This is a genomic window from Mesorhizobium sp. LjNodule214, from assembly GCF_964252735.1.
Classification (GTDB): Bacteria; Pseudomonadota; Alphaproteobacteria; order Rhizobiales; family Rhizobiaceae; genus Mesorhizobium.
In genome coordinates this window covers 55,201-98,542 of the sequence record NZ_CAXUPE020000008.1, presented here as the reverse complement: position 1 = coordinate 98,542, position 43,342 = coordinate 55,201, and the positions used below count along the sequence as shown (strand labels likewise).

Annotated in this window: 56 protein-coding genes and 1 pseudogene (1 of these 57 cut by a window edge); 20 read left to right on the top strand and 37 right to left on the bottom strand. The window is 61.9% G+C overall.

Going from position 1 to position 43,342, the window contains the following annotated elements:
• Positions 1–133: 133 nt before the first annotated feature.
• From ACSQ3Z_RS37025 to ACSQ3Z_RS36970, 12 genes are all read right to left on the bottom strand, one after another.
• Positions 134–424, bottom strand: coding sequence for a hypothetical protein (locus tag ACSQ3Z_RS37025; protein ID WP_436175998.1), 291 nt, complete (start codon positions 422–424; stop codon positions 134–136).
• 816 nt (positions 425–1,240) lie between these two features.
• The gene (locus tag ACSQ3Z_RS37020) at positions 1,241–1,396 is read right to left on the bottom strand and encodes a hypothetical protein (RefSeq protein WP_436175997.1); all 156 of its coding nucleotides are present in this window, start codon (positions 1,394–1,396) and stop codon (positions 1,241–1,243) included.
• Positions 1,397–1,536: 140 nt separating this feature from the next.
• The gene (locus tag ACSQ3Z_RS37015) at positions 1,537–2,820 is read right to left on the bottom strand and encodes a DUF2460 domain-containing protein (protein ID WP_436175996.1); all 1,284 of its coding nucleotides are present in this window, start codon (positions 2,818–2,820) and stop codon (positions 1,537–1,539) included.
• Positions 2,820–3,164, bottom strand: a complete 345-nt coding sequence (locus ACSQ3Z_RS37010) for an HNH endonuclease (protein ID WP_436175995.1) — start codon at positions 3,162–3,164, stop codon at positions 2,820–2,822. The genes ACSQ3Z_RS37015 and ACSQ3Z_RS37010 overlap by 1 nt, the downstream gene beginning before the upstream one ends.
• 5 nt (positions 3,165–3,169) lie before the next feature.
• On the bottom strand, positions 3,170–4,702 hold the full coding sequence (locus ACSQ3Z_RS37005) for a terminase large subunit (RefSeq protein ID WP_436175994.1): 1,533 nt from the start codon (positions 4,700–4,702) through the stop codon (positions 3,170–3,172).
• Positions 4,699–4,935 (bottom strand): hypothetical protein, encoded by a 237-nt coding sequence (locus tag ACSQ3Z_RS37000; protein ID WP_436175993.1) that lies wholly within the window; start codon positions 4,933–4,935, stop codon positions 4,699–4,701. The genes ACSQ3Z_RS37005 and ACSQ3Z_RS37000 overlap by 4 nt, the downstream gene beginning before the upstream one ends.
• A complete protein-coding gene (locus tag ACSQ3Z_RS36995) occupies positions 4,932–5,342 on the bottom strand; it encodes a P27 family phage terminase small subunit (protein WP_436175992.1) in 411 nt (136 codons plus the stop codon). The genes ACSQ3Z_RS37000 and ACSQ3Z_RS36995 overlap by 4 nt, the downstream gene beginning before the upstream one ends.
• Before the next feature lie 128 nt (positions 5,343–5,470).
• Entirely contained in the window at positions 5,471–5,731 is a 261-nt protein-coding gene (locus ACSQ3Z_RS36990) for a hypothetical protein (RefSeq protein ID WP_436175991.1), read from the bottom strand.
• Entirely contained in the window at positions 5,728–6,486 is a 759-nt protein-coding gene (locus ACSQ3Z_RS36985) for a hypothetical protein (protein ID WP_436175990.1), read from the bottom strand. The genes ACSQ3Z_RS36990 and ACSQ3Z_RS36985 overlap by 4 nt, the downstream gene beginning before the upstream one ends.
• A complete protein-coding gene (locus tag ACSQ3Z_RS36980; protein WP_436175989.1) occupies positions 6,483–7,157 on the bottom strand; it encodes an ATP-dependent Clp protease proteolytic subunit in 675 nt (224 codons plus the stop codon). Before ACSQ3Z_RS36980 ends, ACSQ3Z_RS36985 begins: the two co-directional genes overlap by 4 nt.
• Before the next feature lie 7 nt (positions 7,158–7,164).
• Positions 7,165–7,692 carry a hypothetical protein gene (locus ACSQ3Z_RS36975; protein WP_436175988.1) on the bottom strand — a complete coding sequence of 176 codons (528 nt, stop codon included), beginning with the start codon at positions 7,690–7,692 and terminating at the stop codon, positions 7,165–7,167.
• An 85-nt stretch (positions 7,693–7,777) separates the two neighbouring features.
• Positions 7,778–8,083 (bottom strand): hypothetical protein, encoded by a 306-nt coding sequence (locus ACSQ3Z_RS36970; RefSeq protein ID WP_436175987.1) that lies wholly within the window; start codon positions 8,081–8,083, stop codon positions 7,778–7,780.
• A gap of 97 nt (positions 8,084–8,180) precedes the next feature.
• Here ACSQ3Z_RS36970 and ACSQ3Z_RS36965 point away from each other — a divergent pair, with 97 nt between their 5' ends.
• On the top strand, positions 8,181–8,387 hold the full coding sequence (locus tag ACSQ3Z_RS36965; RefSeq protein ID WP_436175986.1) for a hypothetical protein: 207 nt from the start codon (positions 8,181–8,183) through the stop codon (positions 8,385–8,387).
• A 1,000-nt stretch (positions 8,388–9,387) separates the two neighbouring features.
• Here the strand turns inward: ACSQ3Z_RS36965 and ACSQ3Z_RS36960 are convergent.
• From ACSQ3Z_RS36960 to ACSQ3Z_RS36915, 10 genes are all read right to left on the bottom strand, one after another.
• Positions 9,388–9,846, bottom strand: a complete 459-nt coding sequence (locus ACSQ3Z_RS36960) for a hypothetical protein (RefSeq protein WP_436175985.1) — start codon at positions 9,844–9,846, stop codon at positions 9,388–9,390.
• Positions 9,843–10,718 (bottom strand): hypothetical protein, encoded by an 876-nt coding sequence (locus tag ACSQ3Z_RS36955; RefSeq protein WP_436175984.1) that lies wholly within the window; start codon positions 10,716–10,718, stop codon positions 9,843–9,845. The genes ACSQ3Z_RS36960 and ACSQ3Z_RS36955 overlap by 4 nt, the downstream gene beginning before the upstream one ends.
• A complete protein-coding gene (locus ACSQ3Z_RS36950) occupies positions 10,715–11,071 on the bottom strand; it encodes a hypothetical protein (RefSeq protein ID WP_436175983.1) in 357 nt (118 codons plus the stop codon). The genes ACSQ3Z_RS36955 and ACSQ3Z_RS36950 overlap by 4 nt, the downstream gene beginning before the upstream one ends.
• Positions 11,058–11,198, bottom strand: a complete 141-nt coding sequence (locus ACSQ3Z_RS36945) for a hypothetical protein (protein WP_436175982.1) — start codon at positions 11,196–11,198, stop codon at positions 11,058–11,060. The genes ACSQ3Z_RS36950 and ACSQ3Z_RS36945 overlap by 14 nt, the downstream gene beginning before the upstream one ends.
• Before the next feature lie 76 nt (positions 11,199–11,274).
• Positions 11,275–11,568 (bottom strand): helix-turn-helix transcriptional regulator, encoded by a 294-nt coding sequence (locus ACSQ3Z_RS36940; RefSeq protein ID WP_436175981.1) that lies wholly within the window; start codon positions 11,566–11,568, stop codon positions 11,275–11,277.
• A 116-nt stretch (positions 11,569–11,684) separates the two neighbouring features.
• Positions 11,685–12,161, bottom strand: a complete 477-nt coding sequence (locus tag ACSQ3Z_RS36935) for a hypothetical protein (protein WP_436175980.1) — start codon at positions 12,159–12,161, stop codon at positions 11,685–11,687.
• Positions 12,158–13,399 (bottom strand): tyrosine-type recombinase/integrase, encoded by a 1,242-nt coding sequence (locus ACSQ3Z_RS36930; protein WP_436175979.1) that lies wholly within the window; start codon positions 13,397–13,399, stop codon positions 12,158–12,160. The genes ACSQ3Z_RS36935 and ACSQ3Z_RS36930 overlap by 4 nt, the downstream gene beginning before the upstream one ends.
• A 430-nt stretch (positions 13,400–13,829) precedes the next feature.
• Positions 13,830–14,495, bottom strand: a complete 666-nt coding sequence (locus tag ACSQ3Z_RS36925) for an outer membrane protein (RefSeq protein ID WP_436175978.1) — start codon at positions 14,493–14,495, stop codon at positions 13,830–13,832.
• Positions 14,496–14,601: 106 nt separating this feature from the next.
• The gene (locus ACSQ3Z_RS36920) at positions 14,602–15,453 is read right to left on the bottom strand and encodes an alpha/beta fold hydrolase (RefSeq protein ID WP_436175977.1); all 852 of its coding nucleotides are present in this window, start codon (positions 15,451–15,453) and stop codon (positions 14,602–14,604) included.
• 108 nt (positions 15,454–15,561) lie between these two features.
• Entirely contained in the window at positions 15,562–15,762 is a 201-nt protein-coding gene (locus ACSQ3Z_RS36915; RefSeq protein ID WP_436175976.1) for a hypothetical protein, read from the bottom strand.
• A 170-nt stretch (positions 15,763–15,932) separates the two neighbouring features.
• Between ACSQ3Z_RS36915 and ade the strand changes: the two genes are divergently transcribed.
• Entirely contained in the window at positions 15,933–17,744 is a 1,812-nt protein-coding gene (gene ade / locus ACSQ3Z_RS36910) for an adenine deaminase (protein ID WP_436175975.1), read from the top strand.
• 21 nt (positions 17,745–17,765) lie between these two features.
• Here ade and ACSQ3Z_RS36905 read toward each other — a convergent pair whose 3' ends face one another.
• The 3 genes from ACSQ3Z_RS36905 to ACSQ3Z_RS36895 form a co-directional block, all read right to left on the bottom strand.
• Complete coding sequence (locus ACSQ3Z_RS36905; protein WP_436175974.1) at positions 17,766–18,929, bottom strand: alpha/beta hydrolase; 1,164 nt, start codon at positions 18,927–18,929, stop codon at positions 17,766–17,768.
• 119 nt (positions 18,930–19,048) lie between these two features.
• Complete coding sequence (locus ACSQ3Z_RS36900) at positions 19,049–20,122, bottom strand: alpha/beta hydrolase (protein WP_436175973.1); 1,074 nt, start codon at positions 20,120–20,122, stop codon at positions 19,049–19,051.
• A 90-nt stretch (positions 20,123–20,212) separates the two neighbouring features.
• Positions 20,213–21,616, bottom strand: coding sequence for an aminopeptidase P family N-terminal domain-containing protein (locus ACSQ3Z_RS36895; protein WP_436175972.1), 1,404 nt, complete (start codon positions 21,614–21,616; stop codon positions 20,213–20,215).
• An 80-nt stretch (positions 21,617–21,696) separates the two neighbouring features.
• Here ACSQ3Z_RS36895 and ACSQ3Z_RS36890 point away from each other — a divergent pair, with 80 nt between their 5' ends.
• The 3 genes from ACSQ3Z_RS36890 (at position 21,697) to ACSQ3Z_RS36880 (ending at position 24,485) form a co-directional block, all read left to right on the top strand.
• On the top strand, positions 21,697–22,518 hold the full coding sequence (locus ACSQ3Z_RS36890; RefSeq protein WP_436175971.1) for a hypothetical protein: 822 nt from the start codon (positions 21,697–21,699) through the stop codon (positions 22,516–22,518).
• A gap of 67 nt (positions 22,519–22,585) precedes the next feature.
• Positions 22,586–23,842 (top strand): threonine ammonia-lyase IlvA, encoded by a 1,257-nt coding sequence (gene ilvA / locus ACSQ3Z_RS36885; protein WP_436175970.1) that lies wholly within the window; start codon positions 22,586–22,588, stop codon positions 23,840–23,842.
• 10 nt (positions 23,843–23,852) lie between these two features.
• On the top strand, positions 23,853–24,485 hold the full coding sequence (locus ACSQ3Z_RS36880) for a DUF1697 domain-containing protein (RefSeq protein ID WP_436175969.1): 633 nt from the start codon (positions 23,853–23,855) through the stop codon (positions 24,483–24,485).
• On the opposite strand, the gene ACSQ3Z_RS36875 is transcribed toward ACSQ3Z_RS36880, so the two are convergent.
• Positions 24,424–24,717: a DUF2218 domain-containing protein gene (locus ACSQ3Z_RS36875; protein WP_436175968.1), complete on the bottom strand. Its 294-nt coding sequence runs from the start codon at positions 24,715–24,717 to the stop codon at positions 24,424–24,426. The two genes, ACSQ3Z_RS36880 and ACSQ3Z_RS36875, sit on opposite strands and share 62 nt — an antisense overlap.
• Positions 24,718–24,874: 157 nt before the next feature.
• Positions 24,875–25,315, bottom strand: coding sequence for a lactoylglutathione lyase (gene gloA / locus ACSQ3Z_RS36870; protein WP_436175967.1), 441 nt, complete (start codon positions 25,313–25,315; stop codon positions 24,875–24,877).
• A gap of 215 nt (positions 25,316–25,530) precedes the next feature.
• On the opposite strand from gloA, the gene ACSQ3Z_RS36865 reads away from it, so the two are divergent.
• From ACSQ3Z_RS36865 to ACSQ3Z_RS36850, 4 genes are all read left to right on the top strand, one after another.
• Positions 25,531–26,127 carry a cold-shock protein gene (locus ACSQ3Z_RS36865; protein WP_120017375.1) on the top strand — a complete coding sequence of 199 codons (597 nt, stop codon included), beginning with the start codon at positions 25,531–25,533 and terminating at the stop codon, positions 26,125–26,127.
• Between the two features lie 116 nt (positions 26,128–26,243).
• Positions 26,244–26,807 (top strand): DUF192 domain-containing protein, encoded by a 564-nt coding sequence (locus ACSQ3Z_RS36860; RefSeq protein ID WP_436175966.1) that lies wholly within the window; start codon positions 26,244–26,246, stop codon positions 26,805–26,807.
• A gap of 17 nt (positions 26,808–26,824) precedes the next feature.
• A complete protein-coding gene (locus ACSQ3Z_RS36855; RefSeq protein WP_436175965.1) occupies positions 26,825–27,592 on the top strand; it encodes an alpha/beta fold hydrolase in 768 nt (255 codons plus the stop codon).
• A gap of 75 nt (positions 27,593–27,667) precedes the next feature.
• Positions 27,668–28,168 carry a GNAT family N-acetyltransferase gene (locus ACSQ3Z_RS36850; protein WP_436175964.1) on the top strand — a complete coding sequence of 167 codons (501 nt, stop codon included), beginning with the start codon at positions 27,668–27,670 and terminating at the stop codon, positions 28,166–28,168.
• Here the strand turns inward: ACSQ3Z_RS36850 and ACSQ3Z_RS36845 are convergent.
• Positions 28,165–28,773 carry an HD domain-containing protein gene (locus ACSQ3Z_RS36845; protein ID WP_436176000.1) on the bottom strand — a complete coding sequence of 203 codons (609 nt, stop codon included), beginning with the start codon at positions 28,771–28,773 and terminating at the stop codon, positions 28,165–28,167. The genes ACSQ3Z_RS36850 and ACSQ3Z_RS36845 overlap by 4 nt on opposite strands.
• Positions 28,774–28,896: 123 nt before the next feature.
• Between ACSQ3Z_RS36845 and cysE the strand changes: the two genes are divergently transcribed.
• Positions 28,897–29,745 carry a serine O-acetyltransferase gene (cysE, locus tag ACSQ3Z_RS36840; RefSeq protein WP_006200853.1) on the top strand — a complete coding sequence of 283 codons (849 nt, stop codon included), beginning with the start codon at positions 28,897–28,899 and terminating at the stop codon, positions 29,743–29,745.
• 137 nt (positions 29,746–29,882) lie between these two features.
• Positions 29,883–30,086, top strand: a complete 204-nt coding sequence (locus ACSQ3Z_RS36835; protein ID WP_027166457.1) for a DUF3126 family protein — start codon at positions 29,883–29,885, stop codon at positions 30,084–30,086.
• A gap of 80 nt (positions 30,087–30,166) precedes the next feature.
• Here the strand turns inward: ACSQ3Z_RS36835 and ACSQ3Z_RS36830 are convergent, their stop codons facing one another.
• Positions 30,167–30,898 carry a hypothetical protein gene (locus ACSQ3Z_RS36830; protein ID WP_436175963.1) on the bottom strand — a complete coding sequence of 244 codons (732 nt, stop codon included), beginning with the start codon at positions 30,896–30,898 and terminating at the stop codon, positions 30,167–30,169.
• Positions 30,899–30,964: 66 nt separating this feature from the next.
• Between ACSQ3Z_RS36830 and ACSQ3Z_RS36825 the strand changes: the two genes are divergently transcribed.
• The gene (locus tag ACSQ3Z_RS36825; protein WP_436175962.1) at positions 30,965–31,366 is read left to right on the top strand and encodes a DUF6949 family protein; all 402 of its coding nucleotides are present in this window, start codon (positions 30,965–30,967) and stop codon (positions 31,364–31,366) included.
• 67 nt (positions 31,367–31,433) lie between these two features.
• Positions 31,434–31,961, top strand: coding sequence for a gamma carbonic anhydrase family protein (locus tag ACSQ3Z_RS36820; protein WP_436175961.1), 528 nt, complete (start codon positions 31,434–31,436; stop codon positions 31,959–31,961).
• 57 nt (positions 31,962–32,018) lie between these two features.
• Here ACSQ3Z_RS36820 and ACSQ3Z_RS36815 read toward each other — a convergent pair whose 3' ends face one another.
• From ACSQ3Z_RS36815 to ACSQ3Z_RS36795, 5 genes are all read right to left on the bottom strand, one after another.
• Positions 32,019–32,573: an ankyrin repeat domain-containing protein gene (locus ACSQ3Z_RS36815; protein WP_436175960.1), complete on the bottom strand. Its 555-nt coding sequence runs from the start codon at positions 32,571–32,573 to the stop codon at positions 32,019–32,021.
• Between the two features lie 295 nt (positions 32,574–32,868).
• Entirely contained in the window at positions 32,869–33,474 is a 606-nt protein-coding gene (locus ACSQ3Z_RS36810; protein ID WP_436175959.1) for a transglutaminase-like cysteine peptidase, read from the bottom strand.
• A 282-nt stretch (positions 33,475–33,756) separates the two neighbouring features.
• On the bottom strand, positions 33,757–34,374 hold the full coding sequence (locus ACSQ3Z_RS36805) for a PilZ domain-containing protein (protein ID WP_192177547.1): 618 nt from the start codon (positions 34,372–34,374) through the stop codon (positions 33,757–33,759).
• Positions 34,375–34,502: 128 nt separating this feature from the next.
• Positions 34,503–35,141: a PAS domain-containing protein gene (locus ACSQ3Z_RS36800; RefSeq protein ID WP_436175958.1), complete on the bottom strand. Its 639-nt coding sequence runs from the start codon at positions 35,139–35,141 to the stop codon at positions 34,503–34,505.
• 466 nt (positions 35,142–35,607) lie between these two features.
• On the bottom strand, positions 35,608–36,018 hold the full coding sequence (locus ACSQ3Z_RS36795; RefSeq protein ID WP_436175957.1) for a RidA family protein: 411 nt from the start codon (positions 36,016–36,018) through the stop codon (positions 35,608–35,610).
• A 97-nt stretch (positions 36,019–36,115) separates the two neighbouring features.
• Here ACSQ3Z_RS36795 and ACSQ3Z_RS36790 point away from each other — a divergent pair.
• Positions 36,116–36,277 (top strand): annotated as a pseudogene (locus ACSQ3Z_RS36790) (ATP-binding protein); the annotation flags it as partial.
• A 51-nt stretch (positions 36,278–36,328) separates the two neighbouring features.
• Here ACSQ3Z_RS36790 and ACSQ3Z_RS36785 read toward each other — a convergent pair.
• Both ACSQ3Z_RS36785 and ACSQ3Z_RS36780 read right to left on the bottom strand, forming a co-directional pair.
• Positions 36,329–36,499 carry a hypothetical protein gene (locus tag ACSQ3Z_RS36785; protein ID WP_436175956.1) on the bottom strand — a complete coding sequence of 57 codons (171 nt, stop codon included), beginning with the start codon at positions 36,497–36,499 and terminating at the stop codon, positions 36,329–36,331.
• Positions 36,500–36,640: 141 nt separating this feature from the next.
• Positions 36,641–36,814: a hypothetical protein gene (locus tag ACSQ3Z_RS36780; protein WP_436175955.1), complete on the bottom strand. Its 174-nt coding sequence runs from the start codon at positions 36,812–36,814 to the stop codon at positions 36,641–36,643.
• Positions 36,815–36,874: 60 nt separating this feature from the next.
• Here ACSQ3Z_RS36780 and ACSQ3Z_RS36775 point away from each other — a divergent pair, with 60 nt between their 5' ends.
• The 6 genes from ACSQ3Z_RS36775 to ACSQ3Z_RS36750 all read left to right on the top strand — a co-directional run bounded on the left by ACSQ3Z_RS36775 (position 36,875) and on the right by ACSQ3Z_RS36750 (position 42,513).
• Positions 36,875–38,278 (top strand): S8 family peptidase, encoded by a 1,404-nt coding sequence (locus ACSQ3Z_RS36775; RefSeq protein WP_436175954.1) that lies wholly within the window; start codon positions 36,875–36,877, stop codon positions 38,276–38,278.
• Between the two features lie 172 nt (positions 38,279–38,450).
• Positions 38,451–38,801 carry a hypothetical protein gene (locus ACSQ3Z_RS36770; RefSeq protein WP_436175953.1) on the top strand — a complete coding sequence of 117 codons (351 nt, stop codon included), beginning with the start codon at positions 38,451–38,453 and terminating at the stop codon, positions 38,799–38,801.
• Between the two features lie 256 nt (positions 38,802–39,057).
• The gene (locus ACSQ3Z_RS36765; RefSeq protein ID WP_436175952.1) at positions 39,058–39,804 is read left to right on the top strand and encodes a rhomboid family intramembrane serine protease; all 747 of its coding nucleotides are present in this window, start codon (positions 39,058–39,060) and stop codon (positions 39,802–39,804) included.
• A gap of 101 nt (positions 39,805–39,905) precedes the next feature.
• The gene (locus tag ACSQ3Z_RS36760) at positions 39,906–40,337 is read left to right on the top strand and encodes a CBS domain-containing protein (protein ID WP_436175951.1); all 432 of its coding nucleotides are present in this window, start codon (positions 39,906–39,908) and stop codon (positions 40,335–40,337) included.
• 184 nt (positions 40,338–40,521) lie between these two features.
• Positions 40,522–42,021 carry an Asp-tRNA(Asn)/Glu-tRNA(Gln) amidotransferase subunit GatB gene (gene gatB, locus ACSQ3Z_RS36755; RefSeq protein ID WP_436175950.1) on the top strand — a complete coding sequence of 500 codons (1,500 nt, stop codon included), beginning with the start codon at positions 40,522–40,524 and terminating at the stop codon, positions 42,019–42,021.
• Positions 42,022–42,024: 3 nt separating this feature from the next.
• Positions 42,025–42,513 (top strand): N-acetyltransferase family protein, encoded by a 489-nt coding sequence (locus ACSQ3Z_RS36750; RefSeq protein WP_436175949.1) that lies wholly within the window; start codon positions 42,025–42,027, stop codon positions 42,511–42,513.
• A 91-nt stretch (positions 42,514–42,604) separates the two neighbouring features.
• Here the strand turns inward: ACSQ3Z_RS36750 and panC are convergent, their stop codons facing one another.
• Positions 42,605–43,342 carry the 3' portion of a pantoate--beta-alanine ligase gene (panC, locus tag ACSQ3Z_RS36745; protein WP_436175948.1) on the bottom strand. Its footprint extends 114 nt past the window's final position, so only the last 738 of its 852 coding nucleotides appear in the window; the start codon falls outside the window, past its right edge — the gene reads right to left on this strand; the stop codon is at positions 42,605–42,607.

Genomic DNA, 43,342 nt, shown 5'->3' with positions numbered 1-43,342 from the left:
CTTTGTCGACGAGGAGACCGGCCGGGTCACTGTCCAGGTGCTGGGGGCGCGTCACGGTCGATCCCAGCGCGATCGAACTGGTGGCGAAGTACCGCCGGCCACGAGGAACCGAACCTTTGCGCCAGAAGCCAGCCTAGGCCTTATCGAAAGTCGGTTTCCAGTTGAGGTTCCGCTCCCGCTGTTGGCCCTCATAATCGGGAATGCAGGTGAAGAACACCGGCCGGCGCTCGCGGCCCTCGGCCTTGCATTTTGAGCAGCCAAAGAGCCCGACAAGATCCTGATGCATCGAACCGTGATCGGGACCAAGTCTGTCGATCAGCGCCTGAATATCGAGCTTCGTCGATTTGCAGCACATCGGATGCCCGCAATTGACATACATGGTTTCGCGGGCGGCCAGTGTATCGGCGAGGGTCTTTTGGGGCATTGCGATCTCCGTTGAAGGGGTTCGCCGCAACGGGAGAGGATTATATTCCTGAAAGGGCTGAGCCTTGCAAGCAGGAAACAGCGCTTGGGTGCAGTGGTGCTCTACAGGCCGCGGTGAACTCGGCGCTCCAAGCGCTATGCCCGGATCGACTCTAGCTCATCCGATTTGAGGGGAGCCGAACACCGTTCTGCCAAGTAGCAGCAATGATTGACGGGCCTATAACCTCGCCAGCCGGCTAGCCTTGCCGGCTAGGCCCGGCGGTCAAGCCAAAGCGCCCCAGCCCCCAGCCCGCCGGGCCGCTGTACGTGGCGCAATCCTTACGGGGTAGCGCTGGCTCGCCTTACGTCTTTGTGCCTAGCGACCTTAAGCCTTCGGCCTCATTTTAGAGATTGCTAATCTGCTATAAAATGCGTCCAGAGCGAGGTTGCTAGTCTCGCAGGGCCGGTGCAGTTGGGGCTTGGCTAGGGCGCTGCACCGGCCTTTTCATACGATGTCATTGACGTGTACGCAGGCCGCCGTTTTGCCAAGGTTGCATTGACGCATGACCGGCCTATAATTCGCCAGCCGGCGAACCTAGTCCGTTTGCCGGTTATAGGCCCGGTGGCCGACCCCCACACCCAGCCAGGCCGCTGGGCCGCTAGTACCCGCCAGCGCGCGTTCTCGCTGGCCGCTGTCCTACAAACACGGCTCATGGATACGGTGTTTGACGACCTCTCCAGAGTTCTCTCACAGCCCCGTAGGAACAGGCGCCCCGCCGTCCGCGTGATGGCTGTACTGTATGATTGAGGTTGAATTATTCAAGGGCCGCAACCTACTTCATTGCATCCCCCCGTCGTCGGCCGTCGACTGATTCTCCGAGGCGATCTTTGCTGCCTCAGCCGACTGCTCGGGCGTCGGGTTCGTGTAGGACGTACAGGCTGCGAGCGTCGTGATGATGGCGCACAGAATGAGAGTGCGAAGCTTTGTGTCCATGCTGATTCCCCTCGTTGCGTTCTGCCGAGGACATTTTGACATATTTGGGCGTCAAGACTCAAGGCCAACGACAGGAGCAGTGTACAGGCGGCCTTGCCATCGGGCTGGGAATTGCCATTGGGCTGGCATTGGCCGGTTAGCTACTGGAATGCCATACCGGCTATCATCACCACGTCGCCGGAATCCGTGACCGAAAAATCTCGCGTGGTGTCGTTCTCGGTCGTCGGTATGGAAAAAAGGCTCAAACCGCCGTTTTGATCATTTATCTGATCAGCCAGATCGCGAACCGGGGTGTCTACACCCCCCCACGAGTAGGAGCCGATTGTTGGGTTGGCGCGGCCCGTGTCGGCTAGGATAAGCGCCAATCCTGTAGTTTTCACTTCAAGATCGGTCAACGTGGCGGTGCTACTGGCCTTTGCCGTTGTGGTGTCCACGGGGCTGCCACTTACGGGAAATAGCCGATAGGTTGCAATCGCGCAGTTTTGCGTACCGTTATTGAAAGTGACAACAAACGTCACAGTAGTCCCCGTCGGTATCACGCGGTAGAACCAGCCAATTGTGCCTTCGCCGGCATTCGACCCGGTAATAAATGACCCAGCCGTCATGGCATTACCGTCAGCGGTGACACCTGATATGCTTCTTGGAGTGCCAATGTTGCTGGTACGGGTTTGAACCGCCAAGGCAATAACACGACCAGCTCCTGCCGCGCCCACATTTTTGCCAGTGAAGGTGTAGGTTGTCAGATTTGAGTTGTTGAGCGTCGAGCCCTCGTAGCTGTAGACCATCGGCGTGGGCGGTGATGGCGTACCAAGATCCGGCTTGGGGACGTGTCGTTCCACTAAAACAAATGGTCCAGCCGACGCGAAGGCGTTCGATGTGCCTGGACCGATCGGCAGCGTGAGGAAATTCTGGTCGGCCTCGTATTTGACCGGAATCAGAAAATCGCAACTGACTGTGATCGCTTGTCCGGCTGTCGGCGCGCTCGCGAAACCGATCCAACCATCTTCGGTGTTGAAATCGACGGCTTCGACTTGCGTGACGCCATCAACTTTCACGACGAGGTTGGAAACTATGGCAATCGGCCGCCGATATGGGCGATCGTCGTCAGCATAGGTTTTCTTGATTTGAAATTCGAGCGTGACGCCGTTGCCGGTCCCGATGTTTTCATCGGTGAGCGTGTTGTCGATTGGATCGCGCAACGGGAAGACATGCATTGAACCGCGCCGGCCGAGCACGTGCCTCTGGAATGCTCGTATCTCCGCAATCGGTCGGTTTCGAAGCTCGACCTCGTACTTCCACAGCGCGATAGGCCAATCCTGGTTGCGATCCTCATAGCCGCCCATGAGCTGGATGACGGTCGTTTGAAAGACCGGCCCGAACTTCATGTCGAGGGCGAATTTGTTGTTGATCGCTACAGTGTCCATTACGTCCTCGTTCCGGGCTGGCGGTTCGCCGGGTGGGAAGGATCGACCGGCCAGCCGTCGATGCCGATCTCGTTGCTGAAACCCTTTTTCTCGTCCGACTGGATCGGACCGTCATGGCAAGGCTGGCAGACCGACTGGAACGGGCCGCCATAGAAGTTCGTCTTCTTGGACTCCGGGTCGACGTGGTGACACACAGTGGCGCGCGCGATGTGACCCCTTTGCAGGCATTTCTGGCACAGCGGGTGCTTCGCCAGTTGCGCCGCCCTGATGGCCTGCCAGCGCGCGGTGCGGTACAGCTTGCGATACGCTTCGGCCTCGGGGCTGCGGCGGTCTTTCCTGGCCATCTCCGTTACCCCACAAACATGATTTGATAGGTCGGTTTCGGCGCTTCTTTGTGGGTGCCGGCAACGCTCATTGCCATGGCGAGCGCGACCATGCCGTCGATCCTGCCGTGAGACTTCATCTTCGAAAGCTTCCGGTTCCCCGCCGGGTCGATGTGCACCGTCGCGTTTGCCGCGCACATGCCGAGCACCGGATGATTGCCGTGCGCGATCTTCTTGTTGAGGATGGCGCTTTCGAGTTCCCGCAAGGCCGGCGACATCGACTGAAAACCCTGGCCCATCGGCTCGAAAACGGCCTTGTCGCCTTCCAATTGAGCCTCGGTGAAACCGACCTTGGAAAGCCAGGGTTTCAGGTGCCGCCAATTCCAACGGTCGAAGGCTATCTTTCGAATGTCGAGACGGTCGAACAGCACCTCCAGAGCCTTCGCGACGTATTCGTAATCGACAGTCGGTCCCGGCGTCGGCGTGAGGTGGCCTTCCTTGGCCCAGAGATCGTAGGGAACGCGGTCTGATCGAGCTTTCTCCCGAAGGCTCGTGCCAGGCAGCCAGAATGTTGGCTTGACGTTCCAGACGCCATCGAAAGGCGCGACCAGCACCAGCGCTGTCAGGTCGTTCACGTCCGACAGATCGAGCCCGCCATAGACCGGCCGGTCTTTGAAGTCCTGCTCAACCGGGGCGCCACATTCCTGCCAGGCGCCCCTCGAAATGAATGGGCTGCTGGCCTCGACGCGCTGGTTCAGCGTGTAATTTCGGAACAGCGGTTCCTGAGAGGGAAGACGCTTGGCGTTCTCGGCCTGCTTGCGCACCTCGCTGGCGTTGAGGAAGTCGTCAAAGGCCGGGTTTGCCTGCAGCAGCGCCTCGTCCGAAAACGGGTCGACCGCCATATCGGCCGAGTAGAGGCTGATGACGGTATGGGGATCGTGCCCTGCCAGCGCGTCGTCTATCAGTATCGAGAGCAGGTCCGCGTCGTTCGGCGCCTGCGTCGAGATGATCACCGACATCGGCGCTTCATGCGCGCCCATCGCGTTCTCAATGGCGTTGTACAGTTCCGAGACCGGGCCGCGCACCTGGCCCAGCTCGTCGTGCACCGCGAAGATAGGCGACTGGCCATGCGCCGTAGAAGCATCGGCGGAAAGCGCCTTGTAGAGCGTGCCGAGCCCTGGCGAATAGAGTTGCTTGATCGTGTCGCGGATGACGATGGATGCGTCCATTTCCGGATTGAGGCGCACCATTTTGGCGGCAAGGTTGAACAGCACCGCAGCCTGTTCTTTCGATTGCGCCGTGCTGGGAAGCTGGGTGTTGGGGATGGCTTCGGGTCCGCACAGTTGCAGCAACAAAAGGCAGCCGGCCAGCGAGGTTTTGCCGTTCTTCTTGCCAAAGGAAATGATCGCCAGGCGGGTGCCGTGCGGGTTGTCGTAGATCTTGCGAAGGTCCTCCTTCTGCCAAGGCCGAAGCCGGATCGCCTTGCCGATGTCCTTGCCTTCAGGAACCCGACAGAAGTCCTCGATCCATTGGATATTGCGCGCGGCCCTGGTGATCATGCCGCCGCCTCGAGTTGCTGGCGCAATTCCCAGGATGCCGGCCAGGCCTGGCTCCATGCGGTGCCACCGTGCCTTGCCCATTCCGGCGCCAGCGACCCATCTACATCGAGAGGGTTCGGCTCCCACGGACGAACGCCTAGCGCTGTTCCAAGCGCCTGCCGGTTGCCAGCCTTGAAGGCCTCCACGGCCGCAGCCGAGATGGTGACGCGCTTTTTGCGGGGGCGCCGTTTCATCGGTTGCTCCGAATGGCCGGCGATCTTGGGCTCTCGGCCGGCGCCTCAAAATCAAGGTCGAGTTCCCGGATCAGCCGGGCAAAGCCGACTTTTGCATCTCGTTCCATCGCCACTTCCGGCCGAGCCTTCGGACAGCCCTGCGCATCGACGAACGTAAGGCCGTGCTTCGCGATTGCGGACCTCGCTTGCTGCATTCTCTCCCAGGATTCGCAGGCTGCCTGCAGAAGCCGGAGATGATGGCTCTCAAGCTGGTATTCCCGGACGATCTCGTCCCACCACTTGCGAGACGCTGCCGACAAATGGCTGGGAGCGGCCGGTGCCTTCACCGATGCCGCGTAGTCAGTGCCGGGTAGCGCCGGGCTCACGATGGCAAGCTGTGCCGATGACTTCGGACCACGAGCGCCCATCAGCGCCACCCATATGCGCGCGGGTTGAACGGGAGGTCCGGAACGCAATGCTCAGGTATCGCAGGCGGTCTAGGAAGTTGCCGGCCCGTGTCGACATCTCCCCCCCCGGAGGGTGCTCTCGCTGATCATCATTGCACCCTGTGCGACGGCGCCGAGGGTTCATTGTCGAAGCGTATGACCTCGGCCAAGCACTCGGCCTTCCACTCTGCCAAGACGCTGCGGCGGTATGCGAGGAAGTCAGCGACCTCTTGTTCAGAGGGGTCGCCATGGTCAAACAGGAACAATCCATCCCGCTCAAGTTGATGTTCGATGGCGAAGTCGAGCGCAGCGGCGTGCTTTTCAGCAATCTGCTCTGGCGTCAGTCCGTCTATGTTGATGTTGATGATCATGTTCTCGCGTCCTTTCCGTCGCGGCCACGCTTCGTCATCAGGGTCCAGCTCGCGGGGTTGCCCTCGCCAGGCTGGAGGCCGGTAGACTTGATGTTGGCGTGCCAGGATGATCCGCCATGACTGACGATCTCGCCGGGAATGTACGTGGTGGATGCACTCCAGACGCCGGCGTACTTGAGCGTCGGGCGGCTCTCCAACTCGGCCAACCGATCCTCGACGGCCGCCAATCGAAGCGCGTTCCAGACTTCGCCGGCCTCAGCTTGGGCCGCGATCATCGCGAGCAGGTCCAGGTGAACGATGCTGTCGGGGTGGCAGTCAGCTTCCTTCAGGCCCAACTGCTTCAGATAGATCATGTAGTTCGTAAAGCGCTCGAAGGTCTCGGCAAACGTCTTCTGATTTTCCTCGGTCCTGGGTAGGTCAGGATACCCAACTGCCTGTACGGGCTTGAGGTCCCATTGCTTACGTACCTTGGCCGCTGGCGCTGCTGCTGCCGGCTGACGCTTGGGCTCGGCGAGGTCGCCTAGCTCTACGTCGAACCGTTTCTTGTGCATTTCGTCGACGTGACCGCGAAGCGCACGGATCTGGGTTTCGAGCCGCCGCTGCATCTCCTCGTTTTGGTCGAGCGCGTGCTTCGCCTGGTCGGCATCGACGGCGGCGCGCTTGTCCGCGATCTGCTTCTCAAGACGCTCGATCTCGCCGTCGATCTTTCTAAGATCGGCTTGGCGCTGGTCGACGATGACGGGTCGCTTCGTCATTTCGCTGCCTCAATCTCGTGGATGAGACCGTGAGCCAGGCACCACTCAAGCGACTGCTGCTCGTCCTTTGCGGCCTCGATCGCCAATGCAGCGAGATCGGCGCCCGACCTATCGGCGATGACGTTGAGGTACAGGTTGTCAGTCATCCGCAACCGGCGGGCTGCTTCGATGTGCCTGAACATCGTCCAGCGATCGCGCGGATCGGGAAGGTCGGCGGTCAGGTGAAGCATGTACGCGGTGTCCGATGATGCGACGCGCTGGTCGCAGGCCAGACTGACGAGTACGCCGGCCGACTGGCAGCGCTTGCCGAGCTTTGCCAGCTTGGTGCCGGGATGCCATCGGATGCTGCGATGGACGCGGACGGCGGCATCGAAATCACCGCCTGGGCTGTCGATAAAAACGCTAATGCCGGGTGAGAGCCGAGCCGCTTCCAACTGGTCGTGCACGTTCAGCGCCAGGGCGTCGTCGATGTCGCCGACCACATAAATTTCGGCCATCTCGACAACGGACATACGGGCTTGGTCTCGGTCAATTGCAGCCTTGGCCCGAATGTCGCCCATCAGCCAGTTGCAGGGTTCCAACGCGCCACGCTTGCGCTCCAGTGCCGCCGGCAAAAACTCGCCGACCTGTTGTTCAAGAGCTGCGAGCCTGTCGAGAATTTCGGGGTTCATCGCGGCATCAAGTCCGGTTGGCGTGGTTGAAGACTTTGCGGACCATTTCCAGATGCTGGACCAGGGGAGGAACGCACCCTGGCAAATGGCCGAACCGCTTCAGGTCGACGCCGGCATACTTGGCCCTTGCATTGAACCGCAGCCCTTCGGCGAACAGCGCGTCGAGATGGTCGAGCGCTCCGGCGATGGCGTCGCGATACTGGCGAAGCGGTTCGACCAATGCTGGCGCCAGGCCTGCCTCGTATTCTTGAACGACCTGGTCGCGGTGAGCCCTGGCTTCGGCCTCGGCAGCAAACAGCGGCTGCAGTTCGGCGCCGATGTCGTCGACTTCGCGCTGGCTGATCACAGGCGGCTCGCCAAGACGCTGAGCGGCAAGACGCTGGCCTGCCTCGATGTGGCGGCGCTGCGCTGCCTGGCGGGCTGCTGCAGCGCCCTGCAAGGTTGCTTCGGCTTCGCCGATCGCGGCCGGGCGATCCGGTATCACCAACACCTTTTCGAAGTCTGTGGTGGCGGGCTTAGATAGGCGGGCAAGCATCGGGCCGGGCTCCTGATTTGGTCTGGTCTGATTCTCCCACTGGAGACGCTGGCGGGCTAGTTCGCTAAGGTTCGACGCGGTACGCTCAAACGCACTTTTCTCGGGCTAGCAGAGCCGCAGCGATGCCGGCGATGGCGTACTCGACGATTCGCCCGTTCGAACGGGAAGCGATGGCCGCGCCGCCGTTGAGGCGCCGATTGCGCAAGGTCGTTGGCGCGATGCCGAGCAGAGATGCAGCGGCGGGCTGGCGGACATAGCCATCTGCCGTCACCAAGATCCCGCGCTTGAGGCATGCCGTCTCGACGACGTCGATCTTGGCATCGAGCGGTGTCCGCTCCAGGCTGGTGGACATTGCCCGCATGGCGCTGGCGAGGTTGTTTCGCTCACCCATGTCGGCCGAGCCTCGCAGTGATCGGCCAATACGTCACAGGAACAAAAGCGATCTGCAGGGGTTGGTCCATTGAAGGGACTGCAAACGAAGCGGCAGGATGATGCTTGATTTTTATAACCTGGAACGGGCTAAGGCTCGGCTGCGCGTCAAACGAGCTGAGACCTCTCTCAAACGTACGAACAAGTTGCTGGATCAGGACTGCGGCGCCGTCGTCGGTGTCGCATTGTGCGACAGCGTACGGTCTGCGCAACGGCGTCTGATCGAGGCCAAGGAGCGATTGACGAAGATCGATCCCCGGCACTGACGGCGTTCCTGAATTAGCAAATCTAAATGCTAGCGCGGCGCCACCTGTGGTAGAAACGAACTGCTGGAGTAGGTCTCTCGGGAGGAGTCCTTGGGTATAAAATCGAAGCTCGCCAAAATGTCGGCGGCGCTGCTCGCCATGCGTGCGGCCGCCGCTCAATCCACTGCTGCTGTCAAGCCGATCCGAACGTCGCTCGCCGACGTTCCTCTTAGGCGCCAGCCACTTCCGTTCAAACCGAAACCGCCGATCCGTCCGTGTAGCAATATGTAGGACAATCATTCGCGGCCCTACAGCGTATGGTCGGACAACGGAACGAAAGGCGGATTCGCGAATTCTACTGCTAGCTAATTGGAATCGTCGCCCATGCGGCTTGCGACCCTCCACCTTGAAACTGCGAGATACGGGGACGTATATCGCGCCGAAATGCTCGCGATGCTGAGGCGGCAAGTTGTCCGGCACATCAAGCGCACGGACGCGTCGGCTCAAAAAGTCGAAGAAGCGCTGGCCAGGTTGGCTGAAGCAAACGAGCCCATACTGAGCCAGCCGGTCCATGGCCGGCGGCCCCGGGTTGCGTCTTTCTATAGAAATTTCTGGAGATGAAACTTTCCGGGCGGAGCGCTCCACGCGTTTTTTTCCGGTTTGGCTCATGTGCGGCCACCCGATGACCAGCCGCGCCGCTTCAGAGAGCGAGCAAGGGCTGTGCTGATCTCTCCGATGGGTTCGGGTTCGGCGCCCTGCTGTAACGTTACGGGTGACGCGGCGCGGCCAGCAAAGCTCTAGCAATGCTACAGCAAAGCCAATGTGTCTCGCGCGCGCGGAGGAAGCGCAAAGAACGCCCGGAAGAAGAGGTTTTTTATCTGGGTCTACCGTCTGCGCTCTTCCGTCTGACGTCTTCTTCTTTTTTTTCTTTCTGCCTCTTCCGTCTATGTCTGCGTCTGTGTCTTCTTCTTTATGTATCCATAGGGTATCGATACCGTATGCAGACACTATCGAAAGGGTTTCAGAACGGGCTGCGATTGTCGTCATCTTCAGCCACCATCTTCTTCGCCTTCGCGGCCCATCGACCCTTGTTGGCCTCGGTAAATTCGACCTCCAGGATCTCTCGAATTGCGTCGCTTTCGATCTCGGCAATCCGCGAGATGATGCCGGCGGCGTGCTTCTCGTTCTGCGGCGGGCAGACCAGATACCAGCGCCGAATGAACACCTCCTCGGTGTCGTCGTCGTAGGCGATCAGCTCGGCCGCCTGCAGCACATTTCGTTCGGCTCGATATTCCTCCAATGACCACCCCAGATCGGCCACCGCATAGCCTTCCGGGAGGTGATAGCAGCCGGCCGAGTTCTGGTGCTGGCAGGTCATGAAATACAGGTGGAGCAGCCTGGCGCGATCGGTGCCCAGTGCGTTGAAGCGCTTCGATCGCCATAAGGTCGGCGCGACCTTGGAGAACACGTGCTTGCTCATGACGCCCTCCAGCCTGAAAGGATTGACTGAAGAGATTCCAACTCGGCCGCGTTTACCGTCTCACAGCGCGCCCACGCTTCCGGCTCGATTAGCCCTTGGATTTCCTGCTCGACGCATTCGCGCAGATCGCGCGGGTCCATGGCGTCAAGTTCCCAGCAATGATGCGAGTGATTGCGGATGAACCAGCGGTACCGTTTATCGCTGCTCTTGTCCGAAGCCGGGAAATACGGCAGTCCGTCTACCTGCTGAACCGTCAGAGCGATGCGCCGGAACCTGACGTGGGAACCACCGTACTCGGCGAGGCGCCGCGGCAGATCTTCCTCTGACATGTACATGCCGCTCGGGTCGAAGTCGCCGGCATAGAGGACTATAAGAGGCCGCCCATCATCATCCGTGGCGATGTCGTTGACCGTGGTCGCACTGGCGAAACCGTGCATGACACGGAAGCCGACTGCGTAGTGATCGAGCACCGGCTTCAGGACACCGCGAACAGTACCCTTCTCAGACCAGACTTCGACGCGATACGGCTGCTGATTCCAGAAGTCGCGACGGTAAGACCGCGCTACGGCGCGAGCGTACTGAGCAGGATCGTCCCAGGTCGAAACCCGCTCCAGTTCTCTCGTCTCATCAACGATCCAGTCCCAAGGGATGTCGCCCTGTTCTCTCGCGATCCGCAGGAGCCGATAGACTTTCTGCATGTCGTTGGTCGACATCGACGAGATCAGCCCGGCCGTGAACAGTTTGTAGCCAACGCCTCGGCCGGTTATCGGCTGCATCTCCTCGGCAATCTTGTGCATCGCCCCGATCAGGTCGAGCGAGGCTTGCGCCATGCCACGGACCTTTTTCAATCCCGGTTGAATTTGCTCGGTCATGCGTCACCGCCTTGCCGAAGCCGACGATGCTCAGCCTTATGATGCAGCCGACAAAGCCACCGCACGCACATGGGCTTGTCATAGTCATCGTGGTGAGCTTCGGCGTTGGCGTCGCCGCATTCTTCACACGGCTGTTGGATGATCAGCCCGCGATTGAGCGCAGAGCGAAGCGCTGCCTGCGCCCACACCTGTTTCGGGTGGTTCTGGCGCCATTTTGCCTGGTTGCGGAACTTGACGCCTTTTGCTTGAAAATCGACGGGATTACCGCTATTTTCCTGAGCACTGCTTGCTTCGAAATCTGCCCGGTGGCCGCTGGCAGGCGGCGCCGGGTTTCGATTGTTAAGCGCTCGCATCGGCGCCTCCCGCCCTGATTTTGCGGATTTCAACGACCGCCGGCCGTGGACGTTCAGCCTTGGGCGTTTCGATCAGCCATCTTGCGATTGCCTGGATCTGAAAGTCGGGTTCGAGATCGAAGCTCATGGTTGCACCCATCCGGCGAGGATGGCGGCCAAGAACAACAACGCAGCTGCGGATGCGGCGTAGGAGAGGGCGCTCATCATGCGGCCCTCTTGACGAAACGCGACGCGAGATGACGGCAAAAGTCTCCGCGCGGGTACTTCACGATCTTCGAGGAGAGCTTCAGGAAAGCCGGGCCGGTGCCGCGATGTCGATGTTTCTTCACCGCCGAAGGCTTGACGCCTTGGATCGATGCGAGGTCTTCGGGATCAAAGAAAGCAGGCAGCGTGTCGTCTGTGGCGAGGGCTTCGTAGAGTGCGGCGCCTGAAAATCCGGCCGCAGTCCAAAAGCTAAGCCGGGCATTGAATACATTAGCAGTGTCGGTTCGTTCCATAGGGTCACCCTTGGGTTGTTTCGGGTGACGCCCAATTTACTCATGGATCGCCGCAGCGCCACAAGTTCTTGTTTCAGTATTTCTAGGAAAAAGTGACTGTCAGGAAGTCGGTGACTTTATGAAATTATGGCCTTCAAAGCCGTGAGGTCACCATTCGGGTAAGCCTTCTTGTAGGTGTTCCAGGCGCGTCGTACCGTCGACGTGCTGACGTTTGCTTCGCTTGCTACCTCGACAATGGCAAAATCGGGCTTGGTGTTGGCTCTGACTTTGATGTGGACGCTCATTCCATATTCCAGCCATTTCGCCCCGAAGTATTTGCTTGCCGCCGTCCCGGCTCCCTTGCTGTTCAGCATGAATGCGCTGGCAACCGTTTTCGCGAACTCGTGATCCTCGGCGTCGTTGGCGTCCTGTGCAGAAGTGAAGGCAAAGAGCCGGCGCGCGCATAGGTCTAGGTAGGTCAACACCCAATCAGGAACGGGCGCCTTGACGACGCGCGCCAAGCTGTAGGCGGCCCAAACATGCATGGCGTTGCTGGTGGTCATGAAGGCGCGACGTTCCAACTCGATCAGGTCTGAATTGTCTGCGGTGTTCATTTGGTGATCTCCCTGATTTCGGCGGTAACTGGCTTCTGCAGCACGTTCATTGCATCGGCGGCACGTTGCGCACCGCGTCGGCCAAGGCTCTCGGCCTTCGCCACATAGCGCCCGGTCATGGCCAACGTTTTCCAGCCGAATGCCTCCCGTAGCTCGTGCGCCTCGGCGCCGGACACAGCGGCCCATGTAGCGGCTGTGTGCCGCAATGCGTGAGGCGTGATGACCTTGATCTCTGCCGTCTCGCAAACCCCGGTCAGGATCTCGCGCAGGCGCTTGTAGGAAACGGGCTGCCTTCCGCTTCTTCCCGAAAATACAAAGCCGACGCGGTGCGTCTGCTGATCAATGATGGTCGCGCCATCGGTCGAGAGCGCGCGGTTAGACGCGCCGGTCTTGGTATAGGGAAGGCGTACGACGAGACGCGGCAGGTCGACCATATCCCATGTCATCAAGCGGCCTTCTGAGACACGCCAGCCTGAGACGGCAAGGAACCGGATTAGATCGGCATGGGGACCGGCGACGCTGGCGAGTGCTTTGACGAACTTGGGGAGATCCATTTCGTCGAGCCATTCCTCGCGCGGCGTCTCCTTGTTTTTCCGAATGCCGATGCAAGGGTTATCTTCGCGCCATCCTAGCTCCATGGCGCGACTCATCATGACAGACAGCACCGCCAGTGATCGGTTTGCGTCAGTCGGGTTGCCGTGTTTCTTGGCATGGAATGACCGCACCATTTCGGCCGTAATGTCGACAACGCGCCGGCCTTTGAACGCCGGTAAGATGTTGCGCCGGATGCGTCCGCGATAATCCTTGCGCGTCTCGGGCTTTTTCTTCTCGATGTGCGTCGTCTCAAAATCCTTGATGAGATCTTCGAATATCGGTTGCGCCTTTTTCGCTGCGCGAGCCGCTGCTGGATCGTCGCCCCGATCGATCGCCTGGAGCATGCTCTGAGCCTCGGCGCGCGCCTTCTCGGCCGGATAGGTCGCATGATCGCCGATGATGATCTTGCGACGCTTGCGGGCGCCGTCTCGGCCGGGCAGTTCCCGAAACACGAGAAATGTTTTGGACGCCTTGCCATCGGCCTTGCGGCGGAGCCTGAGAGCGAAGCCGGCGAGCTTGCTGTCGCGTATCACCAGCTCGTCGCGGTCGCGGGGCAGAACAGCCGAATTGACGAAATTGTCGGAAAGCACTGGCATTGCCTGTCTCCCTTTGGGTAGCCGTGCGGGTAGCCGCGACGTGTCCACTCAAAGGAACGTATCGGAACAAACAGGGACTGTAAACCCTCGGTCTTTCCTTTATTCACAAGGCCTTCAGTGCCTTTGGATACCCAAGGGTAGACGCCTAGAAAGAGACTTAAAATCCCTCGATCTCTGATCGTACGGGTTCGATTCCCGTCGTCCGCACCAATTCCTGGCGGTTAGCCCCAATGGTCGGACTCTGGAAGCGAGTTGATGCGCGCTGCACTTGGATGCGCATAACAAGGGGAAAACGCCAAGTCGGGGTTTTGTTGCGCGGTTGCTAATATTACGCTTGGCCTAGCCGGCTTGCCCCCCAAGCCGGCTAGGCCCGGCAGTCGGTCAATCTCACCCCAACGGACTGTCGGGCCGCTGCCGTCGTACGTCGCGGCTCAGGCTGCTTTGAATTCTGTGTCTGGTATTGCGGCTGCGGCCGCGCTCAGAACTTGTAGCTCAAGTTGATGCCGACGGTGTTCAGCTTCACATTCTGATTGCGGTCGACAAAGGCGTCCGGCGCGTCAAAGTGCTCGGAGCGGAAATCATAGTAGCGATACTGGGCGCCGACGACGAATTGGTCGGTCAGCGCGTAGTCGACGCCGGCACCAACGGTCCAGCCGACACTCGTGCGCGTCGTGGCGAATGACGTGGCTGCGTTCTGCGACGTTTCGATGCCGGCAAAGGCGATGCCGCCAACACCGTATAGCAGGAAGCGGTCAATGGCGTAGCCGGCCTTGGCGTTTACCGATCCGAGCCACTTGATGTCGGTGCCGAATGTGTTTCCAGGGCCGAGTTCAGTCGAGCCGTCAATGGAAGAGTAGTTGAGTTCGGCCATGGCGCCGACCACCGCCTGGTCGAACTGCCAGAGGCCGGCGACATGACCGCCAATGAAGCCTCCGTCGAGGTCGGGCGAGGCCGTAAATGGCTCGACTTCCGTTCCGGATATGTCGGAGCTGCCCCAGCCATAGCCGGCCTGCAGACCGGCATAGTAACCCGTCCAGTCGAAGCCTGGCGCCGTCATCGGCAGTTCGGCGCCCATGTCCGCGGCGAAAGCCGACCCGCACATGAGGGCAAGAAAGCCGGCACTGGCAAGCGTCAGACGACGCATCGAGTTCTCCGAAATGGCGGTTCAGAAGATCCCTAGGTTGCAGGGTAACCTTATTCGCCGCAAAACGGAATCCCTTTGCAAATCCGCCCGTCGCGCACAAGAGTGCCTATTTGGCGTCGATGAAATCCTGCGCCGCCTGGCTATATTCATCCGGCGCTTGCAGCATGGCGAAATGACTGGCGTTGGGCAGGATGATGAGCTTGGCGCCCGGAATGGCGGAGGCCATGTATTCGGTATGCTCGCGCTGTATCGCCTCGTCGTGATCGCCGGCGACGATCGCCGTGGGCGTGGTTATCTTGCCGAGCTGTTCCTTGGTCCACGCCGGCTCCGTCTCCCACATGTGGCTGAGCTGCGCCACGAAGGCATCATACTGGTCCGGGGTCTTGGACATCTTCTTGTAGTCGCGGCCGGAGCGGTCGATGTAGGCGGCAAAGGTCTTGTTGGTCATCACGCCCGGATCGAGGCCATCGGTGGTAACGTTGGCGGCTTGTGCAAAGAGCCTCGTCAGCCGTTCCGGATGATGCAGCGCGATGTCGATACCGATAATGCCGCCATCGCTCCAGCCGACAAGCGCGGTCTTGTCGATCTTCAGGTAGTCGAGCAGCGCCAGATAGTCCGACGCCATCAAATCGTAGCCATAAGGCTGTTCGGTACGGGTCGAGCGGCCGTGGCCACGGCTGTCGGCGACGATCACCTTGTGGGTTTTGGAAAGTGTCGCCACCTGGCTGGCCCAGATGTCGGCGTGGCCGAGGCCGCCATGGATCAGCAGCACCGGGTCGCCCGCGCCGAAAACGGCGTAGTACATGTGGATGCCATTGACCGGCGCATATCCGCTTTGATCAGGCTTGGGCATGGCCGCCGGCTCCGGCAAGGTCTGCCAACGTTCCTCGGCGACGGCAAAAGCGGTTGAGGCTGTGAACAAGATGACGATGGCGAACGCTTTCCAGAAACGGATCATGGTTCCCTCTTACGGTTCGGTTCGCAGTCAGCATTGCGTTCTAACCACATTAGTCAACAAGCTCGGGTCTGCCCGGCGGGTGCCGCCGACGGCCGAGCCGGCGACGGCTCATGCCGGCGGGTTGCGCGTCCGATCCTCCAGGTCGCGCTGTTTCTCCAGAGGCGATGCGAGCCGGTTGAAAGCATATTCGGCCAGCATGGAGCCGGCGACGAAGATCAGGATCGGCGTCAGCCACATCCAGAACGAATGCAGGGTGAAAAAGGCCAGGCCGGCCAGGCATGCCGACAGCGCGAAAACTGCAAATCGCATCGTCTGTGCCATCGTCCTCACCAATCCAGACAGTCGCCAGATGTGAGCCTAGAGCATTTCGCCTTGCCGGAGGAGCCGCTCATGAGACGGTTCTGCATCAAGCACAATCCGGCTTTGCCAACTGGTCAAAACCGCGCCGGATTGGCACAGTGGGCAAACAGGAGTCCCCAATGGCAAGCAGCGCGAATACCACGAGACCAAAGCCCTGGACCGAGATGGCGACGCATCTCGTCGATGTCGCCATGGGGCGCAAGCCGGCCGACCTCGTCATCCGCAATGGGCGCTGGGTGAACGTCCATTCCGGCGAGATCATCGCCGGCACCGATATCGCCATTGCCGGCGGCCGCTTCGCCTATTGCGGGCCGAATGCCGGTCACGCCATCGGCCAGGGCACCAAGGTGGTCGACGCCGGCGGGCGCTATCTGGTGCCAGGCCTTTGCGACGCGCATATGCATGTCGAGAGCGGAATGGTGACGGTGACGGAGTTCTGCCGCGCCGTCATCCCGCACGGCACCACCTCGATGTTCATCGATCCGCATGAGATCGCCAATGTGCTCGGGCTTCCAGGCGTGAGGCTGATGCATGACGAGGCCGTCGCCATGCCGATCAATGTGCATGTGCAGATGCCGTCCTGCGTGCCCTCGGCGCCGGGGCTGGAGCATGCCGGCGCCGAACTGACGGTCGCCGATGTCGCCGAAGCCATGACATGGGAAAACATCATTGGGCTCGGCGAGGTGATGAATTTTCCCGGCGTCGCCGCCAACGATCCAGTCATGTCGGGCGAGATCGCGGCGACGGTAAAGGCGGGCAAGACGGTCGGCGGCCACTATGCCTCGCTCGACCTCGGCCTGCCGTTCCATGGCTATGTCGCCGGCGGACCGGAGGACGACCACGAGGGCACGCGCGCCGAGGACGCCATTGCTCGGGTGCGCCAGGGCATGAAGGCGATGCTGCGGCTGGGCTCAGCCTGGTATGACGTCGCCTCGCAGATCAAGGCCGTGACCGAGAGCGGGGTCGATCCGCGCAATTTCATCCTGTGCACCGACGACAGCCATTCCGGCACGCTGGTCCAGGAAGGCCATATGGATCGGGTGGTGCGGCATGCCATCCAGCAGGGATTGAAGCCGGTGACGGCGATCCAGATGGCGACGCTCAACACCGCCCAGCATTTCAAATTGGAGCGCGAGATCGGCTCGATCGCGCCGGGGCGGCTCGCCGATTTGCTGATCGTCTCGGATCTGGCCGCGATGACCATCGACGAGGTCTATGCTCGCGGCGTCAGGCTGGCCAAAGGCGGCAAGCTCGACATCGACATTCCCGCCTACAACTATCCGAAGACGGCGAAGAACACCGTCAAGCTCGGCAAGAAGCTGAAGGCGAGGGATTTCGACGTGGTGGCGCCGAAGGGCGCCAACGAGGTGCGGGTGCGGGTCATCGGTGTCATCGAGAACCAGGCGCCGACGCGGGCGCTGGAAGCCGATCTTCCGGTCGAGGACGGGCTGGTCGCCATGGACCGCCGCAACGATGTCTGCCAGATCGCGCTGGTCGAGCGCCACCGGGGTACGGGCGGCGTCACCAACGCCTTCGTCTCCGGTTTCGGCTATATGGCCGACTGCGCCATGGCCTCCAGTGTCGCGCATGACAGTCATCACATCATCGTCGTTGGCACCAACAAGCAAGACATGGCGCTGGCCGTCAACCGGCTGGGCGAAGTCGGCGGCGGCGTCGTGCTGTTCTCCAAGGGCAAGGAGCTGGCGCTGGTCGAAATGCCGATCGCCGGCCTGATGTCAGACGAGAGGGCGGAAATCGTCGCGGCCAAGGCGGAGAAACTCACTGAGGCGATGCGCAAGATGGGCTGTTCGTTGAACAACGCCTATATGCAGCACTCGCTGCTGGCGCTGGTGGTGATCCCCGAACTCAGAATCTCCGATGTCGGCCTGGTCGATGTCACGACATTCCAGAAGGTCGACCTTTTTATCTGAGAACCAGGCGGCGTGCCTTTACTATCCGCCGGTGGCGATGGTCAGCACCTTGAACGGCGTCGTGATGACGATTTCGGCGACCGAGCCGACGGCCTTGCCGAGGCCCTGGCCAAGATTGTTGAGCTGCGTTGGGTCGGGTTCGTCCGAGGCCAGGCCGGCCGGTGTGCGCAGCCGGTCGCCGAGCAGTTGGACCAGCATCGGATTGTCGGCGAATTTGGCGTGGTTCAGGCGGTCGCCGCCCTTGGTCTGGCTGAGGTCGACGACGGACACGCCGTAGCTGGCGAGGTCGGCGGCATTGCCATAGTCGCCGACGCGCGGCTTGTCGCCGGAAATGATGGAAGACAGTTTTAACGCGCGGTCGTCGGCGGAAAGCAGGATGGCGAATGGCTTGTCGGGCTTGCCGTAGCGGATCATCTGCTTCTTGAACACGTCGACGTCGATATCGGGCGAGGCGAGGATGACATAACCGAGCTTGCCGTCGAGGTCGCGGTCGTCGGTGATGGCGAGCTGGCGCAGTGCCTCCATGGTCACCCAGGTTCCCATCGAGTGCGCAATGATATCGATGCTCTTGACGCCTGTTTTCGCCAGCATGCGCAGCGTCGCTTCAAGGTCGTCACGCGCCGCGTTAGCGCTTTCCTTGTCATAGATATAGCCGGTGGTCTTGCCGCTCGACGCCCATGAGAACAGCACCGGCGTGCCCGGATATTTGGTGTCGTGCGCGATCTGCGTCAGCCGGTAGATGCCGTCGTCGAAGCCGTTGTTGAAGCCGTGCACGAAAACCAGGGCGCGGTCGCCGCGCATGGCGATGTCGGCGCCGACCGCCTTGCCGAATTGCGCCGCGTCCTGGTAGTGGACGACGCCGGTCGCGGTGAATTGTTTGGCCGGGTTGCTGTCGGCGGAGCCCTTGGCGCGCTCGATGGCACCGACATGATGGACCTTTGGGACGGTCACGTCGACGCGAGCGTAGCTGGTGGTCAACGAGCGGTCGCCGTCGAACACCTGGCGTGGGTCTTTCGTCGCCTTCTGACGGGTGGTGGCAACGAAGATCTCATGCGTGGCCGCAATGTCGGAGGCGGGTGCTGCGACCGTCGTCTTGTTGAGCAGGTCGTGCGTGTTCCGGCCGGCGCAGCCTGCGAGAGCGAGCGCGAACGCCACGACAAGGAAGCTCTTCGAACGCACGGTCACACGCCGGCTCCCGCTGGTGACGCCATGCTCATGACGTCTGTGCCCGTTCGATAAAGGCAGAGTGCAGCCCGGTCCAGTTCAAAGTGATCCGAGGGGCTGCAGCCGAGCAGGTGGCCACCTCATTGCCCGAGCAGGTTGATGCGGTCGGTCACTTCCTGGTCGCTGGCGAAGCCGTCATCGGCGCGCAGCCGCTGTCCGATCATCTTCACCAGTTCTGGATTGTCGGCGAATTTGGTGTGGTTGAACCTGTCCGATCCCTTGACGCTTGAGAGATCGACGACCGTCACGCCGTAGGTGGCGAGATCGGCTGCGTCCTTGTAGTCGCCGACGCGCGGCCGCGCACCGGCGATCAGGCCGGACAGCCTCAGCGCCCGGTCGTCGTCGGAGAGCAGCAGGATGAATGGCTTGTCCGGCTTGCCGTAGCGGCGCATCTGGCTCTTGAACACGTCGACGTCGATATCGGGCGAGGCCAGCACGACATCACCCAGCTTACCGCCGAGATCGCGGTCGCCGGTGATGGCGAGCTGCCGCAATGTCTCCATGGTGACCCAGGTTCCGAGCGAATGCGCGACGATATCGATGCGTCGGGCGCCGGTCTGCGCCAGCATCCTCAGCGTCACTTCCAGCTGGTCGCGGGCCGCACTGGCGCTCTCCTTGTCATAGACATAGTCGGTGGTCTTGGCGCCTGACGCCCAGGAAAACAGCACCGGTGTGCCCGGATATCCGGAATCGTGGACGATCTGGGTCAAACGGTAGACGGCGTCGTCGAAGCCGGTGTTGTAGCCATGGACGAAGACCATGACGCGGCCGCCGCGCGCTGCGATGTCGGCGCTCAGCGCGCTGGAGAATTTCGGCTGGGTATCGTAGCCGACAACCTCGGAGGCCATGAAATATTTGGCCGGGTCGTTCGACTTGCCGCGCGAGCGCCGCTCGATCTGGCCGGTCTCGTGGATTCCCGGAACGGTGACGTTGACGCGGGCATAGTTCAGCGTGGCCGAGCGCTCGCCGTCGAACACCTTGTTGGGGTCGTCGGATTTCTTGCGCGTGGTGGCGATGAAGATCGAGTGGTTGCCGGCGATTTCCGTCACCGGAGTGGACACGATGGCGCTGCCAAGAATTTCCTCGGTCTTGCGGCCGCCACAGCCGGCAATCAGCAAGGCAAGGGCAAAGATGCAAATCGTCTTCAAACGCACTTTTTGAAATTCCACTCCGACCCAACCTCCGCGACACCTCCCCAGCAGGCGAAGTGCGGCAGAAGTAAGTCGTGTCCAACGGAAATGTGGTCAGCGCCGCTCGACGGCCATCGCAGTGTTGCGCGAAAGCCAGTACGGCGGCAGGAAGGCCGGAATGTTGGAGAAGGGCAGTATCTCGGGCTTCAGCCGGATGCCGAGCACATCCACCATGAACGCGCGGCGCCCCTCGATGCGACGCCAGGCTTCCGGGTAACGGGCGGCGATCTCCTCGCGCAGCGTCTCGTCGGCGAGCGCGATGCCGTCCTCGATGTTGGTGGTGAAATAGTCCGTCCCGGTCGCCGGGATGATGTCGACCTGCAGCGCCATGCCCGATTGCAGCTTGACCTGCGAGCCCGAAAACACCGGCGAATGCATCCATTCGTCGATATGGACGAGATGACCCGGATTGAGCGACACGCCGAAGAAGGGATCGCCGATGCGGTCATGCACCGCCTTCCACAAAGCGCCGCAGGGAACGCCGATGCCGACCGTCTCGTACCAGTCGACGACGGCGGAAAAATACGGCGCGACCAGTTTTTCGACATAGTCGCGGATGGCAGGCGGCAGATCGGTGGCACTCTCGGCCAGAAAGCCGGCACGGGCATTGAGCGAGCCCTGGATGCCATAGGCCATGGTGATCGGGTCACCGCGCTTGATGACGTCGAGGCGGGGGCTCGGCAGGCCATAGGGCGCCCGCTTGCCGGCGGACAGCATCGGGTGGCAGCACAGGGGCAGGCCGTTGATGCCCATCAGCCGCGCCGCCTGCAATTCGCTCATGCCGGGTTCGATGCCCTTGAGGACGTTGCGCAGGCCTTGCGAGGAAAAAGTCGCGGCGATTTCGAAGGCGGCGAGCTGGTCGGCCTCGTTGATCGCCCGCAGGCCGTCCGCCGGGTTCATCAGCAGATCCGCCGCGTTCAACACCGCGCCCTTGTCGCCGGCAAGCGCGCGCAGCGTGTCGGCGATGAAGGAAGGCAGGTCGAGCGTCGTCTCGCCGAAGCCGGCGTCACCGGCGCCGAATGGTTTCCAGCCGATGGCGCCGATTTTCTGGCCGGCTTTCAGGCCGCAAACGGCAAGGATGTCGGGCAGTGCGTCGGAGCGGTCGCGCGGCTGCGCCGGCAGCGAGAAGGTCTGGTAGAGCACACGTTCATAGGGCCCGTCGCAGATCTCGGCGTAGCCCCAGCCTTCGTTGCCGACCAGCAGCTTCGGCGCTCTGCCGGGAAGGATGACCAGCAGCGTCTCCTCGAAGCGGGGATCGTAGCCTGAGAGATAGGCGACATTGGCGGCATGCTCGCGGTCGCCGTAGACGACGAAAGCATCGAAGCCCGCTCTTGAGCCGCGCACAGCCAACGCTCCGATGCTTGCCAAATAGGTGGTGCGCGGGACGAGCGGCATCACCGTCGGCTCGCCGAATTCCGGCAACGACATGGTTTTCAGGGACACGGCTGAAACGGGCATTGCGACCGGCTCCGATGCATTGTGCTGGCGGTGCGGCATCGGTGGCCGCTTGCAGCGAATTATGCAATAGGCTTCGGCTCATGTTCGGGTTCAAGCGTCGCAAGTTCAATAATCGTGGCGTGCTGGACCTGTCCGGCAGCAAAAGGGGCTCGTTGCTCGGCATCACCTGTGCCGGCAAGCACGATGGCGGCGGCGCCCAGGTCCATGCCGTCATGTCGGCGCTGCTGTTTTCGCGGGCGACGAAGGTTCCATATTTCCATTCGCCGTTCAGATCAGTCCCTCACGGTGATCAGCCTGAGGCTTTCGCCAACCGGTGGGAGGCGGCCTTCAATCTCGGGCTGGGGTCTCCCGGCCTGCCCGAAGGGGTTCCTGTGATCACCGGAGAAACGTTCAACAATGGCTATCGTGGCGCACCGGCGATTGTCGCCGAGCCGCATTTCCACGGCTTTGCCGAAGGAAAGCTCGACCTCTACGCCACGCTGGCCGATGAATTTCGCGCCAGGCTTGCCTTGCCGCGGCGAACGTTTGCCACCGCCACCATCGCCGTTCATGTCAGGCGCGGCGACATCGTCGGCGATCCCGCCTATGCAATGCGCCTGACCGGCAACGACATCGTCCTGCGAAACATCCAGCGGGTGCAGCGCGACCATCCTCGGCATCGTGTCGTCATTTTCTCGGAAGGCGTCGAAGCGGATTTTCAGCCACTGGCCGGGATCTGCGAGTTCGAGTTGTATTCGGACGTCTTTGCGACGATCTCGGGATTGATTGAGGCCGACTGCCTGATCATGGCCAAGAGCTCGCTGAGTTACGTCGCCGGCTTGCTGTCGAGGGGCAGCGTGTACTACGAACCTTTCTGGCACGGGCCGCTGCCGTCATGGCGGGTGCTGCCCAAGGCGAGGTAGAGCCGCGCCACGGCAATCCGTCGACCGCGCCGGCCGCCGGCAACATGCCACCTGAGGTGATTTTCCGATGAACAGTTTCTCCTCCCGCGTCGCCGCCGCCGCCGCCGCGATCCGCCAGATCTTTCCGGAAACGCCGCTGCAGGAAAACGACTATCTGTCGAAGAAGACCGGGGCGCGGGTGCTCTTGAAGCGCGAGGACCTGACGCCGGTGCGCTCCTACAAGATCCGCGGCGCCTTCACCTTTTTCCGCAAGGCGCTCGCCGCCGGCAACGATGCCGAGCTGTTCGTCTGCGCCTCGGCCGGCAACCATGCGCAGGGTTTTGCCTTTGTCTGCCGCCATTTCGGCAAGAAGGGCGTGGTGTTCATGCCGGTGACGACGCCGCAGCAGAAGATCGACAAGACACGGCTATTCGGCGGCGACTTCGTCGAGATCAGGCTGGTCGGCGACTTCTTCGACGACTGCTACCGCGCCGCCTTCGAATTCACCGAAAGCGCCGGCGCGCATATGGTGCCGCCATTCGATCACAAGGACATCATCGAGGGGCAAGCGACCGTCGCCTACGAGATCGCCGATCAGATGCCTGGCGCGCGCATGCCCGACATCATCATGTTGCCGGTCGGCGGCGGTGGTCTGGCCGCTGGCGTCACGCATTACTTCGCCGACCAGAACCGCGACACGCGCTTCGTGTTCTGCGAGCCGGCCGGAGCGCCAAGCCTGAGCGAGAGCCTCTCCAACGGAAAGCGGATCAAGCTCGCCAAGGTCGACAATTTCGTCGACGGCGCCGCGGTCGCCGAGATCGGCCGCGAGCCGCTGCGCCATCTCAAGGAGTTTGCCGCCGATGCCGTGCGGCTGATCCCCGAAAACCGGCTCTGCGCGACCATGATCGAGATGCTCAACGTCGAAGGCGTGGTGCTGGAGCCGGCCGGCGCGCTGGCGATAGACGCGCTGAAGGATTTTTCGCGCAAGGAGATCAGGGGCAAGACCATCGTCGCGGTGGTCTCGGGCGGCAATTTCGACTTCGAGCGGCTGCCCGATGTCAAGGAGCGGGCGCTGCGCTTCGAGGGGTTGAAGAAATACTTCATCATCCGCTTTCCGCAGCGGCCGGGCGCGCTGCGCGACTTCCTCGAAATGCTTGGGCCTGACGACGATATCGCCCGCTTCGAGTATCTGAAGAAATCGGCGCGCAATTTCGGTTCGGTGCTGATCGGCATCGAAACCAAGGACCGCCGCAATTTCGACCTGCTCAAGGCCAATTTCGACGCCGAGGGCGTCCAGTATCAGGACATCACCGACAACGAGACGCTTGCCGGGTTCATCATATGAGTGGGCCAGAATGAGCGAAAAAGGGACGGTTTTCGTCGCGCTGTTTTCCGGCATCAATGTCGGCGGCAACCGCATCGTCAAGATGGCGGAGTTGCGAGCCTTCTTGGAGGAACTCGGCTTTTCCGGTGTCGCCACCTATGTGCAGAGCGGCAACGCCGTCTTCTGGGCGAAGAAGGGCGACGCAGCCAGCCTGACCAAACAGCTGGAAGCAGCCTTCGAGATGAAATGGGGCTTTTACTCGCGCATCATGGTGCGCGACCTCGGCTGGTTCGAGCGGCTGGTGAAAGAAAATCCCTATCCGCAGATCGCCGGCGATCCGACCAAGCTGCATGCCTATGTGCTGGAGCGCGAGCCGACCGCCGAGGAGATCGAGCGGCTTGCTGAAAAATGCACCGGCCCGGAAAGCTTCGAGATCAAGGGCGACGTGCTTTACCTCCATGCACCGGACGGGCTCGGCAAATCGGTGTTTGCCGGACTGATCCCACACACCCTCAAAGTGCCCGGTACCGCGCGCAACTGGCGCTCGGTGCTGGCGCTGCTGGAACTGGCCGGCGGGCGAGCAGCTCCGGCTGAGGCGCGGCCTAGGCCGCCGGAGCCTGTTTCCAGTCGAAGGTCAGTTCCTCGCGGAAAGCAAAGCGCTTGATGTGGTCGGCGACGACCGCTTCCAGGCGCTCGAGCGAACCGGCCTCATCCGACGTCACCGCGATGTGGAGGGCGGCTGCGTCGGCGTCCATGACGGTGCGGCCCATGGAGAGGTCGATGGTGCCGTGGGTTGGGTCGAACTCGACGGGGAATTTGTGCGCCCAATGTTTGCAAAGCTGCTGCAGATAGCGGCTGGCGTGTTCGGTGGCGACTTCGGCGCGGCTGGTCGGCATGAATGACTTCTCCTGGAGGGCAGGCGCCCATTGCTTGACATCGCGCCGGCCTTGCAAAGCTGGCGCAATAGCCGGGTAGATAGGTGCCGTCAGGCGAAACGGCAAAGGCCGCCGGGCGTCTCCGCCTGGCGGTATCCGCTCAAGATAGCGTGATCGGTTACCAGCTTCCGGTGTTCGGCATCGAAGCCCAGGGCTCGGCCTTGGGCTTGGCCGGGCCCTTCTGCAGGAGCTCGATCGAAATGCCGTCCGGCGAGCGGATGAAGGCCATGTTGCCGTCGCGCGGCGGCCGGTTGATGGTGACGCCATTGTCCATCAGATGCTGGCAAGTGGCGTAGATGTCGTCGACCTCATAGGCGAGGTGGCCGAAATTGCGGCCGCCCTTGTAGTCCTCCGGATCCCAATTGTAGGTCAGTTCGATCAGCGGCGCCTTGTCGGCAATGCCGCTCTGCTCGTCCTCTGATGCGGCAAGGAAGATCAGCGTGAAGCGCCCCTGCTCGTTTTCATAGCGGCGCACTTCCTTCAAACCGAGCTTGTTGCAGTAGAAATCGAGCGACGCATCGATGTCGGCGACGCGAACCATGGTGTGCAGATAGCGCATGAGATTTCCTCGATATGTTGGGGTGCGGCGCAACATAGGGGCCGCCCCACCAAAGGGCAATTGCCGTATCCGGACGCACCGGCAAAGGACAATTCCGGTTTTCCTGTATTGAACCGTGAAAAAAGGCACGTCAGGCCTTGCACAGACCGGAATCCCCGGTGTTAATCTGATGTCAAGAATCAGTTGCGGTGTTCTTGAAAAAAGGGGGCGTTCTTATGGGGGAAAAGGCCTCTTTCACGGGGCGGGACGGAAGCCTTGACGACGCCTTGACGCGAGACAGTGGCGGCGACACCGCCGATCTTGTCGAAATCGCCGGTGCCATCAAGTGGTTTGACGTAGCCAAGGGCTACGGTTTCATTCTTCCGGACGATGGTACATCCGGCGACATCCTCCTCCATGTGACATGCCTTCGAAAGGACGGGTTCCAGACCGCTCTGGAAGGCGCGCGCGTCGTCTGCCTCGTCAAGCAGGGCGAGCGCGGCCTGCAGGCCTTCAGGGTGCTGTCCATGGATGCCAGCACGGCGGTCCACCCGGCGGAGATGCAGGAGCAGCGCACCCACATCACGGTGACGCCGGAAAGCGGTCTCGAGCGGGCGCTGGTCAAATGGTTCAACCGCACCAAGGGATTCGGTTTCCTGACCCGCGGTGAGGGCACCGAGGACATTTTTGTCCATATGGAGACATTGCGCCGCTACGGCATCACCGAGCTCAGGCCCGGTCAGGTCGTTCTGGTCCGTTTCGGGCGTGGCGACAAAGGCCTTATGGCTGCCGAAATCCACCCGGATGTGGGCACGTTGCCGGTCTCGCATTAGAGCTTGATCCATCCCGACTGAATCGGGATGGCGCTCTATCTTTTACTTGACCATCACCTTTTCCGAACCGAAGTTCTGGATTATGGCCCGGGACGAATTCCGGCCGAGGAAAGTGAATGGCTCCAACGAAATGGCTGACAGCGGGCGCGGTCTGCGCCGCCTTGGCTTTCGCCGCCGCAGCGAGTGCCTATTTCTATTCGCAGCAACCGACCTCGGCGGACGGCCAGGCAATGATCCTGCCCGTCGATCCGACGCCGCTGATCGCGGTGACGAAGTCGGGCGAGCGTTCCTTTTCCATTGAGATCGCCGACACGTCCGACGAACGTGAGGCCGGCCTGATGTTCCGCAGGGACATGGCTGACGACCACGGCATGCTGTTCGTGTTCGAGAGCTCCGGGCCGCTGACCTTCTGGATGAAGAACACACCGATGCCGCTCGACCTGATCTTTGTCGGCCAGGACGGCAAGGTCCGCTCAATCAAGCGAGGCGAACCGGAATCCGAGGCGATCATCTCGTCCGGCCTGCCGGTGCGCTTCGTGCTCGAACTTAAGGCGGGCACCGCCGCCAGGGACGGCATCGCGTATGGCGACCTGTTGCGTCACCCGGCAATCGGCACCGAACCGGGGTCCGCGATGCCGCCGGCGGACAAGGGTGACGCGCCGAACGTCCATTCCAACTGAGCATTCCGGACTTACCGATGCAATTTCTCTCCCATGACGGCCTCGACCTTGCGTTCCTCGATCGCCATCCGGCGTCGGGCCATGGCGACCCGGTGCTGATGATCCACGGCTTTGCCTCCAGCCACTATGTCAACTGGGTGTCGCCCGGCTGGTTCAAGACGCTGAACGATGCCGGCTACCGCGCCATCGCGTTCGACAATCGCGGCCACGGTTCGTCATCGAAGAGCTACAACGAGGCCGACTACACGCCCGCGAAAATGGCCTCGGACGGGGCAGCGCTGCTCGACCATCTCGGCATCGAGCGCGCACATGTCATGGGCTATTCGATGGGCGCGCGTATTTCTGCATTCCTGGCATTGTCCGACCCGGACAAGGTGGCGACGCTGGTGTTCGGCGGTCTCGGCATCGGCATGGTCGACGGCGTCGGCGACTGGGATCCGATCGCCGAAGCACTGCTTGCCGACGAGCCCGATGCCACGACCCATCCGCGTGGCCGCTCGTTCCGCGCCTTCGCCGACCAGACGCGCAGCGACCGCCGGGCGCTGGCCGCCTGCATTGCCACGTCACGCGAATTGCTCAGCGAGGACGACATGGCGCGCATTGCCCAGCCGACCCTGATTGCCGTCGGAACGAAGGACGACATTGGCGGCTCGCCGGACGAGCTGGCGGCGCTGATGCCGAATGCCAGGGCTTTTCACATCGAGGGCCGCGACCATATGCTGGCCGTCGGCGACAAGAGCTTCAAGCAACGCGTGCTGGAGTTTTACGCCGAAAACCCGCTCTGAGCAGCAGCCACCTCGATATCATCCTGCGCGGCCGCAATCTGGCGCCGCACCTATCAGCCTCGAACCCGAATTGCCATGGTCGACCTTCTCGTCACCTATATGGAGATGACCGCGCCGCCATCCGGCGACGCCCTTATGGCTCCGGCGCCGGGTGCGATGGTCGCGCACGAAACGCTCGATATCGCCGGCTATGTCAGCCTCTATCGCGCCGTCGGCGAGCCTGTGCAGTGGGACCAGCGGCTGCGCATGAGCCCAAGCGAACTCGAACGGCTGCTCGCCCTTGCATCGACGCATGTCCATGTCCTGCGTGTGGATGGCGAGGCGGCGGGTCTGTGCGAATTCAACGGCGTCGGCCAGGCGGACGTCGAGCTGACCCATTTCGGGCTCATCCCCGCTTTCCAGGGCCGCAAGCTCGGTCCATTCCTGCTCGACCGATCGCTTCGCACCGCCTGGTCGCATCGGCCAGAAAGGCTGTGGCTGCACACCGACACATACGACCATCCCGGAGCGCAGTCGGTCTACAGGCGCGCCGGCTTCAAACCCTATGCGCAACGCATGGAGACGTTTCCGGATTAGGCTTCGAGCGCCGCGATCGACCGCGCCATGTTGCGCCGGGCCCGCGGTTCGAACCGCTGCCGGAATTCCTCAGTGTGATAGATATGCGGGCGGGCGAGAAATGTCTTCAGCACCGCACAGCGGCCGGCGCGCCACATCGGCTCCTCGACCCAGCCATATTCGCGGCGGACCGCCTGTTCATAGGCGTCGAACACCTTGGGTGTGGCGCCGAGGATCGAAAGGTCCATGTCAAGGAACAGCGCCGCGTCGCGGATGAAGTGCTCGTCGCCAAGCCTTTGAAGGCCGGGCAGTTCGTGCGTGGCGGTGGCGACGATCATCGCCGCTATGCGGCCGAGGCGCTCCGCATCGCCGCGGCCTGCGAGTTTTTCCTCGACAAGCGCAGCACTCCTGGCCTCATTGTCCTTGGCCCGGCTGTCATAGATTGCGTCGTGGAACCAGATCGCCGCTTCGACGGCCTCGGGGTCATGCAGCGAGGCGCGATAGTCGCTGGCCAGCGCCAGCATCGCCTCGATATGGACGAGGTTGTGGTAGTGCCGATCCGCTGCCTGGTAGAGCAGGGAAAGCTCGCGTTTCAGCGGCTCGTCGATCAAGGGTTCGTTTTCCATGGCTGCTTGATTTTCCATGAACCAAATCCATTTGACAGAGCACTAAGGAAAATTGAGTTCAATCCTGCTATGATCTGGCTTATATGTGCGGCCGGAGAATAGCCGGCAGGCCGGAGACCGTCGATGAACAGCATTACGATTGCCCGTCCCAGTGTGGTGCAGCCGGTCGATCCGATCTGGCGCTCGATCCGCGATGAGGCGATGGAAGCGGTCAACCGCGATCCCCTGCTGGCGGCGTTCCTCTATTCCACTATCCTCAACCAGGAGAGCCTGGAAGAAGCGGTGATCCACCGGCTGGCCGAGCGGCTCGACCACCAGGACGTCGGTTCCGACCTCATCCGCCAGACCTTCAAATCGATGCTGGCCGATGACAAGGACTGGCCGACGACGGTGCGCGTCGACATCCAGGCCTATTACGATCGCGATCCGGCCTGCGACCGCTTCATCATGCCGGTGCTCTATTTCAAGGGTTTTCACGCCATCCAGACCCATAGGCTGGCGCATTGGCTGTGGAACCAGGGCCGCCGGGACTTTGCGCTCTATTTGCAGAGCCGCTCGTCCTCGGTGTTCCAGACCGACATCAATCCGGCCGCCCGCATCGGCAAAGGCATTTTCATCGATCATGCCACGGGCCTCGTCGTCGGCGAGACCGCGGTGATCGAGGACGACGTGTCGATCCTGCACGGCGTGACGCTGGGTGGTACCGGCAAGGCCGGTGGCGACCGCCATCCGAAGATCCGCCGTGGCGTGCTGATCGGCGCCGGCGCCAAGATCCTCGGCAACATCGAAGTCGGCCATTGCTCGAAGATCGCGGCCGGCTCGGTGGTGCTGTCACCGGTGCCGCACAACAAGACGGTTGCCGGCGTGCCGGCGCGTGTCGTCGGCGAGACCGGTTGCGACCAGCCTTCGCGGCAGATGGATCAACTTCTGCCGTCGCAGACGATGGACCACGTCGTCAGCTTCGACATCTGAGGCCGGGCGCCTGGCTTGAATTTCGGCTGCCCGCACCGGGCGGTGTTCCGTTCTGTCGCCGGCTTGCCTTTACATCGCCATTGTCGGCGTGCCAGAAGCGCCTTCAAACTCGCAAGCCCGACGATCGGAGAAGACTTTTGAAGCCGGACGAAATCAGAAAACTGGACGCCTATTTCAAGCGCGTCTTCCAGAATCCCAAGCTCCAGGTGAAGGCACGTCCGCGCAAGGAGGATTCGGCCGAGGTCTATGTCGGCGACGAATTCCTCGGCATCGTCTTCAAGGACGAAGATGACGGCGACTATAATTTCTCGATGGCGATCCTCGACATCGACCTGGCTTGAGCCGGAAATCGCGGCTGGCCGGTGCTGCAGCGATGCGGCCCGGCCAGCCGTTTGCATTTGTGAATAGGCAACGAAGAGCTCTAGCGCCCTGTCTTCAGGACATGCGCGGTCTGGGCGGCAATCGCGTCGTCAAGCGCCTGCCAGTCGCCGAGAAACTCCCGCGGAAAGCGATAGGTGAGGCTGAGGCCGTCGCCGACATGGATATCACGCTCGCAGGGCGCCAGCGATTCCTCGGCAGTCGGTCCGCTAAGGCAACGCGCGACGAACGGGTCCTTGCCTGGGCGCTTGGCGACCGCAAGCACCTCGTTGAGGTAGCCTGATTTTTCGGTGAAGCGATACAGCGTCGTTCCGCCTGGTCCTGCTGTGCCCGGCTGGGCGATCAAGGCGCTGTAGATCGGGGCGAAGCGGCCGCTCATGTCGCGCGACATCATCTGCTGCTCGAACGACAGGAAGACGATGTCCCTGCTCGATCCGGTGTGATTGAAGTCGTCGCGGGCGGCGGCGCTGTAACCGTCCATCTCGGGATAGCGCAGATAGAGGTCGAGCCGCGAGGCGATGCCGTCGCGCCGCGCCTGCTCGAACCGGATCATGTTTGCCGGCACGGCGATGACATTGTTGCCGATCACCGCCTCATGGATCGTCGTGTCGTCGGTGTAGCCGGCCATGGCGATCGAGCGGCCAAGCCATTTGCCGCCCAGGCTGATCACCACCGACAACAGCGCCAGCGCCGCGAAGATATAGAACACCCGCCTCATCAGCGTGGAATCGACGATGTCGAATTCCGGACCGTTCGCGGCCGCTGCCTGCTTCATCGCAAATCCCCGATGTCGTTCGCCCGAAACCCCGGATGTGTCCTGGGGCGGCACATATGGCGCGGCATGGCTCTTGCAGCGCCCATTTCGGAATCGACTGTGCGATTTCATGGTAAACGGGAGGTAAAGATGGGCGCTGTGGAGCTCGTTCTGTTTGCTTTTGCGGTCGGCCTGACAGCATGCGGCCTGGCCGGATCGGCGATGGAGCTGATGTCGGGTCGCCGGCTTGCCTTTGCCGAACCCTATGTTTCGCCAACGCGTATCCTGCGTTCTCTGGCCGCGGCGGCTTGCGCCGGGCCGTTCATGCTCGTCAACGCTGCCTTGGATGCCCGCAAGCAAGGTCGCATTTCGATGCTGGCACTGATCTCCTGCGGCTGCACCGCGGTCGCCTGGGCGCTGGCGCTGGGCGTTGTGCTGATCGCCATTGCGTCCTGGGCGAACACTCCCCTGGAGCAGTTCAGCTTTTGATGGAATCGCTGCCTGGAATTGCACTAATCTCGATCGACCATGCCGCTTGAGACGAATCGGAGACGAGATGCCGGCCTATGCGATCGACGGGAAAGCACCCAGCTTCGAGGATGCCGACAGCAACTGGATCGCGCCGGACGCGACGCTGATCGGTGACATCCGCGTCGGCCGCAATGCCGGCTTCTGGTTCGGCGTCGTCATCCGGGGCGACAATGAGCCGATCGTCATCGGCGCCGACTCGAATGTGCAGGAACATACGGTCATGCACACGGATCCGGGCTTTCCGCTGACCATCGGCGAGGGCTGCACGATCGGCCACCGCGCGCTGCTGCATGGCTGCACGATCGGCGACAACAGCCTGATCGGCATGGGCGCGATCGTGCTCAATGGCGCCAGGATCGGCAGGAATTCGCTGGTTGGCGCCGGCGCCCTGGTCACCGAAGGCAAGGAATTCCCGGACAATTCGCTGATCGTCGGCTCGCCCGCGAAGGTGGTGAGGGAACTGGACGAAGCTGCGGTCGCCAGGCTGCGCGGCTCGGCCGCGCACTATGTCGCCAACGGCAAGCGGTTCAAGGCAGGGCTGAGGAAGGCCTGAGGCAAATCCGGATAGGTCTCCGGCTCTTCCACCATAGTTGCGCACCACGATCGAGCGTCAATCGGAACCGCGGCTGCGCATCGCATCACGCAGCAATGAAGCGCCGGCTTCGAAGCCGGCCGCGTCGGCTTCCCCTAGGGCTGTCGTATAGTCATCGATGCGGGTCTTGAGCGACGGGTCGGCGCCCGCCGCCAGAAGCAGATGGATCGCTTCGGCGTCACGCTTGGCCACCGCGTAGTGGAGCGGTGTCCAGTCGTTCACGCCCCGCATGTTGGGGTCGGCGCCGTGATCGATCAGGATGCGGATGATGTCGAGCTTGTCCGTCCGTTCGGTGGACAATGCCGCGATGATCGACGGAAATCCGGCATGGTCCTCGTAGTCCGGGTTCGAACCCGCATCGAGCAGGATCGAGATGAAGGCGGCAGGACTCCAGTAGATCGCATACTCCAGCGGATGGCCGAGGCCGAGCTCGAACGGCATCGCCTCGTCGAACCAGCGCGGCGAGCCGCCGAGGGCCTTGGCAAGGCCTTCGAATTTGCCAGCCTTGAACGCATCGTCGATGGCCTTGAACAGCCTATGGCGCTCGCATCGGTCTTCCGGGATTTCCAGCATTGCAGCGATCCGAAGGCGGAATGATCGCCTATATTGCTCCCATCCGTCGCCGCCAGAAAGTCTCATCAGCGGGCGCGGTCTGCGGATGGTGCCGCTGGCCATAGGCCAGAAATGGCGGAGCCGGCCCGGGGACGGGGCCGGCTCCTAAAACCCGGTCGTTGGGGACGGGGAGGGTGGGGACTCGACCGGGTTTTCTCCCTAGGCGCGTCGCATTCATGCGACGCGCTTAACCTGTTTTATGCATGTCGTTGTCCCAAAACCGCTGCGCACTTTTGGGCGACATGCATCGGCGTCCTCAGCGGACGCTGGCGACCGCGTCCTCGCGGCCATCGTTGATCGTCACCCAAACGCCCGAATTCTCCGTCGATTGGCGCTTCAGGTAGGTGTAGTCGGTGTCGGTCCAGGCCAGTACCTTGAGCTGCAGATTGTCGAGGATGAACTCGCCGAGGCTGGTGCGCACGGTGAGCACCGCATGGCCGTCGCCATTGGGCTGGCGCGCCACCGTCATCAGGAGGTCGCCGGCCGGAACGCCGATGTTCATCAGCTTGCGGCGCTTCTCCAGCGCATAGTCCTCGCAGTCGCCGAAGCCGCTGTCGGGATAGGACCAGACCTCTTCCTTGCCCCACATTTCCATGTCGGTGCGCGGCGTGATCCTGGTGTTGACCGAATTGTTGATGCTGACGATCGCCGCCCAGAGCTTGCGGGTCAGCTCGATCGGCGCCTGCTTCGGCGTCCTCTTGGTGCATTCCCCCGGAAGCTTCTGGCAGAATTCGTAGTGGCCGACCGGCTGGGTGGTGCGGCCGCCCGTGTGCATGAAAACCGGGCCTGCATAGGCTGTAGCCAAAGCGGAAAGCTGCATCGCCATTGCCATGAGCAACAGCGAGCCCCTCGTCTTCTTCATTGTTTTAGTCTCCCCGTTTGAGGAGACCTTGTCACAGGCGGATTTATTTGACGCAAAAACCCGAAGTAGACATTGAGTAAAACGCCAATAGAATAAACATAAAATTTGAATTAGCTTGACCTAAAATTGCTTGGACCTTCTCCGGAGCCGATTTTTGCCGGCGGGCGCTGTGTCTCCAGTGCGGGTCATGTCGCCGGTCATTTTGCGTTGCGGGCGTCGCTGCGAACAACAAAAAACCGGCCGCGACGGGCCGGTTCGGTTGTCTGGCGTAACGCCGTCCCGTCAGGAGCGCGGCGCGTTGAATTCGGAGTCCAGGGTTTCCGGGCGCTGGATGACGGCGAATTCGACGGCGACGCCATCCTCGAAGTGACGCACCACCTGGCCGCGCATCGTGCCCAGCATGACCTGGATGCCGATAGCCGGCTTGACGTCGATCTCGATTGCCGCGCCCGACAGCGACAGGTCGATGATGCGGCACTGGTACTGGCGCCCGTCGGTAAGCTGGAGCACGCTCATCGGATTGCGCGGTGCGACGCGCTCGTGGCGGCGGTCTTCCGGCAGGTCGAGCTCGTGCTTGTTGGCGAGCCAGGTCAGCTGCGCGGCGAGCTTGTCCTTCTTGCGCTCCGAGGCAATGACCGTCATCGCGAAGCCGTCCTGCGAGGTGCGGGTGACGACGCCTTCGATGCGGCCGATGTGGTCGATATAGGCGATGACTTTTTCGCCGGGCATGCCGATGCGATCGGTGCGCAGCGCAACATTGCCAGGCGACATGTCGATCACCTGGCACGGGTGCTCTGTGCGGTCTTCCAGCATGAAGCGCCCATAGATCTTGACCCGGACGCGCTGAAAGTTACGCCTTTCGGCGTGGGACGGTGCGTAGTCGACCGCCGCTGACCTCATGACTGCCTACACCCCGTTGGCATTCCCGCGCGTGGATGCGAGGAATTTCATCCGGAAAAGTACAGCCATGCAGGTTAACAAAGGGGAAAAGTCCGCCGTCAACCTTAAGATACGACTTCAGATTTGAACTATTCCCCACGCCCGCCGTCGAACACCACGAGATGGCGGATGCGGCGCGCACGGCCAAGCGCCGAAATCGTTTCGGGCGGCTCGTATTCGGACGGAACGAGCGAGGGAACGCTGATCGCCGGCCGGTTTTTCAGGAACATCGGCTCCTTGTCCGGATCGACGACGCGGATCGAATCGATCAGCGCATCGATGATCGGGTCGGCGCCCAGCCAGAATGGTCGTTCGGCGGCGCTGATGACGCCCAGGCAGCGCGGATTCTCGACGCCGCCGTCGAGCGGCAGGGCGAGCAGTTCGAACTTGTTGGAACGGCCGTTGCGGCTAAAACCCTCATAGGTGATGAGCACCACCGACTTCTGGTCGAAGACGCCGTGAACCAGCCGCGCGACGAGCCGCTGGTCCTTCTCGCGCCACAGGGAGGGGAAGGAGAACCCCTTGAGTTCGCGGCCATATCCGGCGCAAAGCCTGGTGCCGGCAAGCCGGAACACCGCTTCGCCACGCGTATCCCTTTCGAGGATGAACGTGTCGGCAAGCAGCGATTTGATGTCGGCGGGCTCCACGTCCGAACGCTTCGGGGCGGGGCGCCCATCACGCAGCCGGTTCCAATAATGGAACAGCGTGATTGATCCGTTCTGGTTCATTTTGTGCTCTTCCGCGCAATCTGTCTTTTCATGTCCCATCGGCGAACAGACAGGGCGCCCTCCGATGACTACATGCGTTGCGTTGCAGGATGCGTGCCAGCATCGTTAACACTTGTTCACGGGTCGGGACCGTTAAGGTTAACAAGTGGTTTACGTTGCTGTCCGGCGGCGGCTGTGGCACATAAAAACCACTCCAAAAACGGTCGTTTCGCAACGATCGGCAGCACTTCAGTCAAGAGTTCAGGGGAGCAGGGGACTCGACCAGCCGTTCAAGGGGGGACCTTGAACGGCTTCTTTTTTGATTCGCGCCGGATGATTCGTTTCGGCGATTCGCCGCCGTGCGATCTGCTAGCTGCGCGGCGGTCGCGTCCCCGCCTGCGCAACCGCAATGCGGATGGCCTTGGCCGGGCCGCGCCAGCTCCAGCGCGGTGGCATCGGTCGGTCGGGCGACTTGGCGCGTCCTCGCTTAGCCTACGGCGGTGTGGTCGATGACCGCGATCGCATCGATCTCTATCAGGTAGCCAGGAGACATCACCGCTATCCCGACCACAACGTTTGCTGGCTTGTGATCCCCGAACAGCTCGATCTGGGCATCTTCGATGATCGGCACGTGTTCGTCGCGTTTGTAATCGACGATGTAAATTGTGATCTTGCAGACTTGCTCAGGCCGAGCGCCGACGGCAGCAAGCGCACGGCCAAGATTCCCGAACGCCAGGCGTGCCTGGACTGCGAAATCACCATGGCCAACGAGCTTGCCGTGTATGTCTTCTGGCTGCTGGCCCGAGACGAACACCAGCTTGCTTCCTGTCGCGACGACGACCTGGGTGTACATTTCCGGTATCGGCAGATCATTGGGATTTATGCATTCGAGCGTCATTGAATAGGTCTCCTGCTATGGCTGACGGGAACTGGCCGCTTCGCGCAGATCAAAATACGAGGGTCTATTTGCGGGTCTACGACATTGTGGCCGAAGCGAGCAAACCTCGGTCATCGTCACCACCAATCTGGGCTTCTGCGAATGGCCATCGGTCTTCGGCGACGCCAATATGACCACCGCGCTCCTCGATCGCCTCGCCCACCACTGTGACATCGTCGAGACCGGCAACGACAGCTGGCGCTTCAAGAACCGCGCCTGAACGCAACCCGCGTCGCTCTCAGGGGGGGCAATATTGGGCGCCGATAGGGGGTCAATCTTCAACGCCGTTTGACATCGATCCCGTGGAAGGCACCAAGAAGCGCCAGCTCGTCGGCTTGGCGAGCGCTCGCGACTTCATCTCCGCAACGCCTCGTGCGTACCACAGGATCGGCGCGGCCCAGTCATTGCCGAGTTCCCAGACGTTCTTTCGCATGTACTGCATGACCGCCTCCCTCAAACATGGTCGATGAATTATTTGCTCGACGTTGTGTCCCCAAAGCATTGACGTACAAGTTGAGTCACCGTTGCTTCGACAAATATTTTCCTCTGTGAATAATTTCACAGATCATGAGGGGTCGACCAACTAAGATTGCCGACGGCGCAAGACAAGAATCGAAACAAGACAAGCATCGAAAAATGTTTGCAATGCCGCCGAATTTTCAAAATCGAAATAGGTGGGCGCCTCCACAAAACAATCGTCGGCCACGGTCCCCGGCATCTGCTTCGGCATGGCGGCCGGTTTCGACCCGGCCGCCATGGATGGCGTCGGCGCATGGCAGCAGTGCAACGCAGCTTGAACCATAGACGGGAGGACATCATGGCCAACCAGGACATCGCAGAAACCATCGCGTCGGTCGGCTACGCGAAGGTCATCGTAACGCTGACCCCGGTTGGGCTCGGGGCCGGTCTTGCCGCAGCGGCGCAAGGGGGCGTCGACAGCTCGACGTCTCGCGCCGCCGAAGCGCAGTTGCAGGATCACTTCATCGTCCCCAGCGAAGCACAGCAGGAAAGCCTGGCGCTCGACGCGCGGGCTTCCGCCAGCCGCAGTTTCCGGCGGGCCGTGGATCCGGCCACGCGCCGCATGCGCGTCTATCCTCATCTGGGCCTCGCCACGGGCTTTGTCGATGCAGCCGGCATGGCTGCCCTGGAGACGAGCCCGACTGCGGGGAGCATCGTCAAGGCGCCGGAACTGAGCCTTATCCGGCCGACGAGCATCAGGGCGGCACGGCCCAGGAAAACGATGAGCTGGGGGCTGCGCCGGCTGGGCGTGGAGGATATGTGGAATGCAGGGTTCGACGGCAAGGGTGTCGTCGTTGGCCATCTCGATACGGGCATCGACGGCGACCATCCGTCGCTCAAGGGGGCCATCTTCGATTTCGCCGAGTTCGACCTGGCAGGCGACAAGGTCCCCGACGCCAAGCCGCATGACAGCGACGAGCACGGCACCCACACGGCCGGCACCATCGTCGGACGGGCGGGAGACAAGGGTGCCTTCGGCGTCGCGCCGGGAGCGCAGATCGCCAGCGCCATGGTGATCGAAGGCGGCCAGGTGATCGATCGGATCTTGTCCGGGATGGATTGGATCATCGAAAAGAAGTGTCCCATTCTCAGCATGTCGCTGGGCTTGCGGGGCTTTACGCCCGCATTCCAGCAGATCATCAATGCGCTGCGTGCTGCCGGCGTGCTGCCGGTTTTCGCGGTTGGCAATGAAGGGCCGCTGACCAGCCGTTCCCCGGGCAATTATGACAATGTCCTTTCCGTCGGGGCGATGGATCAGGCGGACGCGGTGGCGTCGTTCTCGAGCAGTCAGAAATTCGACCGGCCGGCGGATCCGCTGGTGCCCGATCTGGTGGCGCCTGGGGTCGGGATCCTGTCCTGCATCCCAGGCGGAAAGTTTGCCGAAATGGACGGCACGTCCATGGCGACGCCGCATGTCGCGGGGCTGGCGGTGCTGCTCAAGCAGGCAAAGCCGGCAGCGAGCATCGACCAGATCGAGCAGGCGATCATCGGCTCCTGCACATTGCCGGCGGGCATGCTGAAGGCACGCGGCAACCGAGGGCTGCCCGACTTGCGGCGCGCCTTCCAGTTGCTGACGGGTTCGCCTTTGCCAGTGGCTGGTCCCGTGGTCGTGGCTTCGCGGCGGAAGGCCTCGAAAGCAAAGCCGGTCACCAGACACGCGACCAAATCGACCGGCAAGAAAGTTGCTGCCGCCAGAATCTAGACCTTTGCGCGTCCCAAATGATGCGCGGTGCTGCAGTGTGGTAGTCCGAAATTCGCATCATCCCGAAAGGGCTGCGAATTTCGGACCCATGGCCGTCAGAGCCGAACCCTGCCGCCTGTCATTCGCAAAATCGAGCCTATATATTGCTGCAGGGAAACCGGAGGCTGGCAAGATGGCCGATGAAAAGACATCTCAGGAATGGAGCCCGGCGGCGATCAAAGTCGAGCTGCAACGTCAGGCGCGCTCCGGCAAGCCGGTGAGTGCGCAGGTTTTCTTCAACGACGACGTCGCCGGCGCAGCATTGCCGGAGACCGTTTCGCGCGTGATCGAGCAGGCCGAAAAAAGCGTGGGAAAGCCTGGCGCGGTGACACTGGGAAAGGTCCGCCCTTCGGCCAACTCCGCATCCGTGAGCGGAGATCCCGACGCCATAGGCGCCATGCTCGAGAGCGCCGAGGTCAAGACCGTATTGCCGAACGTCGTCGACGACATCTTGCCGAAACCGGTCAAGCGGGAGTTGCGCTAGGGCGCCAAGCAGCCTCTTTTGAAAAGCAGCCTCTTTGAACACGCGGCGAAATCGCGCCAATGTAGTCGCCAATCGAGCAACCTGGCGGCGCTCAAGCCTGCCGTGAAAACAAGTTTGCCCGCGGCCATATGGCCAAGTGGGGTTCCCGTGGCACTCGCCAGGGAGAGCGCTCGTCCGGCGGGGCGGAGAGAAAAATTCCCGCTCAGACCCGCTTTGCTCTAAATGCTCTACATCCGAATCCCTGGAACAGATGTGAATGAGCGAACCGGCAAGTCCTTCCGAAACCGAACAGCAGGACGAGGCCCCGGAGCCGCGCCGCGAGCCGGTGTTCAACCTGCCGCCGGTGGTGCTGGCGGTGATCGGCGTCTGCGTCGCCGTCCATCTGATCCGCGTCTACGGGCTCACCGACGACCAGGATTTTGCCCTGCTGGTGCGGACCGCCTTTGTGCCGATCCGATATTCCGGCCAGTTCGATCTCGATGTCTATGCATTCACCAGCCCTTTCACCTATGCCTTCCTGCATGGCGGCTTCGCGCATCTGGCCATCAACATGGTGTGGCTCGCGGCTTTCGGCTCGCCGCTGGCGAACCGTTTCGGCACGTTCTGGTTTTCGCTGTTCTTCGCCGCGACCGGGTTGGCGGCGGTGGGGCTGTTCTGGGCCGTGCATCCGCTCGGCCAGGCGCCTCTGGTCGGAGCTTCGGGCGCCATTTCGGGCATGATGGGGGCGGCGGCGCGCTTTGGCTTCCGCATCGACCGCTCGTCGGGCAAGGCCGCCTTTGCCGGTGCGCCGCTGCCGATCGCGGACGTGCTGCGCTCGCGCGGTGTCATGACCTTTCTCGGCGTCTGGATGGTGATCAATCTCGTCACCGGCCTTATCGGCTTTGCGCCCGGCGTTGACAGCCAGATCGCCTGGGAAGCCCATATTGGCGGCTTTGTCGCCGGCTTCTTCGGCGTGCGCCTTTTCGATCGGCGCCAGCAGGACGTCCACGCAGACGAGCAATGACCGCCGCACTTGAAATGCAACCAATCACGGCGCACGATGTTCACCGGAACGTGAATGCCGGTCAGGGCAGGAACCGGCAAGCAAAAGCTGAGGAGGACGCCATGACTGTTAAGGCAATTCTCGAGAAGAAAGGCCATGACGTGTTGACGCTCGGGCCGAACGAAAAGCTGAGCGAAGCTATTCGCATCCTGACCGAACACAGGATTGGCGCGCTGGTCATCACCAATGGCGATCACAAGATCGTCGGCATTCTTTCCGAACGCGACATCGTACGGGTGATCGCCAGGGAAGGAGCGGCAGCACTCGATATCCCGGTGCGCTCGGCGATGACGCCCAAGGTGAAGATCTGCAACGAGAACCACACGGTCAACGAGGTCATGGAAATCATGACCAAGGGCCGCTTCCGCCATCTGCCGGTGGAAAGAGACGGCCTGCTCTACGGCATCGTGTCGATCGGCGACGTGGTCAAGCGGCGCATCGAGGATGTCGAGCGCGAGGCCGAAGAAATCAGGGCCTATATCGCCACCGCCTGAGCGGTGAAGGACCGCCGGCCGATGCCGGCCGGCGGACCTTGCTGCTCGGCCGGGAAGGCGGAAAACGCCAGTGCGCGGCTTTGCGCTTGTCTCTTTTGGCGGTTTGCACTAGCGAATGACTTTCACGCCCGACGTGAAACTCACGTTCAAACGTGAGTTCAGTCATCGAAATTCGCAGGCTCCCATGACCATCATCGACACCCGCACGCCCGACGCCAAACGCTTGATCTCCGGCGCCACCGGCGACTGGGAAATCATCATCGGCCTCGAGGTGCACGCGCAGGTGACCTCGGAAGCAAAGCTGTTTTCCGGCGCCTCGACGGCGTTCGGCGCCGCGCCCAACGCCAATGTCAGCCTGGTCGATGCGGCGATGCCGGGCATGCTGCCGGTCATCAACGAGGAATGCGTCAAGCAGGCGATCCGCACCGGCCTGGGCCTCAAGGCCGAGATCAACCACAAGTCGGTCTTCGACCGGAAGAATTATTTCTACCCGGACCTGCCGCAGGGCTACCAGATATCGCAGTTCAAGCAGCCGATCGTCGGCGAGGGCAAGGTCATCGTCTCGGTCGGTCCGGACAGGCAGGGCGAGTTCGAGGACATCGAGGTCGGCATCGAGCGGCTTCATCTGGAGCAGGATGCCGGCAAGTCGATGCACGACCAGCATCCGACCATGTCCTATGTCGACCTGAACCGCTCGGGCGTGGCGCTGATGGAGATCGTCTCCAAGCCCGACATGCGCTCGGCCGACGAGGCCAAGGCCTATGTTACCAAACTGCGCACTATCGTGCGTTATCTCGGCACCTGCGACGGCAACATGGATGAGGGTTCGATGCGCGCCGACGTCAACGTCTCGGTGCGCAAGCCGGGCGGCGAATTCGGCACACGCTGCGAGATCAAGAACGTCAACTCGATCCGCTTCATCGGCCAGGCCATCGAGTACGAAGCACGCCGCCAGATCGCCATCCTCGAGGATGGCGGCAAGATCGACCAGGAAACGCGGCTGTTCGACCCCAACAAGGGCGAGACGCGCTCGATGCGCTCCAAGGAAGAAGCGCATGACTATCGCTATTTCCCGGATCCCGACCTGCTGCCGCTGGAGTTCGACCAGGCCTATGTCGACGCCTTGGCGAAAGACCTGCCGGAACTGCCCGACGACAAGAAGGCGCGGCTGATCGCCTTGCTGGGGCTCTCGACCTACGACGCCTCGATCCTGGTATCGGAAAAGCCGATTGCCGACTATTTCGAGAAGGTGGCCTCGGGGCGCGACGGCAAGCTCGCCGCCAACTGGGTCATCAACGACCTGCTCGGCGCCCTCAACAAGGCCGGAAAAGATATTGAAAATGCTCCGGTTTCGCCTGAGCAGCTGGGCGCTGTCATCGACCTGATCAAGGAAGGCACCATCTCCGGCAAGATCGCCAAGGACCTGTTCGAGATCGTCTGGAACGAGGGCGGCGATCCGCGCCAGCTGGTCGAAAGCCGCGGCATGAAACAGGTCACCGACACCGGCGCCATCGAGAAGGCGGTGGATGACGTCATCGCCGCCAATCCGGACAAGGTCGAGCAGGCGCGCGCCAAGCCGACCATGGCCGGCTGGTTCGTCGGCCAGGTGATGAAGGCGACCGGCGGCAAGGCCAATCCGCAGGCGGTCAACGACCTCGTCAAGGCCAAGCTCGGCATCGAATAGGCAATGTTCATCCGTACCGCCAGCGAGCGCGATCTTGCCGCGGTGCGGGCCTTGCTGGTCGAGACCTGGCACGCCACCTACGACGCCATCTATGGCATCGAGCGGGTCACAGAAATCACCGATGACTGGCACTCGATCGCCTCGCTGAAGACGCGGCTGACGCGGCCGAATTCCGAATTCCTGGTGGCCGATGACGGCAAGCGTCTCGGTGGCATGGCCTTTGCCGCTGCGACCACGGACCCGAAGATCATCCTGCTGAACCAGCTCTACGTGCATCCATCGTGCCAGCGGCAAGGCATCGGCCAGGCATTGTTGGAAGAGGTCGAGGTCAGCTTTCCCGAAGCGCATACGCTGCGCCTCGACGTGGAGGAAGCAAACACAGCGGCGATCGGCTTCTACCGCGCGCAGGGGTTTTCGCCCGCCGGCAAAACCGCCGACTGCGGCGGCGGTTCAGGGTTGCCGGCATTGATCTTCGAGAAGACGATCGGATAGGCGGCCTGCAGCACATGCGGAGCGAGGAATAAGGCGCTCGCAAGGGTGCAGGGCCGGCCGCAAAAGCCTTGGTTTGCGAGGGCTCTCTGAACTAACCGGCGGGAATCTCCACATTGTCGATCAGTCTGGTCTTGCCGAGCCAGGCGGCGGCGAGCAGGCGGCCGTTGCGGCCGCGCCTCCAGGGGGCCAACGTCAGGCTTTCGCGTGCGGCGACATAGTCGACCCGCTGGAAGCCCGCTTCGACAAGGGCACGCCCGGCCTCGTCGGTCGCGCCGGCTTCATCGACGCCGGCCGCGAGCGCTGTCGCTGTCCGGCGAAGGATGGCGTTGAGTTTTCGCGCTACCTCGAGTTCGGCTTCGCCGAGATAGGCGTTGCGCGACGACATGGCGAGGCCGTACGCGTCGCGCACGGTCGGCGCGCCGATGATTTCGACCGGCAGGTCGAGGTCGCGGCAAAGCTGCCTGACGACGCAAAGCTGCTGGTAGTCCTTTTCGCCGAAGATCGCATAGTCGGGCAGCGCCTGCAGAAAGAGCTTGGCCACGACCGTGGCGACGCCGTCGAAGAAGGTCGGCCTGAAATCCGATTCAAGACCGGAAGAGGGGCCGCCGACCGAGATTTTTGTGGCGAAGCCGGCCGGGTACATCTCCGACACAGTCGGCGCAAATGCCACATGCGCGCCGGCTTCGGCCAGCCGCTCGAGATCGCGGGCCAACTGGCGCGGGTATTTGTCGAGGTCTTCGGTGGGGGCGAACTGGGTCGGATTGACGAAGATCGAGACGAGGCAGCGATCGGCCTTTTCGAGCGCGATCCTGACCAGCGATATGTGGCC

Excerpts from the sequence above, each read along its gene's own strand:
- ACSQ3Z_RS37025 (WP_436175998.1), bottom strand. The coding sequence starts at position 424 with ATGCCCCAAAAGACCCTCGCCGATACACTGGCCGCCCGCGAAACCATG.
- ACSQ3Z_RS37020 (WP_436175997.1), bottom strand. The coding sequence starts at position 1,396 with ATGGACACAAAGCTTCGCACTCTCATTCTGTGCGCCATCATCACGACG.
- ACSQ3Z_RS37015 (WP_436175996.1), bottom strand. The coding sequence starts at position 2,820 with ATGGACACTGTAGCGATCAACAACAAATTCGCCCTCGACATGAAGTTC.
- ACSQ3Z_RS37010 (WP_436175995.1), bottom strand. The coding sequence starts at position 3,164 with ATGGCCAGGAAAGACCGCCGCAGCCCCGAGGCCGAAGCGTATCGCAAG.
- ACSQ3Z_RS37005 (WP_436175994.1), bottom strand. The coding sequence starts at position 4,702 with ATGATCACCAGGGCCGCGCGCAATATCCAATGGATCGAGGACTTCTGT.
- ACSQ3Z_RS37000 (WP_436175993.1), bottom strand. The coding sequence starts at position 4,935 with ATGAAACGGCGCCCCCGCAAAAAGCGCGTCACCATCTCGGCTGCGGCC.
- ACSQ3Z_RS36995 (WP_436175992.1), bottom strand. The coding sequence starts at position 5,342 with ATGGGCGCTCGTGGTCCGAAGTCATCGGCACAGCTTGCCATCGTGAGC.
- ACSQ3Z_RS36990 (WP_436175991.1), bottom strand. The coding sequence starts at position 5,731 with ATGATCATCAACATCAACATAGACGGACTGACGCCAGAGCAGATTGCT.
- ACSQ3Z_RS36985 (WP_436175990.1), bottom strand. The coding sequence starts at position 6,486 with ATGACGAAGCGACCCGTCATCGTCGACCAGCGCCAAGCCGATCTTAGA.
- ACSQ3Z_RS36980 (WP_436175989.1), bottom strand. The coding sequence starts at position 7,157 with ATGAACCCCGAAATTCTCGACAGGCTCGCAGCTCTTGAACAACAGGTC.
- ACSQ3Z_RS36975 (WP_436175988.1), bottom strand. The coding sequence starts at position 7,692 with ATGCTTGCCCGCCTATCTAAGCCCGCCACCACAGACTTCGAAAAGGTG.
- ACSQ3Z_RS36970 (WP_436175987.1), bottom strand. The coding sequence starts at position 8,083 with ATGGGTGAGCGAAACAACCTCGCCAGCGCCATGCGGGCAATGTCCACC.
- ACSQ3Z_RS36965 (WP_436175986.1), top strand. The coding sequence starts at position 8,181 with ATGATGCTTGATTTTTATAACCTGGAACGGGCTAAGGCTCGGCTGCGC.
- ACSQ3Z_RS36960 (WP_436175985.1), bottom strand. The coding sequence starts at position 9,846 with ATGAGCAAGCACGTGTTCTCCAAGGTCGCGCCGACCTTATGGCGATCG.
- ACSQ3Z_RS36955 (WP_436175984.1), bottom strand. The coding sequence starts at position 10,718 with ATGACCGAGCAAATTCAACCGGGATTGAAAAAGGTCCGTGGCATGGCG.
- ACSQ3Z_RS36950 (WP_436175983.1), bottom strand. The coding sequence starts at position 11,071 with ATGCGAGCGCTTAACAATCGAAACCCGGCGCCGCCTGCCAGCGGCCAC.
- ACSQ3Z_RS36945 (WP_436175982.1), bottom strand. The coding sequence starts at position 11,198 with ATGAGCTTCGATCTCGAACCCGACTTTCAGATCCAGGCAATCGCAAGA.
- ACSQ3Z_RS36940 (WP_436175981.1), bottom strand. The coding sequence starts at position 11,568 with ATGGAACGAACCGACACTGCTAATGTATTCAATGCCCGGCTTAGCTTT.
- ACSQ3Z_RS36935 (WP_436175980.1), bottom strand. The coding sequence starts at position 12,161 with ATGAACACCGCAGACAATTCAGACCTGATCGAGTTGGAACGTCGCGCC.
- ACSQ3Z_RS36925 (WP_436175978.1), bottom strand. The coding sequence starts at position 14,495 with ATGCGTCGTCTGACGCTTGCCAGTGCCGGCTTTCTTGCCCTCATGTGC.
- ACSQ3Z_RS36920 (WP_436175977.1), bottom strand. The coding sequence starts at position 15,453 with ATGATCCGTTTCTGGAAAGCGTTCGCCATCGTCATCTTGTTCACAGCC.
- ACSQ3Z_RS36915 (WP_436175976.1), bottom strand. The coding sequence starts at position 15,762 with ATGCGATTTGCAGTTTTCGCGCTGTCGGCATGCCTGGCCGGCCTGGCC.
- ade (WP_436175975.1), top strand. The coding sequence starts at position 15,933 with ATGGCAAGCAGCGCGAATACCACGAGACCAAAGCCCTGGACCGAGATG.
- ACSQ3Z_RS36895 (WP_436175972.1), bottom strand. The coding sequence starts at position 21,616 with ATGCCCGTTTCAGCCGTGTCCCTGAAAACCATGTCGTTGCCGGAATTC.
- ACSQ3Z_RS36890 (WP_436175971.1), top strand. The coding sequence starts at position 21,697 with ATGTTCGGGTTCAAGCGTCGCAAGTTCAATAATCGTGGCGTGCTGGAC.
- ilvA (WP_436175970.1), top strand. The coding sequence starts at position 22,586 with ATGAACAGTTTCTCCTCCCGCGTCGCCGCCGCCGCCGCCGCGATCCGC.
- ACSQ3Z_RS36880 (WP_436175969.1), top strand. The coding sequence starts at position 23,853 with ATGAGCGAAAAAGGGACGGTTTTCGTCGCGCTGTTTTCCGGCATCAAT.
- ACSQ3Z_RS36875 (WP_436175968.1), bottom strand. The coding sequence starts at position 24,717 with ATGCCGACCAGCCGCGCCGAAGTCGCCACCGAACACGCCAGCCGCTAT.
- gloA (WP_436175967.1), bottom strand. The coding sequence starts at position 25,315 with ATGCGCTATCTGCACACCATGGTTCGCGTCGCCGACATCGATGCGTCG.
- ACSQ3Z_RS36865 (WP_120017375.1), top strand. The coding sequence starts at position 25,531 with ATGGGGGAAAAGGCCTCTTTCACGGGGCGGGACGGAAGCCTTGACGAC.
- ACSQ3Z_RS36860 (WP_436175966.1), top strand. The coding sequence starts at position 26,244 with ATGGCTCCAACGAAATGGCTGACAGCGGGCGCGGTCTGCGCCGCCTTG.
- ACSQ3Z_RS36855 (WP_436175965.1), top strand. The coding sequence starts at position 26,825 with ATGCAATTTCTCTCCCATGACGGCCTCGACCTTGCGTTCCTCGATCGC.
- ACSQ3Z_RS36850 (WP_436175964.1), top strand. The coding sequence starts at position 27,668 with ATGGTCGACCTTCTCGTCACCTATATGGAGATGACCGCGCCGCCATCC.
- ACSQ3Z_RS36845 (WP_436176000.1), bottom strand. The coding sequence starts at position 28,773 with ATGGAAAACGAACCCTTGATCGACGAGCCGCTGAAACGCGAGCTTTCC.
- cysE (WP_006200853.1), top strand. The coding sequence starts at position 28,897 with ATGAACAGCATTACGATTGCCCGTCCCAGTGTGGTGCAGCCGGTCGAT.
- ACSQ3Z_RS36830 (WP_436175963.1), bottom strand. The coding sequence starts at position 30,898 with ATGAAGCAGGCAGCGGCCGCGAACGGTCCGGAATTCGACATCGTCGAT.
- ACSQ3Z_RS36825 (WP_436175962.1), top strand. The coding sequence starts at position 30,965 with ATGGCTCTTGCAGCGCCCATTTCGGAATCGACTGTGCGATTTCATGGT.
- ACSQ3Z_RS36820 (WP_436175961.1), top strand. The coding sequence starts at position 31,434 with ATGCCGGCCTATGCGATCGACGGGAAAGCACCCAGCTTCGAGGATGCC.
- ACSQ3Z_RS36815 (WP_436175960.1), bottom strand. The coding sequence starts at position 32,573 with ATGCTGGAAATCCCGGAAGACCGATGCGAGCGCCATAGGCTGTTCAAG.
- ACSQ3Z_RS36810 (WP_436175959.1), bottom strand. The coding sequence starts at position 33,474 with ATGAAGAAGACGAGGGGCTCGCTGTTGCTCATGGCAATGGCGATGCAG.
- ACSQ3Z_RS36805 (WP_192177547.1), bottom strand. The coding sequence starts at position 34,374 with ATGAGGTCAGCGGCGGTCGACTACGCACCGTCCCACGCCGAAAGGCGT.
- ACSQ3Z_RS36800 (WP_436175958.1), bottom strand. The coding sequence starts at position 35,141 with ATGAACCAGAACGGATCAATCACGCTGTTCCATTATTGGAACCGGCTG.
- ACSQ3Z_RS36795 (WP_436175957.1), bottom strand. The coding sequence starts at position 36,018 with ATGACGCTCGAATGCATAAATCCCAATGATCTGCCGATACCGGAAATG.
- ACSQ3Z_RS36785 (WP_436175956.1), bottom strand. The coding sequence starts at position 36,499 with ATGCAGTACATGCGAAAGAACGTCTGGGAACTCGGCAATGACTGGGCC.
- ACSQ3Z_RS36780 (WP_436175955.1), bottom strand. The coding sequence starts at position 36,814 with ATGGCGGCCGGGTCGAAACCGGCCGCCATGCCGAAGCAGATGCCGGGG.
- ACSQ3Z_RS36775 (WP_436175954.1), top strand. The coding sequence starts at position 36,875 with ATGGCCAACCAGGACATCGCAGAAACCATCGCGTCGGTCGGCTACGCG.
- ACSQ3Z_RS36770 (WP_436175953.1), top strand. The coding sequence starts at position 38,451 with ATGGCCGATGAAAAGACATCTCAGGAATGGAGCCCGGCGGCGATCAAA.
- ACSQ3Z_RS36765 (WP_436175952.1), top strand. The coding sequence starts at position 39,058 with ATGAGCGAACCGGCAAGTCCTTCCGAAACCGAACAGCAGGACGAGGCC.
- ACSQ3Z_RS36760 (WP_436175951.1), top strand. The coding sequence starts at position 39,906 with ATGACTGTTAAGGCAATTCTCGAGAAGAAAGGCCATGACGTGTTGACG.
- gatB (WP_436175950.1), top strand. The coding sequence starts at position 40,522 with ATGACCATCATCGACACCCGCACGCCCGACGCCAAACGCTTGATCTCC.
- ACSQ3Z_RS36750 (WP_436175949.1), top strand. The coding sequence starts at position 42,025 with ATGTTCATCCGTACCGCCAGCGAGCGCGATCTTGCCGCGGTGCGGGCC.